This is a genomic window from Terriglobia bacterium (assembly GCA_036496425.1).
Lineage (GTDB): Bacteria > Acidobacteriota > Terriglobia > 20CM-2-55-15 > 20CM-2-55-15 > 20CM-2-55-15.
The window spans coordinates 1-57,671 of sequence record DASXLG010000250.1 but is presented as its reverse complement, the minus strand read 5'-3'; the positions used below and the strand labels follow the sequence as shown (position 1 = coordinate 57,671).

The 57,671-nt window shown below is 57.4% G+C and carries 52 protein-coding genes, 1 tRNA gene and 1 other RNA gene (1 of these 54 running past the window's edge); 33 read left to right on the top strand and 21 right to left on the bottom strand.

All coding sequences use genetic code 11. The features are described from left to right. The 8 genes from prmA to VGK48_18200 form a co-directional block, all read right to left on the bottom strand. Nucleotides 1–658, bottom strand: partial view of a 50S ribosomal protein L11 methyltransferase gene (prmA, locus tag VGK48_18235; GenBank protein ID HEY2383118.1) — the 5' portion only. The gene continues 203 nt to the left of window position 1, outside the view; the window shows 658 of its 861 coding nt (coding positions 1–658); its start codon is at nucleotides 656–658; the stop codon falls past the left edge of the window. A gap of 13 nt (nucleotides 659–671) precedes the next feature. Next, entirely contained in the window at nucleotides 672–1,796 is a 1,125-nt protein-coding gene (dnaJ, locus tag VGK48_18230; GenBank protein HEY2383117.1) for a molecular chaperone DnaJ, read from the bottom strand. A gap of 7 nt (nucleotides 1,797–1,803) precedes the next feature. After that, nucleotides 1,804–2,331 carry a nucleotide exchange factor GrpE gene (grpE, locus tag VGK48_18225; protein ID HEY2383116.1) on the bottom strand — a complete coding sequence of 176 codons (528 nt, stop codon included), beginning with the start codon at nucleotides 2,329–2,331 and terminating at the stop codon, nucleotides 1,804–1,806. A 50-nt stretch (nucleotides 2,332–2,381) separates the two neighbouring features. Continuing rightward, entirely contained in the window at nucleotides 2,382–3,434 is a 1,053-nt protein-coding gene (gene hrcA / locus VGK48_18220) for a heat-inducible transcriptional repressor HrcA (protein ID HEY2383115.1), read from the bottom strand. Nucleotides 3,435–3,442: 8 nt separating this feature from the next. Beyond that, nucleotides 3,443–4,111, bottom strand: coding sequence for a lipoate--protein ligase family protein (locus VGK48_18215; GenBank protein ID HEY2383114.1), 669 nt, complete (start codon nucleotides 4,109–4,111; stop codon nucleotides 3,443–3,445). Nucleotides 4,112–4,277: 166 nt separating this feature from the next. Further along, on the bottom strand, nucleotides 4,278–5,840 hold the full coding sequence (locus VGK48_18210) for a trypsin-like peptidase domain-containing protein (protein HEY2383113.1): 1,563 nt from the start codon (nucleotides 5,838–5,840) through the stop codon (nucleotides 4,278–4,280). 95 nt (nucleotides 5,841–5,935) lie between these two features. After that, entirely contained in the window at nucleotides 5,936–7,129 is a 1,194-nt protein-coding gene (locus VGK48_18205; GenBank protein ID HEY2383112.1) for an aminotransferase class I/II-fold pyridoxal phosphate-dependent enzyme, read from the bottom strand. 5 nt (nucleotides 7,130–7,134) lie between these two features. Next, complete coding sequence (locus VGK48_18200) at nucleotides 7,135–8,169, bottom strand: hypothetical protein (GenBank protein ID HEY2383111.1); 1,035 nt, start codon at nucleotides 8,167–8,169, stop codon at nucleotides 7,135–7,137. A 102-nt stretch (nucleotides 8,170–8,271) separates the two neighbouring features. Here VGK48_18200 and ssrA point away from each other — a divergent pair. The 4 genes from ssrA to VGK48_18180 all read left to right on the top strand — a co-directional run bounded on the left by ssrA (nucleotide 8,272) and on the right by VGK48_18180 (nucleotide 10,670). After that, nucleotides 8,272–8,626: a transfer-messenger RNA gene (gene ssrA, locus VGK48_18195) on the top strand. 255 nt (nucleotides 8,627–8,881) lie between these two features. Next, the gene (locus VGK48_18190) at nucleotides 8,882–9,118 is read left to right on the top strand and encodes a hypothetical protein (protein HEY2383110.1); all 237 of its coding nucleotides are present in this window, start codon (nucleotides 8,882–8,884) and stop codon (nucleotides 9,116–9,118) included. Further along, nucleotides 9,099–9,359, top strand: coding sequence for an HNH endonuclease (locus VGK48_18185; protein HEY2383109.1), 261 nt, complete (start codon nucleotides 9,099–9,101; stop codon nucleotides 9,357–9,359). Before VGK48_18190 ends, VGK48_18185 begins: the two co-directional genes overlap by 20 nt. A gap of 660 nt (nucleotides 9,360–10,019) precedes the next feature. Then, nucleotides 10,020–10,670, top strand: coding sequence for a fibronectin type III domain-containing protein (locus VGK48_18180; protein HEY2383108.1), 651 nt, complete (start codon nucleotides 10,020–10,022; stop codon nucleotides 10,668–10,670). 77 nt (nucleotides 10,671–10,747) lie between these two features. Here the strand turns inward: VGK48_18180 and VGK48_18175 are convergent, their stop codons facing one another. Together VGK48_18175 and VGK48_18170 are read right to left on the bottom strand one after the other, a co-directional pair. Beyond that, nucleotides 10,748–11,167, bottom strand: coding sequence for a hypothetical protein (locus tag VGK48_18175; protein HEY2383107.1), 420 nt, complete (start codon nucleotides 11,165–11,167; stop codon nucleotides 10,748–10,750). Then, complete coding sequence (locus tag VGK48_18170) at nucleotides 11,158–11,385, bottom strand: CopG family transcriptional regulator (GenBank protein ID HEY2383106.1); 228 nt, start codon at nucleotides 11,383–11,385, stop codon at nucleotides 11,158–11,160. The genes VGK48_18175 and VGK48_18170 overlap by 10 nt, the downstream gene beginning before the upstream one ends. 126 nt (nucleotides 11,386–11,511) lie before the next feature. Between VGK48_18170 and VGK48_18165 the strand changes: the two genes are divergently transcribed. After that, the gene (locus VGK48_18165) at nucleotides 11,512–11,778 is read left to right on the top strand and encodes a hypothetical protein (protein ID HEY2383105.1); all 267 of its coding nucleotides are present in this window, start codon (nucleotides 11,512–11,514) and stop codon (nucleotides 11,776–11,778) included. Between the two features lie 45 nt (nucleotides 11,779–11,823). Here the strand turns inward: VGK48_18165 and VGK48_18160 are convergent, their stop codons facing one another. Continuing rightward, on the bottom strand, nucleotides 11,824–13,545 hold the full coding sequence (locus VGK48_18160; protein HEY2383104.1) for a 30S ribosomal protein S1: 1,722 nt from the start codon (nucleotides 13,543–13,545) through the stop codon (nucleotides 11,824–11,826). A gap of 76 nt (nucleotides 13,546–13,621) precedes the next feature. Here VGK48_18160 and VGK48_18155 point away from each other — a divergent pair, with 76 nt between their 5' ends. The 8 genes from VGK48_18155 to VGK48_18120 all read left to right on the top strand — a co-directional run bounded on the left by VGK48_18155 (nucleotide 13,622) and on the right by VGK48_18120 (nucleotide 20,097). Beyond that, entirely contained in the window at nucleotides 13,622–14,023 is a 402-nt protein-coding gene (locus VGK48_18155) for a thioredoxin family protein (protein ID HEY2383103.1), read from the top strand. A 107-nt stretch (nucleotides 14,024–14,130) separates the two neighbouring features. Further along, on the top strand, nucleotides 14,131–15,198 hold the full coding sequence (locus tag VGK48_18150; protein HEY2383102.1) for a hypothetical protein: 1,068 nt from the start codon (nucleotides 14,131–14,133) through the stop codon (nucleotides 15,196–15,198). A 55-nt stretch (nucleotides 15,199–15,253) separates the two neighbouring features. Next, a complete protein-coding gene (locus tag VGK48_18145; protein ID HEY2383101.1) occupies nucleotides 15,254–15,811 on the top strand; it encodes a DNA-3-methyladenine glycosylase I in 558 nt (185 codons plus the stop codon). 10 nt (nucleotides 15,812–15,821) lie between these two features. Next, nucleotides 15,822–16,355 (top strand): DinB family protein, encoded by a 534-nt coding sequence (locus VGK48_18140; GenBank protein ID HEY2383100.1) that lies wholly within the window; start codon nucleotides 15,822–15,824, stop codon nucleotides 16,353–16,355. A 26-nt stretch (nucleotides 16,356–16,381) separates the two neighbouring features. Next, nucleotides 16,382–16,816, top strand: coding sequence for an OsmC family protein (locus tag VGK48_18135; protein ID HEY2383099.1), 435 nt, complete (start codon nucleotides 16,382–16,384; stop codon nucleotides 16,814–16,816). A gap of 56 nt (nucleotides 16,817–16,872) precedes the next feature. Beyond that, nucleotides 16,873–18,111, top strand: a complete 1,239-nt coding sequence (gene glgC, locus VGK48_18130) for a glucose-1-phosphate adenylyltransferase (GenBank protein HEY2383098.1) — start codon at nucleotides 16,873–16,875, stop codon at nucleotides 18,109–18,111. Between the two features lie 44 nt (nucleotides 18,112–18,155). Beyond that, nucleotides 18,156–19,751: a sigma 54-interacting transcriptional regulator gene (locus VGK48_18125; protein HEY2383097.1), complete on the top strand. Its 1,596-nt coding sequence runs from the start codon at nucleotides 18,156–18,158 to the stop codon at nucleotides 19,749–19,751. A 49-nt stretch (nucleotides 19,752–19,800) separates the two neighbouring features. Next, the gene (locus tag VGK48_18120; GenBank protein ID HEY2383096.1) at nucleotides 19,801–20,097 is read left to right on the top strand and encodes a hypothetical protein; all 297 of its coding nucleotides are present in this window, start codon (nucleotides 19,801–19,803) and stop codon (nucleotides 20,095–20,097) included. Nucleotides 20,098–20,313: 216 nt separating this feature from the next. Here the strand turns inward: VGK48_18120 and VGK48_18115 are convergent, their stop codons facing one another. Continuing rightward, on the bottom strand, nucleotides 20,314–22,869 hold the full coding sequence (locus VGK48_18115; GenBank protein ID HEY2383095.1) for a TonB-dependent receptor: 2,556 nt from the start codon (nucleotides 22,867–22,869) through the stop codon (nucleotides 20,314–20,316). Nucleotides 22,870–23,428: 559 nt separating this feature from the next. On the opposite strand from VGK48_18115, the gene VGK48_18110 reads away from it, so the two are divergent. The 6 genes from VGK48_18110 to VGK48_18085 all read left to right on the top strand — a co-directional run bounded on the left by VGK48_18110 (nucleotide 23,429) and on the right by VGK48_18085 (nucleotide 30,867). Then, entirely contained in the window at nucleotides 23,429–26,215 is a 2,787-nt protein-coding gene (locus VGK48_18110; protein ID HEY2383094.1) for a TonB-dependent receptor, read from the top strand. A 504-nt stretch (nucleotides 26,216–26,719) separates the two neighbouring features. Then, entirely contained in the window at nucleotides 26,720–27,067 is a 348-nt protein-coding gene (locus VGK48_18105) for a MerR family transcriptional regulator (protein HEY2383093.1), read from the top strand. A 162-nt stretch (nucleotides 27,068–27,229) separates the two neighbouring features. Further along, nucleotides 27,230–27,847, top strand: a complete 618-nt coding sequence (locus tag VGK48_18100; protein ID HEY2383092.1) for a c-type cytochrome — start codon at nucleotides 27,230–27,232, stop codon at nucleotides 27,845–27,847. Nucleotides 27,848–27,858: 11 nt separating this feature from the next. Beyond that, nucleotides 27,859–28,179 (top strand): hypothetical protein, encoded by a 321-nt coding sequence (locus tag VGK48_18095; protein HEY2383091.1) that lies wholly within the window; start codon nucleotides 27,859–27,861, stop codon nucleotides 28,177–28,179. 152 nt (nucleotides 28,180–28,331) lie between these two features. Then, nucleotides 28,332–30,443 (top strand): peptidyl-dipeptidase Dcp, encoded by a 2,112-nt coding sequence (gene dcp / locus VGK48_18090; protein HEY2383090.1) that lies wholly within the window; start codon nucleotides 28,332–28,334, stop codon nucleotides 30,441–30,443. 25 nt (nucleotides 30,444–30,468) lie between these two features. Continuing rightward, a complete protein-coding gene (locus tag VGK48_18085; GenBank protein HEY2383089.1) occupies nucleotides 30,469–30,867 on the top strand; it encodes a hypothetical protein in 399 nt (132 codons plus the stop codon). A 16-nt stretch (nucleotides 30,868–30,883) separates the two neighbouring features. Here VGK48_18085 and VGK48_18080 read toward each other — a convergent pair. Continuing rightward, nucleotides 30,884–30,955: transfer RNA gene (locus tag VGK48_18080), tRNA-Cys, on the bottom strand. 32 nt (nucleotides 30,956–30,987) lie between these two features. On the opposite strand from VGK48_18080, the gene VGK48_18075 reads away from it, so the two are divergent. The 9 genes from VGK48_18075 to atzF all read left to right on the top strand — a co-directional run bounded on the left by VGK48_18075 (nucleotide 30,988) and on the right by atzF (nucleotide 42,675). Beyond that, nucleotides 30,988–31,692, top strand: coding sequence for an HAD family acid phosphatase (locus VGK48_18075; GenBank protein ID HEY2383088.1), 705 nt, complete (start codon nucleotides 30,988–30,990; stop codon nucleotides 31,690–31,692). A 199-nt stretch (nucleotides 31,693–31,891) separates the two neighbouring features. Continuing rightward, on the top strand, nucleotides 31,892–33,001 hold the full coding sequence (locus VGK48_18070) for a putative urea ABC transporter substrate-binding protein (GenBank protein ID HEY2383087.1): 1,110 nt from the start codon (nucleotides 31,892–31,894) through the stop codon (nucleotides 32,999–33,001). Next, nucleotides 32,998–33,852 carry an ABC transporter permease subunit gene (locus VGK48_18065; protein HEY2383086.1) on the top strand — a complete coding sequence of 285 codons (855 nt, stop codon included), beginning with the start codon at nucleotides 32,998–33,000 and terminating at the stop codon, nucleotides 33,850–33,852. Before VGK48_18070 ends, VGK48_18065 begins: the two co-directional genes overlap by 4 nt. A 3-nt stretch (nucleotides 33,853–33,855) precedes the next feature. After that, nucleotides 33,856–34,701 (top strand): ABC transporter ATP-binding protein, encoded by an 846-nt coding sequence (locus VGK48_18060; GenBank protein HEY2383085.1) that lies wholly within the window; start codon nucleotides 33,856–33,858, stop codon nucleotides 34,699–34,701. Between the two features lie 95 nt (nucleotides 34,702–34,796). Then, entirely contained in the window at nucleotides 34,797–36,044 is a 1,248-nt protein-coding gene (locus tag VGK48_18055) for a GAF domain-containing protein (protein ID HEY2383084.1), read from the top strand. After that, nucleotides 36,037–36,735: an urea amidolyase associated protein UAAP1 gene (locus VGK48_18050; protein ID HEY2383083.1), complete on the top strand. Its 699-nt coding sequence runs from the start codon at nucleotides 36,037–36,039 to the stop codon at nucleotides 36,733–36,735. The genes VGK48_18055 and VGK48_18050 overlap by 8 nt, the downstream gene beginning before the upstream one ends. Before the next feature lie 5 nt (nucleotides 36,736–36,740). After that, nucleotides 36,741–37,382: an urea amidolyase associated protein UAAP2 gene (locus tag VGK48_18045; protein HEY2383082.1), complete on the top strand. Its 642-nt coding sequence runs from the start codon at nucleotides 36,741–36,743 to the stop codon at nucleotides 37,380–37,382. Nucleotides 37,383–37,431: 49 nt separating this feature from the next. Continuing rightward, nucleotides 37,432–40,944, top strand: a complete 3,513-nt coding sequence (locus tag VGK48_18040) for a 5-oxoprolinase/urea amidolyase family protein (GenBank protein HEY2383081.1) — start codon at nucleotides 37,432–37,434, stop codon at nucleotides 40,942–40,944. Between the two features lie 3 nt (nucleotides 40,945–40,947). Next, nucleotides 40,948–42,675, top strand: a complete 1,728-nt coding sequence (atzF, locus tag VGK48_18035; protein ID HEY2383080.1) for an allophanate hydrolase — start codon at nucleotides 40,948–40,950, stop codon at nucleotides 42,673–42,675. A 470-nt stretch (nucleotides 42,676–43,145) separates the two neighbouring features. Here the strand turns inward: atzF and VGK48_18030 are convergent, their stop codons facing one another. The 3 genes from VGK48_18030 to VGK48_18020 form a co-directional block, all read right to left on the bottom strand. Beyond that, entirely contained in the window at nucleotides 43,146–43,718 is a 573-nt protein-coding gene (locus VGK48_18030; GenBank protein HEY2383079.1) for a hypothetical protein, read from the bottom strand. 112 nt (nucleotides 43,719–43,830) lie between these two features. Then, entirely contained in the window at nucleotides 43,831–46,293 is a 2,463-nt protein-coding gene (locus tag VGK48_18025; protein ID HEY2383078.1) for a type I restriction endonuclease, read from the bottom strand. Then, nucleotides 46,290–46,715 carry a DUF4411 family protein gene (locus VGK48_18020; GenBank protein ID HEY2383077.1) on the bottom strand — a complete coding sequence of 142 codons (426 nt, stop codon included), beginning with the start codon at nucleotides 46,713–46,715 and terminating at the stop codon, nucleotides 46,290–46,292. The genes VGK48_18025 and VGK48_18020 overlap by 4 nt, the downstream gene beginning before the upstream one ends. A gap of 63 nt (nucleotides 46,716–46,778) precedes the next feature. Here VGK48_18020 and VGK48_18015 point away from each other — a divergent pair, with 63 nt between their 5' ends. After that, nucleotides 46,779–47,549: a DUF1186 domain-containing protein gene (locus VGK48_18015; GenBank protein HEY2383076.1), complete on the top strand. Its 771-nt coding sequence runs from the start codon at nucleotides 46,779–46,781 to the stop codon at nucleotides 47,547–47,549. Between the two features lie 180 nt (nucleotides 47,550–47,729). Here the strand turns inward: VGK48_18015 and VGK48_18010 are convergent, their stop codons facing one another. Beyond that, complete coding sequence (locus tag VGK48_18010; GenBank protein HEY2383075.1) at nucleotides 47,730–48,476, bottom strand: glucose 1-dehydrogenase; 747 nt, start codon at nucleotides 48,474–48,476, stop codon at nucleotides 47,730–47,732. Between the two features lie 371 nt (nucleotides 48,477–48,847). Between VGK48_18010 and VGK48_18005 the strand changes: the two genes are divergently transcribed. From VGK48_18005 to VGK48_17995, 3 genes are read left to right on the top strand one after another with little or no spacing between them, the layout of a single operon-like run. Beyond that, nucleotides 48,848–49,357 carry a 2Fe-2S iron-sulfur cluster-binding protein gene (locus VGK48_18005; GenBank protein ID HEY2383074.1) on the top strand — a complete coding sequence of 170 codons (510 nt, stop codon included), beginning with the start codon at nucleotides 48,848–48,850 and terminating at the stop codon, nucleotides 49,355–49,357. After that, complete coding sequence (locus VGK48_18000) at nucleotides 49,354–50,349, top strand: xanthine dehydrogenase family protein subunit M (GenBank protein ID HEY2383073.1); 996 nt, start codon at nucleotides 49,354–49,356, stop codon at nucleotides 50,347–50,349. The genes VGK48_18005 and VGK48_18000 overlap by 4 nt, the downstream gene beginning before the upstream one ends. After that, complete coding sequence (locus VGK48_17995) at nucleotides 50,346–52,586, top strand: xanthine dehydrogenase family protein molybdopterin-binding subunit (protein ID HEY2383072.1); 2,241 nt, start codon at nucleotides 50,346–50,348, stop codon at nucleotides 52,584–52,586. Before VGK48_18000 ends, VGK48_17995 begins: the two co-directional genes overlap by 4 nt. A 279-nt stretch (nucleotides 52,587–52,865) precedes the next feature. Here the strand turns inward: VGK48_17995 and VGK48_17990 are convergent, their stop codons facing one another. The 3 genes from VGK48_17990 to VGK48_17980 all read right to left on the bottom strand — a co-directional run bounded on the left by VGK48_17990 (nucleotide 52,866) and on the right by VGK48_17980 (nucleotide 54,037). Beyond that, nucleotides 52,866–53,060 (bottom strand): hypothetical protein, encoded by a 195-nt coding sequence (locus tag VGK48_17990; GenBank protein ID HEY2383071.1) that lies wholly within the window; start codon nucleotides 53,058–53,060, stop codon nucleotides 52,866–52,868. Nucleotides 53,061–53,134: 74 nt separating this feature from the next. Beyond that, on the bottom strand, nucleotides 53,135–53,737 hold the full coding sequence (locus VGK48_17985; protein HEY2383070.1) for an outer membrane beta-barrel protein: 603 nt from the start codon (nucleotides 53,735–53,737) through the stop codon (nucleotides 53,135–53,137). Nucleotides 53,738–53,791: 54 nt separating this feature from the next. Next, nucleotides 53,792–54,037, bottom strand: a complete 246-nt coding sequence (locus VGK48_17980) for a hypothetical protein (protein ID HEY2383069.1) — start codon at nucleotides 54,035–54,037, stop codon at nucleotides 53,792–53,794. A gap of 441 nt (nucleotides 54,038–54,478) precedes the next feature. Between VGK48_17980 and VGK48_17975 the strand changes: the two genes are divergently transcribed. Further along, nucleotides 54,479–55,378: an alpha/beta hydrolase gene (locus VGK48_17975; protein HEY2383068.1), complete on the top strand. Its 900-nt coding sequence runs from the start codon at nucleotides 54,479–54,481 to the stop codon at nucleotides 55,376–55,378. 35 nt (nucleotides 55,379–55,413) lie between these two features. On the opposite strand, the gene VGK48_17970 is transcribed toward VGK48_17975, so the two are convergent. Continuing rightward, entirely contained in the window at nucleotides 55,414–56,943 is a 1,530-nt protein-coding gene (locus VGK48_17970; GenBank protein ID HEY2383067.1) for an MFS transporter, read from the bottom strand. Nucleotides 56,944–57,671: the final 728 nt, after the last annotated feature.

The window sequence follows — 57,671 nt, the reverse complement described above, 5'->3', positions numbered from 1 at the left end:
TTGCCAGGATCAGGCGGGCCGAAGCGCTCCTTACCGCATCCAGCGATCCGCAGAATACGAAAACGGCGTCTTCGGCGTTGCGCAGGATATTGGCGCGGGCAACCTCGCTTGCGACCGGATCATTGTCACAGGCAAAGATGAGTTTCGCGCCGAGCAGCCGCGCGGCAATCGCCAGGATTCCCGAGCCCGTGCCGACATCGAGAACGGCATGATCCGGCTCGACCCACCGGGCCAGGGCTTCCATGGTGATCTGGGTGGTTTCGTGGGTCCCTGTTCCGAACGCCTGTCCCGGGTCGATGCGAATGGGAAGACGGTCCTCGGGACAGATCGAATCCTCCCAGCTGGGGATGACAAAGAAATCATCGGCGATGGGGAAACTCGTGTACGACTTTTTCCATTCCGCCGTCCAGTCGCGGTCCTCGACGACGGCCCGCGAAATGGAGGGATTCTGTTTCTGGGAGCGCTGAAAAATGGACCCTACGGCGTTCTCGATGTCGTGGAGGTTCGATCGCTGGTGGAAGTAAAGGACGAGCCGCGTCAAGCCCGCTTCGGGCGACGGACTTTCCCAGATACCGGCGACATCATTGCCGGCAAGTTCTCCGACGACGGCGTCGATAAGTTCATCCGGGACATCGAGGGTGAGCTGGTTCCAGGACATGCCTGTTAGCCCGTCACGAGAAAATTTCTTTAACGCGCTCGAGAATCTTCTTCTGAATCGGCTTGTTCTCAGTTTCGATCGTGGAAGAGAACTTCGTCAACAGTTCCTTCTGCTCACGCGTCAGCTTGGCCGGAACCGCGACGTTGACAGTGACGTAAAGATCGCCCCGCGCCGACCCGCCGCGCTTGGAAATGCCGCGGCCCTTGATCCGGAATGTGGAACCGGTCGGGGTTCCGCCCGGGATCGACAACTTCTCTTCTTCCTTCTCGAGAGTCGGCACCATGATCTGCGCGCCGAGCGCGGCCTGTGGAAACGAAACCGGAATGTGGCAGAAGAGGTCGTGTTCCCGCCGTTCGAAGAACTCGTGATCGTGAACATCGAGCACGACATACAAATCACCCGCAGGCCCGCCTTTTCCTCCGGAATCGCCCTCGCCGGTCACACGCAGTTTCGTACCGTTATCCACTCCAGCCGGGATTTTCAGCTCGAGAATCTTTTCGCGGACAAGCCGTCCTTCGCCGTGACACGCCGCGCAGCGGTGCTTGATCATCTGTCCGGTGCCATGGCACTGGTTGCAGGTGCGGGTGATACTGAAGAAGCCCTGCTGGAAACGGACCTGGCCGTAACCGTTACAGGTCTGGCAGGTGGTTGGCGCCGATCCTTTCTCGCCTCCCGTTCCGCCACATTCCGCGCACGTTTCATGACGCGGCACTTTGATCTTTTTGGTGACTCCGAAGGCAGCTTCTTCAAAAGAAAGCTGAATATCGTAGCGGAGATCGGCGCCCCGCTGCACGCGTGAGCCGCGGCGGCCGCCGCCGCCAAACAAATCACCGAACCCGAAGATGTCGCCGAGAATATCGCTGAAGTCCGCAAAGACGCTCGGATCAAATCCGCCGGCGCCCCCGGCGCCGCCAACGCCGGCATGTCCGAAGCGTTCATAATTGGCGCGTTTCTGCGAATCGCTCAGAACGGAATAGGCTTCAGCCGCTTCCTTGAACGCCTCTTCGGCTTCTTCGTTGCCCGGGTTGCGGTCCGGATGGTATTGGAGCGCAAGCTTGCGGTATGCGCTCTTGATCTCCTGGTCGCTGGAGGTGCGCGATACGCCGAGCACCTCGTAATAATCGCGTTTTCCGCTCAATTGTTCGTTATTCCTTCACTGAAACTGTGACCATTGCCGGCCGAAGCAGCCGCCCGTTCAGCGTGTACCCTTTCCTCATCTCTTCGATGACGGTGTTTTCTTCGGCTTCATTCGTGGCTTTTGTGGAAACTGCCTGATGGAAATTGGGATCGAACTGCCTGCCCTTCGCTTCCAAAGGCTTCAGGCCAAAACGTGTAAGCGTATCCTGAAGCTGTTTATAGATCAGTTCGAAACCGCGCAGCATATTCTCGCCTTTTTTGCCTTCGGCGGCGGCGTTCCGGATCGCGAGATCGAAGGAATCAAGCGCGTTCAGCAGTTCCTTCACCAGATCCGCCGATGCGAACTGCACGTACTCCGCTTTCTCGCGCTCCATGCGTTTTCTGAAGTTCTCGAACTCCGCCTGTTTGCGCAGCAACCGGTCGAACAAGTCATCCCTTTCTTTCCTAAGGGTTTCGATCTCCTGTTGCTCAGGCGGCACAGTCTGCGGCAAATCCTGGTCTGCGGCAACGCTCTGGTACTTGTCGTTCTCTTCCATAGCAACAATTATATGGGTTTTTGCGTTCTTGTCAGGCGCTTAAGCGCAAGCTACGCGTTGATCATCTCGCCGACAAGCCGGCCCAGATATTCGACAATCGAAATGCCTCGCTCGTATTGCATGCGCGTGGGGCCGATGATTCCCAGGAATCCCGTCGTACGGTCGGCGGACGCGTAGGAGGCGGTGATCAGCGTGAAATCACGCATGTCCGGGACGCCGAGTTCCGAACCAATCGCGATTTTGACACCTTCCGGAGGATTGGACGCGATGCATTCGTTCAGGATCTGTACCAGCCGTCCCTTCTCTTCGAACATCTGAAACAGCATGCGCATCCGCTCGACATCGGCAAACTCCGGCTGATTAATCATGTTCGTGGCGCCCTGCACATAGATGCTTTCCGCGCTCGCAGGCTCATTCAGGGTTTCGCCCCAGGTCTGAAGCAGCGACAGCATGCGATCGAAGATGGAGCGCTCGGCCTGCATCATTCGCAATAACTCGTTACGAATGTCGGTCAGCGTTTTACCGGAAAACTTTTCGACCAGATACCGGCCGGCCTTATCGAGTTCTTCCTGCGTATAGCGTTCGCCGACCCGGATCAGCTTCCGCTGTACCAGACCCGAGGTGGATACAAAAAGCACGAGAATCTTGCCATCCGATAGATCGAGAAATTCAATGTGCTTCAGAATCGTGGCGCCCATGGGCGGCGCAATCACGATGCCCACGTTCTTTGAAATCGTGGACAACACCATGGAGGCACGCGACATGACGTCTTCGGGGCTGTCGCTTTCTGCGAGCATCCGGCTGATGTAGCGCTCGTCGGACTTACTGATTCTGCCGGAGTCCGGCAGATGGTCGACATAAAAACGATAGCCCTTTTCCGATGGAATTCGGCCGGCAGAGGTATGCGGCTGCGCCAGATATCCTTCCTCTTCGAGATCTGCCATGATGTTACGGATCGTGGCCGGGCTGAACTTCCAATCCATGGACTTCGCAAGGGTTCGCGAACCAACCGGTTCTCCGGAAGTCACATAGGCACGGATGATAAGTCTGAGAATGGCCCGGTTTCGATCGTCCAGTGTCCGGGTTTCCTCTCTCACCGCCATAGCGCCTTTTATAACACGAATTCGATCGAAAAATAGTCCTGAAACGCCCGGATAAACGCTCCTCTAAAAAGGTCGAGGCCGGGCCTTTCCCTGAGAAATTCCGCAACCCCTGCCATTTCCGCCTCAAGAGGAGCGGCATCCGCCATACGGGTGGCGTGCGCCAGCGTACTCCGGTCGCAGGTGATGGGCATCGAACCGTGCTGCAGAAAGCTCCGGCGGACCCGCCGTTGGGCGCTGCCGACGATTTTTCTGCCGCTTACCATCAACTCATATCTTGAGGTGGAAAGGAAGCAAGGCAGGTCCACATCATCTGAAACTCCGGAAGGCTTTCGGGTGTCGGGCGCAAGAATTGCCGGCACGCCGAGCCGGTTATAACCGAGGCACAAAGCCTCCGAAACGCGTTTGTAATTGCCGTAGATCGTGTCGCCGAAGATATCCGAGTCGCTTGAAACCACCGCATATGTCAACTCGTCATCGTGCAGCACCGCCCGCCCGCCCGTCGGCCGGTGAACGATATCGATGCCGTTTGCCCGGCAATATCCGGTGTCAACGGCCTTATCGATTTTCTGATTCCGGCCCAGGGATATTGTCGGAGTTTGCCAGCCATAGAACCGGACGATGGTGCGCGGCGCGGGAGCAGATTCGACCTCATCCAGCAAGGCCGCATCAATGGACATATTACTTGCACCGTCCCGCGCCCCATCAATGATCAGCTTCCACATCTACTTAACCGGAACACAAGAAGCACAAAAAGCACAAGAAAGGGCAGCCCTTTCTTGTGCTTGCGGAGCGCAAGCGCGATAGCGCGCAGCCTCTATTATTGTGCTTCTTGTGTTCCTGCCCCTACGGTACCGTCACCGCCACGAAGCCGGAACGATAGGCACCGCTCTGCTGGTCGCGCTGCATGACCATAAACGCGACATCCATGCCGGACTTCATCTGGCGTTCCGCGCGCGTAAAGTCGTCCAGATTGTGGATATCGAGGTGCTGAGTTCCGGCAATCACGCGGGTGATGATGGTGCCCCGCTGGATACCGGCATCGTCTGCCACGCTGTCCTGATCGACGGCCGAAACGTAAACGCCGTCCGGAGAGCTCAGGTGCAACTGGCGAACCATGTCGGGGGTGATGGCCTGAACGCGGATGCCGAGCTTGGCTTGTGAAGTCTCGCCCTGGTCGCCGCCGTTATCGGGGCCGCCACCGCCGCCGTTGCTGGCGCGATCGGTCGTGAGGATCTCCTGACGGTCGACGATCATCACCGGGAACGTCATTTCCTTACCGTCTCGATTGACTTTGACCCGGATGGTTTTACCGACCGGGCTGTCCGCCACGATATTCAACAGCGCCGTACCATTCGGCGTCTTTATACCATCAATTTCGGTGATGACATCGCCCTCGCGTATCCCGGCTTTGGCAGCCGGACCACCGGCCGGCGCATTCTGGACAAACACGCCGCACTCCGCGGCCAAGCCATAAGCATGGCAGAGCTTTGGATCCTGATTCGGCTGGTATTGGATACCGATACCACCGCGGGTGACCTTACCGCCTTGAACCAGCTGGTTGTACACCTTCACCGCGACGTTCGACGGCAATGCAAAACCCAGTCCTGCGGACTGGCGTGTTTCGGAAATGATGGCAGTATTGATGCCGATCACCTCGCCCGCCATATTCACCAGCGGACCGCCGCTGTTACCGGGGTTGATCGCCGCATCGGTTTGAAGGAACGGCTGGAAGCCTTTGGTTTCGCTGCCCGGCAGTTGATCGCGGCCTTTCGCGCTGATGATGCCATGAGTGACAGTGTGATCCAGGGAGAACGGACTCCCGATCGCGAGCACCCAGTCGCCGACTTTAACGGACTCGGAATTCCCGAACTTCGCGACGGGCAGATCACGCCCCGCTTCGATCTTGATAACCGCAAGGTCGGTGTCGTCATCGCTGCCGATGAGTTTTGCGCTGAATTCCGATTTGTCTTCCAGGCGAACCGTAATCTTGATGGCTTTGTCGACGACGTGATGATTCGTAATAATAAAGCCGGCTTTATCGACAATAAAACCGGTGCCCAGGCTGCGAACTTTCTCATTCGGATTCGGCGCATCCGGATTTCCGAAGAAGTTGAAGAAATCGAATGGATCGACCTGCCGCGGATCCTGGTTCTGGCCGCGGTTTCCGCCTCGATTGCGGACCGGATTCTCAGGAGCGGCCTCGGTGCTGATATTGACGACTGCGGGATCCAGATTCGCGGCGATCTGCGAAAACGCATTGGAGAGCGAAACCGGATCGGGGATGACGAGCGTCTGCGCCTTCTGCTCGCCCGCTTTGACCCCACCCGAGACGATCGTGCCAATGACCACACCGATCGTGAGGGTTGCGATGATCAAGGTGAGATAAAGCAATCGCGTTTTACTCATGGCTCTTGGTTTTGTCCTTTCAGAACATACAATGCATTGAATTATAACTTACCGCCAAGTCACATTTGACGCACTGGCGGCCAATTAGTTTCCGGTCAGCCGCGGGGACGGCTGTGCACTCCCGCGCCCTTTTCGAGCCTGGCAAGCCTTTCCTCGGCAGCACGAAGGGTTTCCTCTTTCTTACAGAAAGTAAACCGGATAATGTCCTTGCCTGCCCTCGGATCGCTGAAGAAACTGCTGCCCGGAACCGTCGCCACGCCGACGTCCCTTACCAGAAATCTCGAAAATTCAACGTCGTTCGGGTATCCCCAGCTGCCGATGTCGCACATGATGTAGTACGCCCCCTTGGGCAGCATGGGATTCAGTCCGGCCTGCTCCAGCATCTTCATCACGCGATCCCGCCGCTTCACATAATGCGCGGCAAGTTCGCTGAAATACGAGTCCGGCAGCCGCAGCGCGACCGCGCCCGCTTCCTGAAGCGGAGCCGGCGCACCGACGGTCATAAAATCGTGCATCTTGCGGATGGCTCCGCTGATGCCCGGCGGAGAGATGATGTATCCCACACGCCATCCCGTGACACTGAACGTCTTCGACATGCCGTTGATGACAATCGTCCGCTCGCGCATGCCGTCGAGCGTGATCGGAGAGATATGCTTCGCGCCATCATAGATGATGTGTTCGTAGATTTCGTCGGTAATGGCGAGCACATCCCACTTCTGGCAGAGGTCCGCGATGACCTTCAGCTCTTCGCGGCTGAACACCTTTCCGGTCGGATTATTCGGCGTATTAATAATGATGGCCTTCGTCTTGTTGTTGAAGGCGGCCGCCAGCTCCTTTTCGTCGAAAGACCAGTCCGGCCTTCGCAGTTGAACATAGCGCGGCGTGGCCCCGGAAATGATCGCGTCCGGGCCGTAATTTTCGTAGAACGGCTCGAAAACGATGACCTCGTCTCCGGGATTGATGACGGCAAGAAGGACATCGATCATCGCCTCGGTCGATCCGCACGAAACGGTGATCTCCCGCTCCGGATCGATGTCGATGCCCAGGAAACGTTTGGTTTTTTCGACCAGCGCATCGCGGAACGACTTTGCGCCCCAGGTGATGGCGTACTGGTTGACGTCCGCGAAAATGGCGTCGGCTGCGGCGCGCTTCAGGATTTCAGGCGCGGCGAAATCCGGGTACCCCTGCGACAGGTTGATGGCGTCGTGTTCCATGGCGAGGCGGGTCATCTCGCGAATCACGGACTCGGTAAATAGAGCGGCTTTCGATGAAATCGGTTTTTTAAACATCGGGTTTATGAATTTATGGGCCCGGGATATGCCGGACCCAGGCGCGAAGGATCGTTCTCGCCCAGGATGCGGACGAGTTCTTCATGAAAATAATCGTGCGACGCCGGCACGGCGCCGGACACCCGGTGCTGGTACATCTCGCGGCCCCGGTCGATTTCCTTTTGAAGCCGCCGGTAAATGTCGCTGTTCTGCCTGCCGCTTTGCAGTTCCGGCTCGTGGTACAGCTTGATCTCCGAAACCAGCAGCCGCGCCGTGCGGCGGGCTTCCGCATGAGCTTTTTCATCACCCGGATTCGATTCCGTTCCGGATGCAGCGGCAACGGCAATGGTTTTCTCGGACATTGCGCCTTTCAGCACAGGATTTTTGAGCTTCAGTCCAAACGACTCGATGGCCCGCTCCAGCGAAGCGCCGAAGAAATCCAAGGCCTCCGGCTTGAACGGCGCGGCAGCGGATATCGCCGCCACCGTCCTGCCCCGCACCACGATGGTGCGGAAATAAGATTCCGGGTCGGTCGTTTCCTGCGAAATGATTTCGGGAAACGCCGCCTTGCCGCGGCTCTTCCACAGGGCCAGCCCATCGCTCTTGGCGACATAGACAGCCAGCCCCTTGGCGAAAGGCTCGACGAGCCGCAAAAATCTCGCCAGGATTTCCGGTTGTGATGACGCTTCCCCAAGCTCCCGCGGCGTATCCGCGAAAGTCTTCCACTGTGCGAGTTGCTCCTCGATGCGGGCATGTTCTTCGGCCGCCTGGACCTGGAGTTGATTCGTCGTTTCGGCCAGCCGCTGCGCGAATTTCTGTTCCAGCTCGCCAGTCACCTGTTTCCGCGTGGCCTCAATCGCTTCTGCAACCGCGCGGTTCAATTCCTCTGCGGCGTTCATCTGGACGAGCGCCTGAGCTTCCTCAATAGCGGTTTGCAGCCGGCTCTTGAAATCGTTTTCGAGCGACTCACTGGCTTCCTGGACCACACGGTCAAGCTCAGCGGCCAGCGCAGGTGAGAGCACTTGCAGCAATCGGTCTAACGACTGGGTCTTGGGATCCATTGGCAGGGGAGCTACCTCCTGAAAAATCAGGATTATATCTTAATGCCACTTGCTGTTTGACATTGCATCCACATCCTCTTATATAAAGGTATGTATAGAAAGGGGGGCGCACCGGTTTCGACGGGGACGAAGAAGTTCGAGATGCATACCGAGGCCCATGACCTCGTTAAAACGTGGAAAACAATCAACTGCTGACTTTCAGCCAGCTTTAGCCGCTTAATACCGGTTAACGTCCTTGATTGACTCGCCTGTAGGTTAGTTAAAGGGCGTCACTTTATGCAGGATAGCCTCAAACCGCCGGCCCGGCAGCGCGAGGTGAAACTTAATGGGCTGGTGTCCCGGCTAGGTTGCAGGCTCCTTCAGGCCGGGGCTCGACAACAAATCGGAACCTGACAAGTATGTAGATTTTCGCGCGGAACGTTTTCGGACGCGGGTTCAATTCCCGCCGCCTCCACTTATAAAAAACTGACTCTAAGATAGTTAACTCATCGGACGCGGGTTCTTTGGAGCCCGTGTCCTTTCTTTTTTAAGTCTTTCTCATGATTGAGATGCGGAGCGTCACGAGAGTGCGCTCTCCGGCCGCGTTCCTGACATGTGCCTTGTTTCAAGGGCAACAACTCGACGACATTGCGAAAGGCGAGCGTGCATGGTACGTTCAGTTTAATGGCGACCATCAGAAACACTCGCATTCGAAAGGGGCATTCGCCCCCTGATGGAAATCGTCCTGCCCGATAAAGCAGACGCCGTTATCAGTTTTCACGCAGACCCGCAAATTCAAGCGCGCATCGAAGAACTGGCCGAGAAATCAACAGAAGGCGAGTTGACGGAGGAGGAGCGATCGGAGTACGCCGGCTTCATCCGTGCGAACAAATTCGTCGCCATTCTGAAACGGCAAGCCCGTCGCCTCACTACCAACAAGCCATCCGTCGATGCTCGGGGCGAGGACTAGAGCCCAAGTCCGCGAACGCGCCCAAAACACTTGCGAGTATTGCCACCTGCATCAAGACGATTCACCGTTAGCACCACTTCATATCGAACACATCGTTCCGAAAAGTCATGGCGGAAGTGATGATCTCGATAATCTTGCGCTTGCCTGTATCGATTGCAATCTACATACCTATCGGCGCTCGATCGTGCAAGCATTGACGGCGACATCACCCAGTTTGCGGAGTTTGTGGCGGAACGCGTGAGGTGGTCTCCGGAGCATCACGGATAGTCTGAAACTGCCCGCGAGCACCGATCTGCGCAAAGAAATTGAATTCAGAGCGCGCAGAATTCGACCAGTGACGTCAGATCGCAATCCGGAACTCCTGTTTCCAAGCTTAGGCGCCAGATAGCAAGCTGAGCGCGTAGATCGATTTCAGACTCCTCAGAACGCGACCTGCGCGCTCGGATCGAATGCAGAGCGCTCGGAATCGAATCCGCGGCGTCAGGTCGCAGTCCGGAACTCCTGTTTCTGATTTGAGGTGTCAGATTGGAATGGGTGCGCGCCGTACGATTTCACACGCTTCAGAACGCGATCTGAACGCCCAGGTTGACTTCAGGGCGTACAGAGTCGGATCTGCGACATCAGATTGCAATCCGGAGTTCCTGTTTCCGATCTCAGCGGTTGGCCTCCCCTCCGTCTACTCGCAGTAGACAGCAGTCTACTGAAAGTAGACAAAATCGCCGGATTACCGCAGCAAATCCTACGTATGTGTCTGAAAAGGCAGGTTAGGTTATTGAATCCGCTGTGTGGCAATGCGATTGCAATTATTCCGCGCGTATGAAAGGCGGGCAAGAAATCCTCCAGCCACTGCTGGATGGGGCTCTTCCCAAAACCGTTAACAATTAAAGAAAGGAAAATGAAAATGTCCAAGAAAATGAAAACACCAAGTATCAAACCACTCGAAGGTTACAGTGGCATGTCCGACACCGGCATCGTCGTGCGTGGGACGGCCATTCAGACCGGAATGACCGGCAATTCGAAATTCCCGAATCCGCCGGTCGATCTGGCAGTCCTCAAAACGGATATCGACAGTCTCTCGGCGCTGATGGCCGAGGCGCTCGATGGAAGTAAAAGGGTGATTGCCCAGAAGAACAAGCAACGGGAAGCCGTTATCAAGAAGCTGCGGTTGCTGGGACGTTATGTTGAAATCACATCGGATGGCGACATGACGGCTTTCGCGACCAGCGGGTTCCTGGCGGCTTCGACAGCCAAAACTCCACCGGCGCCGTTGCCTCTGCCGGTCATCACGAGCGTCTACCACGGCGCTGTCAGCGGGAAAATCGTCGTTCAGGTCCAGAAAGTCACAAGGGCTAAGAGCTACGAAATCCGTTACGGCTCGGTGGTTAACGGCGCCCCGCCGAGTTCATGGACGAGCACGGCGATGCCGGGGGTCAAGCCGCCCGCCGGTATCGATGGTCTGACACCGGGCACGCTCTACGCGTTTCAAGTTCGCGCGTTAGGCAAACTCGGCTGGACGGACTGGACAGACTCGGCGACCTGCATGTGCGTGTAGGTGTGTCGGAAAATGGGGCGCACACCCGAATTCCCGAATCGATTCGGGAATTCAGGTGTGCGCCCCGTTTACAAGGGCTACTGCAGGATCTCGAAAGCCTGTCCTCTTGGGGTTCTGAAGGTCCGAAAACCGCGCCTGTCCATTGTAATGATCCGGTGTGTACCGAGTTCTCCGGCAAGTTGGACCAATGTGGCATCGGCAAAATCCATCGGCGTATCCGAGTACTTTTCCATAAGGGACACGGCCGACAGGAGTTGCTGGGGTTGCGTGGATTCAAACACCTGAACTCCCGCAGCTTGAATAAATTCCGCCAGCAGCCGCGGGCCGCGTGGATCGTCCTTAAGAAGATGCATCGCTTCTGTGATGACCGCGCTGGTGCTGCAAAGAGTACCCCTGAAGGCGCCGACTATAGAAGCGATGGTCTTATGATCGACATCGTTATTGTCCAGATATGCAACCAGCGGACCGGTATCGATCAGGACGGTTCTCAGCGCCAATTCTGCTTTCTCAAGTGCTTACCCCACGCATCCTCCGGCTTGATCAACTTAACGGCGCCTTTGAGATGACCAGCTCTGTCCGAGACTGGCGCATCGGACAGAGCTTGTGCCAGGAGTTCACGGACTACCGCGGAGCGCGTCTTGCCGAGAGTCCGCGCACGGCGGGTCAGTGCTTCATCCTGATCCCTGTCCAAGCGGATCGTAATCGTCTTCTCCATGAAATACATTGTAACACGACACGTAAGACAAGGTGCGACGGAGGGCTCCGGCGTCGGTTTGCTTTGCTTCAATCAATAGACCGAAAACAGGGCGGAAAGTAATGGTCCTTATTTTACAATTAAAGGATGGGAGATTCAGGGGAAGGACTTATCGACAATGAAGGCCGTATTCAGGAACGGATAGAAGAACTGCAGCGGGATCGCGCGCAGTCGGGAAAACCAGCTGTAAAAAATCCCAAACTTTTACAGCAAATCGAATCGCTGCAGCTGGCTCGAAAGGAAATGGCTCGCTCGCTCGAAACCACCACGCACGAAGCCCGCAGAAAGCAACTCGCTGCTGCGCTGGCGGACCTCGACCGCCGCATCCAGGAACTGCAAGATCAGGCGAAGTAACATCCGGCTAAAAACCACGCGTAGCCGCGGGCAAAGAGCCCGCGGCTACGTGCTGGAAAGTTCGACCTTTCTCGAAGCCGCGTCGATCGACTTGATCGTGAACGACCGCAGTTCACCTTCACGATAAGGTTCGCCCGAAGTTCCGGAGACCGACGGTTTCACACCGCCTTTCCAGGCCGCAGCGAGCTGTTCTGCGAGCGAACCCGAGACGCTTGCGGCCGGCGCCTGTGGAGCATTTTCCAGCATGCAGACACCTTCGACGCCTTCACCGACCTGCACCGTTACCTTATTTCCCGCAACGTGCAATATGCGTCCGGTGACACGGTCGCCGACCGCGAATTCTTTGACGATCTGGTCGGCGGGCGTCGCCTCAAGCTGTTTCATGCCGAGCTTGAGCCGCTTCGCTTCCGAATCGACGGAAAGAACGACAGCGCGCACGGCCTGGCCGGGCTTGACGATCTCGTTGGGATTCGAGATCCGCCGTTCGTTGGTAAATTCGGAAATGTGAATGAGGCCTTCAATGCCCTCTTCCACTTCGACGAAAGCTCCGAACTTCGCAAGTCTCGTGACTTTCCCTTCGACGATTTTTCCGTTCGGATAGCGGTCCTTTATCGTGTCCCAGGGATTTCCCAGAACCTGCTTCAGCCCGAGGCTGAGACGGCGCCCGGACGGCTCGACCTTCAGGACGACGGCTTCGACGCGCTCTCCGAGTTTCAAAACATCGCCCGGCCGGGTGACCCGCTTTGTCCAGGACATTTCTGAAACATGGATCAATCCTTCGACTCCAGGGACCACTTCGACAAATGCTCCGAAGTCGGCGAGCCTTGTGACTTCGCCCGTCACGCGGTCGCCGGGAGTCAGCTTCGACGCTGCAACTTCCCAGGGATCCGGCAACGTCTGCTTCAAGCCGAGAGAAATCTTCCCGGTCCGTTTGTCGGCTTTGAGTACCTTCAGGTCCAGGACATCACCGACGGCGAGTTCGGTGGAGGGGTCGCTGACGCGCGCCCACGAAATATCGCCGACGTGCAGCAACCCGTCGACACCGCCGATATCGACGAAAGCGCCGTACTCCGCGAGGGACCTCACAGTACCGCGCACGACGGAGCCTTCCTGCAAACCGTCGATTGTGTTCTGGCGTAACTGATGGGCTTCTTCTTCCACCACGCTGCGCCTGTCCACAACGACATCTTCATCGTCGACGTCCAGCTTGATGATCCGGACGCGGATCTCCTGGCCGATCAGTTTCTCCATATCCGCGGCGTCACGAACTCCGCTGCGCGACCCGGGCATGAACGCTCGCGTTCCAAGGTCGACAATGAAGCCGCCTTTCACCTGGCCCGTAACACGCCCAGCCACGACTTCCTTGCCCTCAAATGCGCGCTGCAGCGAATCCCAATCCTTCGGACGGGGCCCGGCCACACGCGAAAGCCTGGCCATGCCGTCGCTATTGAAGCCGGTGATCGCGACATCGAAGGCGTCTCCTTGTTTGACGCTGAGATTTCCGTCGCTATCCCGAAAATCGGCGGCAGGGATCATGCCTTCCGACTTTCCGCCGAAATCGACCAGGACAACATCGGAGGATATTCCGACAACTGTCCCCCGGAGTGCCGATGGAGCAGGCCCGCGGCCTCTCCCCTTTCCTCTTGGTCTGCCTTTATCTTTATCTTTGCTTTTCGCGGCTCCGCCGCTCGTAGTTTCAAATTCGTTCAAAATATCGGCGAACGAGCGCTCTGTCTCGTCGCCCTGTTGATGAGAATCATTCGACATGGTTTAGAACTATATCAGCCTCCGGCGTCGTATTCGGAACAAAACGTGCAGAACCGGATTTGTGACCCTACGCCTCATGGTTCTATCGGTGGTTGTCCTGGGCGGCGCAATTCTATGGATTCCCTATTATAGGCACCATAAAACATCGCCGCTACAGGCAGTTTCTTCTGCACGAGTGGACGCGCGGCTGAACCACAAAGTCTTAATGGTGGAATTCGAGTCCGACTGGTGCAGCGACTGCCGCAACCTCTCCAGAAGCCTGCAGGAACCCGGCATCCGGGATTACCTGGCGAGGCATGTGGACCTGGTAACGGTCGACGTCGGCCAGTTTAACCGGAATCTCGACGTTGCCCGGTTACTCGGCGTCGATGTCAATCAGGGCATACCCTCCGCATTTTTCTTACGAGAGAATGCTCCCGTATCGCGGCAGGTCGGGAATGCCCAGATCCTCTCCTACCTTCATCAGTTGGAATACTGAAGACCCGGCATGTAAAATAAGCGCGTCTGTGCAGCACACCCAGGGAGACACGCCGGCGGAACGTTGAAAAATATGTCCAACGTCAAAAGCGGTACCATTGCAGTAGCATGGCTGGACCGTCTTATCCCGCAGCACGAATAGTCGCAAAACGGCTCGAGGCGCGCCTTACCGCAGGCACCCCTGCTTACAGAAGCTCGAACACGCCGAAACCGGACGCCGCGACGATCGAAGAAATCATTACAACGGCATTCTGGGCGAGTCTGCGCCGCGAAGAGGGCCATGCGCCCAAAGTTTCGATAGCGTACCTGCCGCCGGAACAGAGCGCCGGCCCGCTCCAGTTCAACCCGCCGGTGAGGCTTGAGGCAAACCTGCTCGCACGGCTGGCTCCCGCAGTGGAAAAACCAGGCATTCATATAGGCGTGTGGTCCTACGACGGCAATCTGTGTGTGTGGGGCGTGACGCGAACGATTCCTACCTGGTGCTTCATTCTCGAAGTCGTCGGCCCCGGGTTGCTTGTCGTGAAATTCCGCCGCGAGGATCCGTCGACAAAATTCGCAAATGTTGCCGTCCTGGAAGGCGCCGACGTCAAGTTCATCGAGCAGCAACCGGCGATGTCGGAGGGCCCGCCGGTGCTCGGTTCTCTGCTCGAGTTTTACTCCTCGGCCGGGCGGAGAGAATCCGACAACGTGCTGGTCCGGGTTGCAACCGCGATGCGCGCCCACGGCAGAGGCGGGTCGCTGCTCGTCGTGCCGAAGGATTCCGCTGAGTGGCGTCACTCGATTGTTCAACCCATGACCTATTCTCTAATGCCGGCCATTGCCGACATGGAAGCGTCCGCCGTCGATGCCCTGGCGGGACTCACTGCCGTCGATGGAGCCACTGTGATTTCGGACCAGCTGGAACCCCTGGCGTTCGGTGCAAAAATCCTGAGCCGCGACGGCGTACAGCGAGTCGATCAGGTTCTGTTGACCGAACCCATCGAAGGAGTCCGCGATACCGCCGTCGATCCGGCGCATCTTGGAGGGACACGGCACCTCTCCGCTGCACAGTTCGCCCACGATCAGAAGGATGCAGTCGCGCTCGTGGCTTCTCAGGACGGCCAGTTCACTGTCTTTGCCTGGTCCCCTCTCAAGAATGTGGTGCGCGCCCATCGAATGGATACATTGCTGATTTAAGCGGAGCTCGAACGAATTTGCTCCGGCCGCTAGAATGAAGGGTGCAGAGAACTTCATGAAGACTGGCAACGGCAAGATAAGATGCAAGTGGGCGGAAGGTCACGAGCTCCTTGCCGCGTACCACGACAACGAGTGGGGTGTTCCGGTCCATGATGACCGGCAGCTTTTTGAAATGCTGAATCTGGAAGGCGCTCAGGCCGGATTGAACTGGCTGACGATACTGAAAAAGCGTGACGGTTACCGCAAAGCGTTCCGTAACTTCGACGCGAAGAAACTTGCCCGCTTCACCGCGGCCCAACAGACTGCGCTGCTCCTTGATGAAGGGATCGTTCGTAATCGCCTCAAAATCCACGCAGTAATCGAAAATGCGAAAGTTTTTCTGGATGTGCAACGCGAGTTCGGAACCTTCGATGATTACATCTGGGGCCTCATCGGCGGGAAGCCCGTGCCGAAAAAGGACGCTGCCGCGGCGAGCGAACAGATGAGCAAAAGCCTGAAGAAGCGCGGCTTTCGATTTGTGGGAGCTACCATCTGTTATGCGTTCATGCAGGCCGTCGGCATGCTTGACGATCATTCGAAGGACTGCTTCCGCAGCAGACACATACTGAGATAGGAGACATTCGATGAGCACTCAATCGGACGGAAGAGACCTGACAAATCGCGAATTCTACCTCCGGCGATGGGAGCAGGAGTTCCCGGGCTCTCTGCGCGTGATCCGCGCGCTGCCTCATGACCGGCTTACGTACCGGCCGCATCCCGCTTCACGATCCGCTGGAGAACTGGTGGCTTTCCTGGTATCGCTCGAACAGGGATGCATCGATCTTTGCACGACGAAGCAAAGCTCTTACAGCACGAGTATGCGCTGGCATACGCACGATCGGGCCGCCACGCTGGAAGAGATGATTACGGCCTACGAACTTCATCACAGAAGCCTTGCGGTGAAGTTGAATGCCATCGACGACAGTATCTGGAATCATGCGGCGTGGATGATTCAAGGCGAGCAGGAAATCCTCCTCAAGGACACGGTGGGTGGACTGTTGTGGCTCGCCCTGTTCGATGCCGTCCATCACCGCGGACAACTCAGCACATACATCCGTCCGATGGGTGGAAAGGTGCCCAGCATTTACGGACCGTCGGCCGATTCGCCGGCGATGTAGCGCACGTCAGGAAGGCGGGACTGCAAATGGATCAAACGGCGCAGGTGATCGTTTCGAGCGAGAGTGGGCTGACTCAGAAGATTGTCTCGGGCGCTCATCGATGGCACGCTGACGAACCGGCGCCGTTCGGAACGGATACCGGTCCATCGCCGTATGAATTGTTGCTGTCCAGCCTGGGGGCCTGCACTTCCATGACTCTGCGGCTCTACGCGCAGCGGAAAGGCATCGATCTGCAGCGCATCACGGTCCGGCTGCAACACTCCCGCATCCATGCCGAGGATTGCGTTGATTGCGAAACAAAGACAGGCTTCCTCGACCGTATCGATCGTGAGATCGAGCTGAGCGGCAATCTTGATGAAGCTCAAAAACGGCGGCTCCTGGAAATTGCCGAACACTGCCCGGTCCACAGGACATTGAAGGCGGAAATCGACATTCGAACCTCGATAAAGCCGGATCTGTGATGCTTGCGATGTGGTGTAACATCGGGGGCGGAATGTTGCTTCCGGGTTGACATCTCATGCTTGAAAGAACGATCAGTATCATCCTGGCGGGGGGAATCGGCTCGCGGCTGAATCCGCTCACGGCTGAACGGGCCAAGCCGGCCGTGCCCTTCGGCGGACGATATCGCATCATCGATTTCACCCTGAGTAACTGCCTCCATTCCGGCTTGCGCCGCATCCTAGTTCTGACTCAGTACAAATCGCATTCACTGCAGAAACACCTGCGGGACGGCTGGTCGGTATATAACCCCGAACTCGAGGAGTACATCACACCTGTACCTCCGCAGATGCGGACGGGGGAATCCTGGTACAGCGGCACGGCGGACGCGATTTACCAGAATCTGTATCTGCTGGAACGCAGCGGGGCGGATTACGCGCTGATTCTCTCGGGAGACCATATCTACCGGATGGATTACGCCGCTATGCTGCAGTACCACTACCGTACCGGCGCCGAATTGACGGTTGCGTGTCTGACGGTCAATGTCGAAGAGGCACGTTCGTTCGGCGTCATGACGGTCGACGAAAAAGATCGTATCGTTTCCTTTCATGAAAAGCCGGAAAGCCCGCGGACGATCCCCGGCGATTCCGAACACGCGCTGGCGTCGATGGGCGTCTACGTTTTCTCGATGGACTTCCTCTCGCAGCTGCTTCTGGAAGATCACAGCCGCGAGTCGTCATCGCATGATTTCGGCAAGGACATTCTGCCCTCGATCGCAGGCACCCATCGTGTGGCTGCCTACCGCTTCGGAGGAAGCAGCGGCCGCGTTACAGCCGACCGCTATTGGCGTGACGTCGGAACCATCGATGCATATTACGAAGCCAATATGGACCTGCTCAAGCCCACGCCCGGCATCGACCTGTATCAGGGGGATTGGCCGATCCGCACGTATGAAGGACAACATCCGCCGGCTCGCAGCGTCCACGGCATTTCGGGACGCGAGGCGGAGATCGTCAATTGTATGCTGGCATCAGGCACGTTGATTGTCGGCGGATCCTTGAGGCACTCGATTCTATTCCAGAATGTCCGCGTCGAAGAGCGGGCCGTGGTGGAGCATTCCCTGCTCTTTCCAGGGGTCGCGGTCGGCGAAGGGGCGCATCTTCGGCGCTGCATCGTCGACAAGCACGTCACCATTCCCGCCGGCGAAAAGATCGGCTTTGATCGGAAGCAGGATGCCGAACGCTTTACGGTCTCCGACGATGGGGTCGTCGTGATTCCCAAGGCCTACCGCTTTGCCGAAGGAAAAGCACGTACGTAGGCGCGGGCTTTATGCCCGCGTTCGAATTCCGCTAAATTGTTAAGGTGCGATACGCAACTCAGACCAGCGCGCAACTCATCCTCGACGTCGCCAAAGCTGCCGCCGGCCATCTGGAACTGGCCGAGGTGCTCGAAGCGTTAATTGTAGCGCTCAAGCCCACCAGCCGCTTCGATGCCATTGCCGTGTCGGTGATCGAAGGAGACTACGCGAGATTGCACTCGCTGCACATCGAGCACGTCGGCCGGAAGCCGGGAGAATCCGTCGAAAGCGTGGTGGCTCGCGCGGCGGACTCTTTACATCTGCCTCCAAACCCCATCCGGCAGCGGCTGAGCGAACATCACATCAGCGCGGTGGCCTCGACCATGGAGCCGTACGTGTGCACGGATCTCCGGCTGGAAAAGCGATTTCCCCGCGATGAAAGAATGTTGCAGTACGGGGTGCGCAGCTATGTCTCCCTGCCGCTCCTCAAACATGGCGCTGTTCTCGGGGCCGTCGATTTCGTTTCCTTCGAGCAACGAAGCTTCGACCGCGGTGAGGTCCAGCTGCTTCAGGACGTCTCGGAAATCGTATCGATCGCCGTATCAAATGCGCTGGCGTTCGAAGAGATCAAGGCGCTGAAAGAACAGCTTCAGGCTGAGAACCGGCTGCTGCAGGATGAAATCGTTCAGCAATCGATCTTCGAGGAAATCGTCGGCTCATCGCAGTCGTTAAGGAAGGTCTTGACGGCGATCGATCGCGTCGCGCCGACGGATTCCACCGTCCTGATCACGGGAGAAACCGGAACCGGAAAAGAGCTCATTGCCCATGCGATTCATCGCCGGTCGTTGCGGGCCGGACGCGCGCTCGTCAAGGTCAATTGCGCGGCGCTTCCCGCGGAACTGATCGCAAGCGAGTTGTTCGGACACGAAAAAGGCGCCTTTACCGGCGCGCTCCAGCAGCGTATAGGGCGGTTCGAGACCGCGCACGGAGGAACGATCTTTCTTGATGAGATCGGCGAACTCACTCCGGACATGCAGATCGCCCTGCTGCGCGTCCTCCAGGAGAAGGAATTTGAGCGGGTCGGCGGCAACCGGACGATTCACACCGATGTACGCGTGATCACGGCGACGAATCGCGATCTGCAGCGCGAAGTCAACCAGGGCGGGTTCCGTGCCGACCTCTACTATCGCTTGAATGTCTTTCCTATACACTCTCCGTCATTGAAGGAACGGGCCGACGACATTCCAATTCTGGTGGACTACTTCGTCTCGCGTTTCGCAACGCGGATGGGCAAGCGCATCCGGCAGGTCGAGCGCCGGACACTGGATGCGATGCAGCGTTATGCCTGGCCAGGCAATATCCGCGAGCTGCAGAATGTCATCGAACGCGGCGTTATTCTGGCGGACGGCGAAATTTTCAGGCTGGAACCTGGCACGCTCCCGGAAGGGGCTCCGGGCAATCCGGTTTCGACCACGCCGGCGGTCGAAACAGCAGACATGAGCGATCAACAGGCTCAAATAGAGACGGTCCTCAGGGAAACGCGCGGAAGGATCTCGGGTCCAGATGGGGCCGCGGCCCGGCTGGGCATTCCGGCCTCGACGCTGGAATCGAGAATCAAGGCGCTGAAGATCAATAAACATCAGTTCCGGGGCAGGCCATGAAAAGGTTGTGGCTACGGACTTGCATGAATACGATAGGAAGTCATAAACCGTGTTGAAGATCAGTCCAACTCGCGAAAATGAAAACCGCTTGAAGATTCGGCTGTGCGGGCAATTGACGAAAGAATATCTTCCGGAAGTCGAGCGCCTTCTGGCAGAGGGCACGACACCTGAAACCACGTCGATCGATCTCTCGAATGTTACATTTGTCGATCGCGATGCAATGATGTTTCTATGTTCGGTGAAATCGCGAAACATCACGATCGAAAATTGCCCTTCATACGTTATCCGCTGGATTCAGCAGGAACGCCTCTGCAGCGGTTCCGAACCCACCGAAAACGACGAGTAGTTGCGGGCTGAAGCCCGCGTTCTTTTTTGGCACAACTCTTGATCGCGTGGCATGAGGTGAAAGCCGCGGCTCGATTTTTCGCGAATCTGATCGCGATTTCGCGAGGTGTTTCGCGAGCACACTCGCGAAATGGTTTTGCTGCACCCTGGTTTCAATGACATGGCGTTGGCAATGTAGGCGCGGTCTGTGACCGCGCCTACAGCAATTTCCGCTTTGTCAGAACACCCAGCCGATCGCAGCGCTATAGGTGCGCGGCGCCACGAAGTGTGTTCCACTGAATGTCGACAGAAAGTTATATAGCGCCACGTTATTCGTCAGGTTGCTGATTGTGAACCGCAGCGTGAGACGGGAACGCTCCGGCGAGCGGTGCAGCAAGTCGTCAATGCCGAAGCCTGCATCAAGAATGTTGCGCGGAGCGATGCGCGGCGGATTCGTATCGTCGTTTTCGGCTCCCGGAGCCGGGATGCGTACCCGGGATGCGCTGTAATTCGAGCTGTTGCACTGGGCAGACGTGAGCGGAGTGCTGATGGCCGGGACAACGCCGCCGCAGCTGAAACCGATCGCGAGCTGTTGCGCGCCGGTCAAGGCAAGAACACTGGCCAGATCCGGGACATTGCCGGCGACAAGCCCGCTGTCATAACGCCATGTGAACGAGGTCCAGGGCCCGGTTTTCTTCCACTGATAACGGACGTTCGTGGTCTGCTGGAATTCCTGATCGTGGTCGATCCTGAAGACGCTGCCATCCACCGGAAAATACCGGGCGCGATTGTGGCCCAGGGTGGTGTACCACTGAAAGCCGCCGATATTGATACTGGATACGCGGAAAGAAACACCATCCAGCTTCGATTTCTGCCAGGCGACGGGAAAGGTGATCGGAGTGTTCAGGATCACACCGAAGTCGAATGCATTGTCCGTGTACTTCCAGAAGTAGTCGCCTTCGGCCTGCAGATATCGGCTCAAGGCCTGCTGGAACCCCACGTTGTACTGGTTCCGGCTGCCCGGCTTGAGACCTTCCTGCCCCTGGGTTGAAAACGCAGTGATGAGGAACGCACCCTGAGGGGATGTCGCGACAAGCAGATTCTCATTGTACGGCGTCTCCATCGTGTGCGCATAACCCGCGCGCAACACGGTTCCTGTCCGGTGAACCAGATAGGACAGTCCGGTTCTGGGTTCGGCCTGCGTATCCTTGATCGTGCCGAATGCGTCATAGCGGCTGACCCGCAGGCCCAGATTCAAGGTCAGGCTCTTTGCGGTAATCGCGTCCTGCACATAGCCCGCATATTCGTTGACATTGCCTGTACCGGCGAATTGGAAGAGCGATCCGCCGCGGGTCAGATCGAGGGGCAGCAAGGCCGGATTGAAGTTCGCATTGGCTATCGAAGGTGGCGGACACTGGGACGGGTTCGTGACGTTCGGCAACGGCAAGGCTGTTCCGGATGCAGTCGTGCACAGCGGATTGAACGTGTAATCCGTTATACCGAGGTCGAATTGCTCGTTCAGCCGGGTCTGCATCAACTGCGTTCCGATTTTCAAATTGTGATGCCCGGCGGCATACGAGATATCCGAGCGGACTCCCCAATTCATCAAATGCCGCGCTTGAGAAACAGTTGCCGGAGTATCCAAAGATACATCGCCGCTCGGATAATAGTGAACTCGATCCTCCCGCACGAATGGATTGACCGTCAGCAGCGTTGTCGAGCTGAATGTGTGCTGGTATCCCGGCGCGATATCGAAGGTAACAACTTTCTGACGCTGATCCTGACCGATCTGGTCATAGGTATTGGGAATCTGAAACCAGTTCCGGGCCAGAAAGACGTTCATGTGGAATGAGTCCTTCGAATCCGGCGTGTAGTCGAACCGATTGAACGTGTTCTCGTTGTTCCCGATCGCGTGTATCGGGGCGAACTCCGGAGTGTCCAGGAACCGTCCCGTCCGGAGTCCATTGGTTGCCATGAACCAGCCGGTCTTGGGTCCGCCCAGACCCAGTGTGGTTTCGAGAGATGGAGTTCCGAAGGATGCGTACTCGGCAGTTACACTTCCGGTCGGCTTCATCAGACCGAGGCCGGAACGGGTCGTGGCGTTCACAACGAGGCTTGTCTTGTCGCCATATTCGGCATTCGGGGTTCCCGTAACGATTTCCATGTTCTGGATGGCATTGACGGGTATCTGCGTGGAGAAGGCCTTGCTCTGCTGGTCACTGATCGGCTGTCCGTCGATCGAGAACGATGTTTGCGCATGGTCGCCCAGCGGATGAAAGAACCCGTTCGAGTCGGCGACGACGCCCGGCGATGAAAGCATGATCGCATCGCTGAGACCAGAGGCCGGTGAGAGCGTCGGCAGTTTATCCAATGTGCCGATGTCGACGTCCGCATGAGCATAAGGCACGTTTTCCAGAATATCTTCGGTACCCGTCTGGACCTGGACTTCCTGCGAGACTCCCGCGAGAGTCATCGTCACCTTGACCGGCACCGTGACTGCGGTACGCACACTGACATCCTGCGCCGCCGGCGAGAATGCGTCCTGCATCACCTGCAGGTGATAGTTATTGAACGGGATATTGGTAAAACGGAACATTCCTGACGCGTCGGTCATCGTCATCTGTTTGAATCCGGTTACCGGATTCTGCAACTCCACCATTGCGCCGATGATGACGCCACCGGTCGGGTCGGTAACTGTCCCTTCGATCGTACCGCTTGCAACGGATTGAGCCAAAAGAATGCTGGAACAGAAGATGAGTCCAATGAATATCGAATAAAAGCAGCTTCGCCGCATAGGTCTCCCCTTTCATGAAAAACACTGCCAATCGAACCAAACGAGTTTTCTTTGCTTAAAGGGAGGAGGAACGGCGCGGCGGCGCCCGGGACGTTTTGGACTGGGGAGCGGCGGATCGGACACTGACAGGTTTTTCGACCGAAGACCACCACTCGACCCGTGTGGGGACGGTGAGCCATGCGGTAAAAGGCACATGGACACTCGGGAGGTTTCGCGCAAAGCAGATTTCGCAATGCTGACCCGGCGACTCCTGGTGCCAGTGGACAAACGTCAATAAGGCCGCTGCCAGCAACAGAAGCGTAACAACCGTTGTTGCGGTTGATCGTCCGTTCATATGACGGAATAGACCGGCCATTCTTAAAAATGATAGTTCGGGGCTATCCGCTTTGCAAATCGGGACTGGCTGACCATTGAAATGAATGGCCGGGGCCGGCTATTTTGCTGCGACAATTGGCCGCATTGCCAAGACGGTTATGTCCTTCTAGCATTCGGTCTCATGCGACCAGGAAAGGGCCTCTCTCGCAGGCTGCAACTCGTTCTGCCTTTACTCCTGGCCTGCATGGCTTCCGGTCGAATCGCGCTGGCTCAGCAAACCATCAATTACGCGACAGTGAGTGGCCGCGTCACGGATCCAACTGCTGCCGTGGTGGCGGGCGCACAGGTTACGGCGCGCGAAACCGAGACGAACCTGGCCAGTACGACGGTCAGCGATGCTGAAGGGCGATTTCGTTTTCCGTACCTCAGGCCCGGGCCTTACGAAATCACGGTGCGCGCGCCGGGGTTTGCGGCCTTGACGCGGCCGGTAACCTTGACTGTCGGCGCAGACTTCGACATGCCCGTTTCTCTTGCCGTGGCTTCACTTCAAACCGAGATCGGTGTGAACGAACAGCAGGAAGTGCTGGAAACGGCCCGCACCCAGATTGCCGGAACGATAACGCAGGCCGTCGTCGCAGACCTGCCGGTCAACGGCCGCAATTTTCTCGATATCGCGCTGCTGATTCCCGGCGTCTCCCCGACGAACACCGCGGCCAATCAGCTCTTCGCCGAAACGGCGGCGGTACCGGGCCAGGGCTTGTCCGTAAACAGCCAGCGTAACTTTTCGAACAGTTTCATCGTCGACGGGCTCTCCGCGGACGACGATGCCGCAGGTCTGAGCGGCGTCTTCTATGGCTACGATGTCGTCGGCGAATTCCAGGTCGTTACGGCAGGCGGCCAGGCCGAGTTCGGCCGCGCGCTAGGCGGATATGTCAATGTCATCACCAAAAGCGGAACGAACACCCCGCACGGCAACATGTACGGTTATTTCCGCAACCAGCGTCTCAACGCGGCGAATGCTCTTGCGCAGACTTTGCTCCCCGTGACCCAGGCACAATACGGCGCGACGCTCGGCGGTCCGCTCGTCAGAGACCGGACGTTCTATTTCGGTAACTTTGAGCAGCGCAGGCTGAACCAGTCCGGCCTGATTACGATATCTCCGCTGAATGTCGCGGCGATCAATTCCCGGCTGACGGGACTGCGCTATCCCGGGCCGCTGATCGCGACCGGAATTTATCCCAACCCTGTCCACGCGACGACGGGACTGGTGAAGATGGACCACCAGTTCAATCCCCGCGATCAGTTCACCATGCGCTATAACGTTTACGACGTTAATAGTGGAAATTCCCGCGGCGCCGGCGGCCTCAGTTCCGCGAGCGCTTCCGCCGGCCTGGACGATACGGATGAGATCTTCGCCGCGGGCAATGTCGCCACACTGTCTTCCCGGCTGGTGAATGAAACGCGCGCCCAGTTCACGCACAGCAACCTGAAGGCGCCGCCCTCGGACCCGATCGGTCCGGCGGTGAGCATCTCTGGAGTGGCTTCATTCGGCACGTTGTCCAGTTCCCCCACCGCCCGCCTGAACAAGCAGTACGAAATTGTCGACAATCTGTCGTACCAGGCCGGTGCGCACGCGATTCGCGTCGGAACGCAATTCCTGTATAACGACGACACCATCACGTTCCCCCGTTCGTTTCGCGGCAGCTATTCCTTTTCGTCGCTCGCGAATTTTCTGAACGGAACCTACAATAACTCCGGCTTCACGCAGACATTCAACAACTCCGTCGTCTCGCAGACCAACCCGAATATCGGCTTGTATGTCCAGGATGAGTGGAAGGCTTCGCGCGGGCTGACTCTGAACCTGGGATTGCGCTATGACCTGCAGTATCTGAAGACGATCATCACGGACACGAATAACGTCTCACCCCGCGCCGGTTTCGCGTGGATGCCGGCGGCCTGGCATAACACCGTGATCCGCGGCAGCTATGGCCTGTTCTTCGACCGCGTTCCGTTGCGCGCTCTCGCAAATGCGCTGCTGTCGGCCGGGAACACGGCAGATGCCGGGAACCTGAGCCAGATCAGCATCAGCCTCTCGCCGGCACAGGCAGGCGCGCCCGTCTTTCCGAATATTCTCAGCAGCCTGACGCTGCCAGCCGGCGTACTGTTCAATTTCTCCACGATGAACCGGAACATGCAGAATGCATATTCCGAGCAGGGCAGCCTGGAAATCGAACGGCAGATCGGCCGGAATAATACGATCAGCGCCGGCTACCAGCACGTTCGCGGACTGCACCTGATCATCTCCGAGAATCAGAATGTACCGGCGTGCGTGGCGTCCGGCAGCAATAACGGCTGCAGGCCCAACCCGGCCTACGGCAACAACAGCCAGTATTCATCACTGGCGGATTCTCACTACGACGGTCTCCACATTTCGTTCGTGCAGCGCCCGTCGCGCTGGGGTCACTACCGCATTTCCTATACCTATTCGAAAGCACTCGATAACGCCGGAGAATTTTTCTTCAGCGCGCCGATCGACAACTTCAATATCTGGCAGGACTACGGCCGTTCCGACGACGACCAGCGGCAGCGGTTGGTCTTCGACGGAACACTTCAGCCGCCGGCCGGCGATTCTCATAATGCCTGGCGGCGGATCAGCCATGGATTTCAACTGGGCACGATGCTCCAATACTACTCGGCGCTGCCGTTCAACATCACTGCCGGCACGAACACGATTCAGGGGACAGCGGCGAGGCCGATGCTGAACGGCGCCTTCATCCCGCGCAACGCCGGAATGGGCTTCGATTTCTTCAACCTGAACTCGAGACTGAGCCGCACTTTCAAGGCAACCGAGGGCGTGCGGGTCGAAGCGATGATTGAAGCGTTCAATCTCCTCAACCACGTTAATGGCGTCGCATTGAACGGCGCTTTCGGTTCCGGAACATACCCTGCCAATCCCCTCCCGGCGTTCAAGCAGACCACGGCAGTCGCCGACCCGCGCACGCTGCAACTGGGTCTGCGGGTGTCCTTCTGAACGAAGACCTTATCGGCAGGCACCTCGCCTATAAAGTCGGGCTCGACACCTATGTCCACGTGATGTATCGTTGATCCCGCTGGCCTCACGAGCTATGCCCGTTTCCCCGATCAGACCAGCGGCTTTCTGTTTGTTCAGGTCATGAGGAGGCAGAGCGTTTGGCTTCGATTTTTCCCAGTAAAATCCGGTGGAATTCGTGGACTGCATCCGCCATCGATTGCCGCGTGGCATCTGTAATGGTCCCTTTGGTCATACTCAGAACCCTTAGTGTTTGCTTATAGGTTTTTTCTATATCATCCTCGCTCAGTACCGGTTCCTTTCGATTTGGCATGGGTTGATCTGACTTGAAAAAAGACGCAATCCAGCGCTGTTTTTCAAGTTCTCCCTCTTTTGGCTTGTTTTTGGCAAGAATTGTCTAATCATATACGTCTGACAATCAGGTCATGGATGACCCGATTAGGATTAAATCACATAGGTTTGCTTGAAACTAAAGAGGTGCACAGAATGCAAAGGAAAACGACGAACACATCGAACGAGAAAATGATGAACATCGGGAAGATTGCAAAGCTGTCCGGTGTCGGAGTTGAAACGATTCGATTTTATGAGCGGCAAGGCGTCCTGCCGAAGCCGAAACGGAAGGCGTCGGGTTACCGGCAGTTTGACATGGATACAGTTGACCGGATCCGCTTCATCAAGAACGTTCAGGATCTCGGCTTTTCACTGAATGAAGCAGGAGACCTCGCGTCGTCAAAAGGAATTCCGGCAGCCATCGACCGGATTACCCACCGGATTCAGGATCTCAAGAATCTGCAGAAGGAACTCAGCAAGCAATTACGCACGCTGCGGAAGTAAGACCGGAACTTGGGCGAATGACGGGCAGTAGGTCACGCGGGCGAAGCCTCTCGAGGCGTTGTTGCACATTGGACAGTCCCAGCCCGCGTGACTTCGTGCAGGCCCAGTACTTTTCGTGCGAAGGTGCGCCGGCTGAATGGGTAAAATGGCGGCACCCGTGTCATGAAACGCATTGGGATCGTCATCCTGGTTCTTCTGGTTATCGTAGTTGCCGCCTCCCTGGGCGTCGGCAACTACGCGCGTTCTCACGGCTTCAGCGCTCGCGGCGAACCATCTCCGGCTGAAGCGTTCGTGGCCCATCGCCTGTTCCTCCTTTCGATACCCGGAAAAGCCGTCGACCTTAAGAATCCTGTTCAAGCGGGTCCCGAAGTCCTGCCACGTGCGATGGCACATTTTGCTGACCATTGCGCATCCTGTCATGGCAACGATGGACGGGGTAACACATTGATCGGGCGCGGGCTTTACCCAAAACCGCCCGATATGACGGTGTCGACGCAAAAGCTGACAGACGGACAGATTTACTACATCATTGAAAACGGTATTCGATTCACAGGAATGCCCGCCTTCGGCGAAAATGCAGGCGACGAAGGAGATCAGGAGAGCTGGGATCTTGTGCACTTCATCCGGCATCTGCCGCAAATGACGACCGACGAAATCGCTCAGATGAAAAATATGGATCCGAAAAGCCCTTCGGAACTGGCCAAAGAACAAGAAATTCGAAAGTTTTTGCAGGGTGACGACAGCCCAGCGGTGGAAAATGTCCACGAACACCATCATTAAAAGGAGCAGCTATGCTTAAAAGATTCATTTCGTCCCTGGGAGTGATCCTGTTGTTTGCCGCGCTATTAGCCGCCCACGGCGACCCGTTGCTGGGCACAGTGACGGCTGTCGGCAAAGATACCGTGACCATCAAAGACAAGACCGGCAAGACCGTGATCGTCATGCTGGAAAAAGACACGAAATTTCTGATTAATAAGAAAGCGGCGACGATGGCGGATCTGAAAGTCGGAAGCCGTGTCTCCATCGACGCCCACATGGAAGAAAAGATGAAGATGCTTTCCGCAGAGGAAATCGAGATCGGCGCCGCACAGACGAAAACGGGAACCAAATAATTTTCGACATGGCGTATGAGCGGCCCCCTGCCATGCTTCGCGTCGCACTGTCCCCCTTATAAAGGGGGACAGCCCGACGCAAGCCGGGCAGGGGGTCGCTCACCCTGTTGATCCCAGTGACATGAGTTCCGCTCCTGGTTTAACCTGTTTGAATGCGACGACTACTTACAATCAGCTTCCTGAGCCTTCTTCTGTTTGTACCCGCGTCGAGGACCGCTCCGCAGCGCGTCAATCCGCTGCTGCTTCCCAGCACGCTGCCTTTTCAGGCGCCGCTGTTTGACCAGATAAAGGACGGTGACTTCGCACCTGCATTCGACGCCGGCATGAAAGAGCAGCGGGAAGAGGTCGACAAAATCGCGAACAATTCCGCTCCGCCGTCGTTCGACAACACGATTGCGGCGCTCGAAAAAACCGGCCAGACCCTGACACGGGTGTCGATGATCTTCAACGCGGTCTCCAGCGCCAATACGGATGACGAACTGCAGAAGCTCCAGGAAGAGGTGGCGCCGAAGCTCGCCGCCCATCAGGATGCCATCAATATGGACTCGAAGCTGTTCGCGCGCATCGAAAAGCTTTATAACGACCGCAAGAACCTGAAGCTCGATCCCGAGAGTAATCGCCTGCTCGAATATGACCATCAACAGTTCGTGATAGCGGGAGCCAAACTGTCCGAGGCGGACAAGACAAAACTCAAGAAAATCAACGAAGAGGATGCCGCGCTCAGCGCCAAATTCACGAATCAGTTGCTCGCCGCCGCGAAAGACGGCGCGCTCGTGGTGCGCGACAAGTCTGAATTGCAGGGCCTCTCGCCGGACGATCTGGGCTCCGAGGCCGAGGAAGCGAAGTCCCGCAAAATCGATGGCGGCTGGGTCATCACGCTGCAGAACACCACGCAACAGCCGCTCCTGCAATCTCTCACGAACCGCGCCATGCGCGAAAAGCTCTTCAAGGCATCGTGGAACCGTGCCGAGCATGGCGACGCGAATGACACCCGTGCAACCATCACCAGACTCGCGAAGATCCGCGCCGATAAAGCGGCCCTGCTCGGGCAGCCGAGTTTTGCCGCATGGCGGCTGCAGGACCAGATGGCCAAAACACCGAAGCGGGTCGAAAAGTTCATCGACGATCTGACCCCGGCCTCCACCGCCAAGGCGCGTGAAGAAGCCGCGGACATTCAGGCGCTGATCGATAAGCAGAAGGGCGGCTTCACCCTCGAACCGTGGGACTGGAATTTTTACGCCGAACAATTGCGGAAAGCGAAGTATGACGTCCAGCAAAGTGACATCAAACCCTATTTCGAACTGGACAGAGTGTTGCAAGACGGTGTCTTCTACGCCGCACACGAACTCTACGGATTAACGTTCAAGGAACGCCACGACCTGCCGATATACCAGCCTGACGTCCGTGTTTTCGAAGTTTTCGACGCGGATGGCTCTCACCTCGCTCTGTGGTATTGCGATTACTTCAAACGCAATAATAAAAACGGCGGAGCCTGGATGGACACACTCGTCGGCCAATCGAAACTGCTGAATACCCAGCCGGTCATCTATAACGTCGCAAACTTTACGAAACCCGCGCCGGGACAGCCGGCGCTGATCAGCTTCGATGACGTGACGACGATGTTCCATGAGTTCGGACATGCTCTTCACGGAATGTTTGCGAAGCAGAAGTATCCAAGCCTCTCGGGCACCTCGGTTGCCCGAGACTATGTCGAGTTTCCTTCACAGTTCAACGAGCATTGGGCGCTCGATCCAACAGTGTTCGCGCATTATGCCCTGCACTATCAAACCGCCAAACCCATGCCGGCCGACCTTGTGGAGAAGATCAAGAAAGCCGAGAAATTCAATCAGGGCTATGCACTGACCGAAATTGTGGCCGCAGCCGCCCTCGACATGCAGTGGCATATGCTGCCGGCCACTGCCAACGTCACCGACTCCGACAAATTCGAAGTCGAAGCTCTGAAGAAAACCCATCTCGACCTGCCGCAGGTCCCGCCGCGCTATCGGTCCAGTTACTTCTTACACATCTGGGCTAACGGCTACGCCTCCGGTTATTACGCCTATCTCTGGACCGAAATGCTCGACGACGACGCCTTCCAGTGGTTCAAAGAACACGGAGGGCTGACCCGGGAGAACGGCCAGCGATTCCGCGATTTAATCCTTTCGCGTGGCAACACCGCAGATTATGCTCAAATGTTTCGCGAGTTCCGCGGCCGCGATCCCGAGATCACGGCAATGCTCGAGCAGCGAGGCCTTAAGAAATGACATCGGAAACTTTTACGGAGGATCAATGAGATCAAACATTCTCAGGCTGGCTTGTTTGTTGGTATGTCTTGCGATCGCAGTCCCTTTAGTGGCTCTTCAGCGTGGCTCCGATCCCATAAGCGGCACCTGGAGCGGCGACTGGGGTCCGAATGCGAACGACAGAAACACGGTTAACGTGGACTTGAAGTTGAACGGGAAGAACGTGACCGGAACGGTGCACTCCATTAATTACACCCGCCCCGACGTTATGATTTCGAAAGGATCTTACGATCCGGCGGCCGGCACGATCCATCTCGAAGCGGACGCCAGCGGGCGTGGCGGCTCCGTTCACTATGTGATCGACGGCAAGATGACGGGCGGGACGATGTCTGGCTCCTGGAATCACGGAGCGTCCAAAGGCGATTTCAAACTGACAAAGAAGTAGGGGGAACTCCGGAAGAAGGCGCCGGACGGATTCGAACCGCCGCAGAAGGCTGTGCCGGCCTTCCCCTTTCCAGCTCGGGTACGGCGCCAATTCCAGATTACAAGGAGGGCGTCCAAATCAATGAACCGGCTCAAGCCCAGTCTTCTCCTGGTTCTGTCCCTTTCCCTGCCGGTCTGGTTCGAGCAATCGGCCGCCAGACCGGCGCCCCTGACTTCACCCGCCAACCTCGGCGATTTCAAGCAACAACTCACCCGGTACAAACAGTCCGGCCAGTATGATCACGAAGTCGCCACGACGCTGGCGAAAGTTCAGCAATATGTGGAACGCCGCGCGACGATGGTGAATAAGCCGGCGCTCGTCCTCGACATCGATGAGACCTCGCTTTCGAACTGGCCTCAAATCCAGGCAAACGACTACGGAAGAATCGTCAACGGGCCATGCGATCTGCCGGCAGGCCCTTGCGGCCAGAGAACCTGGCAGATGCGCGCGGAAAGCGCGGCCATCGGCCCGACGCTGGCGCTATATAAGGCCGCGAAGGCAAAGGGCGTGTCGGTTTTCTTTCTGACGGGCCGCACTGAAGTCGTGCGGGCCGCGACGGAAACAAACCTCAGGAAGGCTGGATATGACAACTGGGCCGCGTTGCTCATGCGGCCGGCAGGCACGTCCACGCCATCGGCAGCAGACTTTAAAGCGCCGGAGCGGGCAAAAATTGCAGCACAAGGATTTACAATCATTGCCAACGTCGGTGATCAGCCCAGCGATCTTGCCGGCGGCTACTCCGAGCGGACGTTCCTGGTGCCCAATCCTTTCTACCGGATCCCGTAAAGAACAAGGGAAAGGAAGCACAAGAAGTCTATTGCACCATTGCATCATCAGAGGTTTCTGCATTTCAAATTTAGAACTGCGAAATTTCCGATGATGCAATGATGCAATAGGCTTCTTGTGGTGCATTCCCTTCATCTGGTAGGATGAGCTCCAATCGGCCAAGTCGCCGCTTCCGCCCAGTCCGCGCGGGGAGGTATCGATGTTTGGCCGATTTTTTATTTCCAATTTCAGAAAACTTTTCTGCTCCATCCTTTTCTGTCTTGCGATCGCATTCATAGCGCAACGCACGCTGGTCGCTCAACAAAAGCCATCATTCACTGTCGGCTGGTCCGTTTACGTCGGCTGGGATCCCTATTACTACATGGCGAAATCGGGAATCCTGAAAAAGTGGGCCGACAAATATGGCATCGACATCAAAGTCCAACGCTTCGACTACGCGCCCTCGCTCGATGCGTTCGTGGCGAAGAACATCGACGCCTGCGCCATGACCAACATGGAAGCGCTCGATATGCCTGCGGCTGCCGGCGTCGACACCACCAGCGTCATTCTCGGCGATTATTCGAACGGCAATGACGCTGTCATTGCGCGCCAGAATCTGACGCTCGCGCAGATTCCCGGAAAGCCTGTCATGCTGGTCGAAAAGACGGTTTCCCAATACCTCTTCGAACGGGCGATGACGCTGAACGGCCTCAATGCGCAGATCAAGCAGGTCAAGTACATCAATACTTCGGACTCCGACATTGCGTACGCATTTCTGGCCGATTCCAGCAAACCCGTGGTGGTGACCTGGAAACCTCTTGTCTCGCAGATTATGAAGGCCAAAGACGTGAAAATGGTCTTCAATTCCTCGCAGATTCCCGGCGAGATCATGGATCTGCTCGTGGTGCGCACCGAAGTGTTGAACCGTCCTGACGGGTCAGGACAGAAGTTCGCCAAGGCCGTTGCAGGCGCCTGGTATGAGCTGATGGCCGACATGCAGCAAGCGGGACCGGCCGGAGACAAGGTGCTTGGCGGCATTGCCGAAGCCTCGAAAGACACCCTGGCCTCCTATAAAGAACAACTGAGCACGACGCACATGTATTACACCGCTCAGTCGGCCGCCCAGATGACCGCTTCACCGGATATCAGGAAGACCATGGACCTCGTCCGGCAGTTCTGTTTCTCTCACAGATTGCTGGGTGAAAAATCGAAATCGGCCGACGACATCGGCATTCAGTTCGTGGATGGCGCCGTCCTCGGCAATCCGGCTAAAGTCCGGCTGCGTTTCAACACCACGTATATGCAGCTTGCGGCGCAGGGGAAGCTATGAGCTTTCTTCGCCTTCACGCTGCTCCCCATCGCACGACGGCCTGGCTGTTGTCGTGGTTTCTGTTTGTCGCCGGCATCACGTCCTACTTTTATGTATCGCAACAGCGGCATCGGGACAATCCGGACGATCGCGTCATGCCGACGGCCACCCAGATAGTCCAGGCTTTTGAAGACGCCACTCTTAAACCGGCCGAAGAGGACAATGCGGACGACGCTGCCGCGCCGGCGCCGCTTCTGGCGCGCATCCGCGGCAGCATGCTCTGGAAAGACACGGTTGCCACCGGGCGCCGCTTCCTCTTCAGCATCGTGCTGCTGTTTCCGGCGGTGCTGCTCGGCCTCCATATGGCGATGTTTCCCTACATCGGCGCATTCTTTCTGCGCTTCATCCAGTTCTTCGACAAAATTGTCGCTCTCTCGCTGCTGCCGATTCTGTTCATCGCTTTCGGTATCGATGAGCTGTCCAAAATCATGCTTATCGTCATCGGCGTGACCCCTACGATCATTCTGGATACCTTCAATCTCAGCAAGAGCGTGCCTCGTGAACAGATCGTGAAGGCCTTCACACTGGGCGCCGCCGATTTCGCGGTGACGTACCGGATCGTTTTCAAGCAGATCCTGCCGCGCGTCCTGAACAGCATCCGGCTGAACCTCAAAGCGGTGATGTTGTTTCTGTTCGCCGGAGAAATGATCGCTTCGACCGATGGGCTGGCGTATCGAATCGCGCTGCTCCGCCGTCACATGGGAATGGATACGATCATTCCGTATGTGTTGTGGGTGGCGTTGCTGCTCTTTCTCGTCGATATGGGAATGCATATGTTCAATCGCAAATTGCATCCGTGGTTTCAGGAGTAAGAGATGGCGGAACCCATCATTCGAATCGACAACGTGGATGTGGAGTACCCGGATGGCCCGGCCACGCGCCGGGTTCTTGCCGGCGTCAATCTGGAAATCGAGAGCGGCGAGTTCATTTCGATCGTCGGGCAGACCGGCTGCGGTAAATCGACTCTGTTGCGGCTGATCCTCGGTGAACAGAAACCGAACCGCGGGCGCGTCCTGGTCAATGGCAAGGAACGGTCGCAGCCGGACCGCCTGTGCGGATACGTTCCGCAGAAGTATTCCCTCTTTTCCGACAAAACTGTACTCGACAACGTGACCTTCGGGCCCGACGTCGCGGAATTCGGCGCATTCGCAATGCTGCATCCCGGCCGCCGCCAACGGCTGCGGGAACACAGAAGCGAGGCGCTGCGGTTCCTGAAGCAGATGGGTTTGAACGAATCCGACGCACGGAAGTACCCTCACGAGCTGTCCGGCGGCATGCAGCAGCGCGTCGCGATTGCCCAGGCTCTCATCATGCAACCGCCGATCCTTCTGATGGACGAAGCCTTCAGCGCGCTCGATCCTGCAACGCGGCGCGGAATGCAGCGGCTGATCAAAGACCTCTGGCGCGAGAGCGCCACGACGATCGTTTTCGTCACCCACAACACGCGTGAAGCGGTATGGCTCGGCACGCGCGTGATCGCGCTGGGCGGCGCGGCTGTTTATGAGCGCACCGTGGCGCACGTCGACTTCGATGCGGAGGAGGATCACATTCAATTCGTGATTCGCGACATCGAAGCAAGAACACACACCAACAGAAATGTCAGAACCGAAGGCAAAGAGCTACAAAAAGGTGGCTTTGTCGAAGCGGTTCTTCCCGGCTGAATCCCACTCGACGCTTACTTTGCCAGGACTTACGCCGCTGGCCTTCAACTGGCAGATGTCGTGCAACAGTTAACACTTTTCGGGAGGAAAAGTCGATGGACGTTACTGAAACCCATTCCTCGGAATCTGCCATGTCGCAATTGGCCCTGTTGCATCGCATCAGCGGCATTGTCAGTTCCGATTTGTCGCTCCAGAAGATGCTCGATGCTCTGATCAACCTCGTGGTCGGTGTCACCAGCTGCGATGCATGTCTTGTCTACCTCCTCGATTCATCCAAGGCTGAGATCGTTCTCTGCGCTTCTCAATTGCCGCACCAGGGTGAGATCGGCAACATCCGGATGAAGATCGGCGAAGGCGTCACCGGCTGGGTTGCCAAGCACCAATCCGTTGTCGCCCTCTCATCAAGGGCAGCGAAAGATCCGAGGTTCAAACCTTTCAACTCACTGCCCGAGGATTCCTATGAGTCCTTCATGTCCGTGCCGTTGATCGACTCGGGCCAGGTCATCGGCGTGATTAACGTCCACCATCGCGAAGCGCGTGATCATACACCGGAAGAAGTGGCGTTGATGACCTACGTCGCCGAGCAAATGGGCGGAGCAATCGCAAAGGCGCGTCTGTCGGAACGCTCTCTGGCAGCTGTGAAGAAGGTGGAGTTGCTTGCAGCCGTCGGACGCACCATCTCGACAGAGAGCTATCTCGACCGCATCCTGCAGGTGATCTCGGAAATGGTTGCCGAGACCTTCGATTCACCGGTCTGTTCGATCATGATCGTCGATGAGGACAGGCAGGAGCTGTCGATCAAGGCGGCACGCTGCTCGTCGCCGGAATACCTCCAGAAAGGGCCCATCAAAATCGGCGATTCATTGATCGGGCGTGTGGTGCGCGAGCGTCAGCTCGTGACCGTCCCCGACGTCTCCGCTGAAAAATCATACAAATATCCGGAACTGGCGCGGCGGTCCGGACTGACTTCCCTTCTGTCGGTGCCTTTGCTGGCAGGCTCAAAAGTCATCGGCACGCTGAACATCTATGCGAGCGAGCGCCGCACATTCACGCCGGAAGAAATCGGCTTTGCACAGGCGGTTGCGGGACAGGCCGCGCTCGCATTCGAAAACGCCCGGCTGATTTCCGAAACTCTCGAAATGAAGCGGACGCTCGAAGCGCGAAAAGTCATTGAGCGCGCGAAGGGCATCCTGCAGCATCGTCACGGCGTCACCGAGGAACAGGCCTATCTCGATCTGCGCAGCGAAAGCCGCCGTCTGCGGCGGCCGATGCGCGACCTGGCAGACGCAATCATCCTTGCCGAAGAACTTCACCGGAAGGGGGAGAAGAAAGAGATTGTTTGAGGAAATTGTGCACCCTGGCGCCACGTGGTCGCATGTTCTGAAGCGGGGCACGGCTCTACGCATCACGGATACGGCCGGCGGCGCAAATGCCGGCGCCATCTTCTACAACTGGGAAAATCCGGCCGAGCGCTACAACATGCCCGATACGCTCAAAGCCCAGCACATCTCCCGGCTTACCCGGGGATATGTGCTGTATTCCGATATGGGCCGCATTCTCTGCTCGATCGTCGCGGATACCTCCGGCTGGCATGACCCGCTGAGCGGCTGCTCGAATGCCCGCCTGGTTGAAAAGAAGTACGGCGTTGGGCGTTATCAGGAACAGCGGAACGACTGCCACAAAAATGCGCTTGAAGGGTTCCTTATAGAGCTTGCAAAATACGGTCTCTCAGAGCGGGACATGGCGGCGCCTGTAAATTTTTTCAGCAAAGTCATCGTCGATGACAGCGGCGGCATGCGCTTCGTGGAGGGCAACGCCAAGGCCGGCGCTTATGTCGAGCTGAGGGCCGAGATGAATGTGCTGGTCCTTCTCAACACCTGCCAGCACCCACTCGATCCAAATCCTGTTTACGATCCGAAACCCGTGACTGTTCAGATCCGAAACGTTCCCGCGCCCGCGCTCGACGATCCCTGCCGCACTTCACGTCCCGAAAACGAACGCGGTTTTGTGCTGACGGAACGCTATTTCATGTAGGTTTTATGAAAGAGAGTCTGCTCGATCCCGCGAAAGCCCGATATGACGCCGTCGTCCCGGCAGGAGAACCGTGGATATATGAGATCTTGAAGGGACAATATTTCCGGATCGTCGATGTCGAAGGCAACCAGGCCGCCGACACGTTGTTCTACAATGCGCACGATTACGAAGACCGCTACTCCGCACAGGATACGATTCGCGAACAGGCAAACATCTACCTCTCGACCGCAACGAGCCTGATGTCATCACGGGGCAACGTTCTGCTGACGATCGTCGCCGATACATGCGGACGCCACGACACACTGGGCGGAGCATGCGCGGCCGAGAGCAACATGGTCCGGTACGCGATCGATAAGCGCTATATGCACGCCTGCCGCCAGAGCTTTGTCAAAGCCGTCATTGGATGGGGCCGCGGCCTCGAAAAACGCGATATCGCGCACAACATCAATTTCTTCATGAACGTCCCCGTCGCGCCCGATGGCGGGCTCACGTTTCAAGACGGCGTCTCCGGTCCCGGCAAATATGTCGAACTGCGTGCCGAAATGGATGTCCTCGCTGTGATCAGCAATTGCCCGCAACTGAACAATCCCTGCAATGCGTACAATCCGACGCCGATTCGCGTGCTGATCTGGGATCCAGCAGCATGAGCGCAAGCGAATGCAAGCCCGATAGGGCGCAGCCAGTAAAGTAATGGCTATGTTCGGCAAGGTTTTGATTGCGAATCGAGGTGTTATCGCATGCCGGATCATCCGCACTCTCCGGAAGCTTGGCGTGTCGCCGGTGGCCGTCTATTCCGAGGCCGACCGGCACTCCCGGCATGTTGCGCAATCCGATACCGCTGTGCTGCTGGGACCAGCACCCGCGGCTGAAAGTTACCTGAACCAGGCCGCCATTATCGAAGCTGCCCGCAGGACAGGAGCCGAAGCCATCCATCCGGGTTATGGTTTCCTGAGCGAGAGCGCCGGTTTCGCCGAAGCCTGCGAGGAAGCCGGCATCGTCTTCCTCGGCCCGACTGGAGAACAAATGCGCGCCCTGGGCTTGAAGCACAGAGCCCGCGAGATTGCCCTTCGCGAAGGCGTTCCGCTGCTGCCCGGCACAGGACTTCTACAGGATCTCCATCATGCGCTGCAGGAAGCGGAACGCTGCGGCTATCCCATCATTCTCAAAAGCACGGCCGGAGGCGGCGGCATCGGCATGAAGATTTGCCGGACGCCGGGCGAATTGAATGAACACTTCGCGTCCGTTTCACGTCTCGGAGCCGCGAACTTCGGCCAGGCCGGAGTCTACCTGGAACGCTACGTCGAGAGAGCCCGGCATATTGAAGTACAGATTTTCGGCGATGGAAACGGGAATGTCATTGCGCTCGGAGAACGCGATTGCTCGGCGCAACGCCGTAACCAGAAGGTGGTCGAGGAAACGCCCGCAGCCCATCTGCGCGATGAAATCCGCCGCCGGCTTTGGGGGATGGCGGAACGGCTGACTGCGGCTTTGCAGTATCGCTCGGCGGGCACGGTGGAATTTCTGTACGATTCCGATCGCGAAGAGTTTTCGTTCCTGGAAGTGAACACCCGCCTGCAGGTAGAGCATGCCGTTACGGAAGAGGTTACGGGCGTGGATCTGGTCGAGTGGATGGTCCGCCTCGGGTGCAGAGAGCTTCGTTCACTCCAGGAGATCCGGCCTGCATCGCATGGCGCATCCATCCAGGTACGTATCTATGCGGAAGATCCGGCGCACGCGTTCCGCCCGAGCACGGGCACTTTGATGAATGTGCTGTTGCCGGCAGACGCACGGTGCGAAACCTGGGTTGAGAATGGAACCGAAGTCACTCCCTTCTACGATCCCATGCTGGCGAAGATTATCGTTCACGCCGGAACCCGCGATGAGGCTGTGAAGCAACTGATGGGCGCCCTGTCCGTCACGCGATTCGACGGGATAGAAACGAATCTCGACTACCTTCGCACCGTCATTGCCGACCCCGAGTTCTCTATCGGCGGCTATCCCACAAGCTTTCTGAGCCGAGTGACCTATCAACCTCGCGCGATGGAAATCGTCGAGCCCGGGATGCAGACAACCGTGCAGGATTTTCCCGGCCGTCTCGGGTACTGGCACGTCGGCGTGCCGCCCTCGGGACCGATGGATTCGCTGGCGTTCCGGGTCGCGAACAGCCTCGTCGGAAATCCGGAATCGGCGGCGGCGCTCGAGTGCACGATGACCGGACCGGCGATCCGTTTCCACTCGGATGCGGTGATCGCAATTACAGGTGCGGACATGAGCGCGCGGCTCGATGGGAAAGCGATTCCGTTATGGCAAGCCGTCGACGTAAATGCGGGGGCAATCTTGCGTCTCAACGCCGCAGCGGAGGGCTCGCGTACCTATATCGCCGTTCGAGGCGGCATTGATGTTCCGGTCTATCTCGGAAGCTGGTCCACCTTTATTCTTGGCAAGTTCGGCGGCCACGCGGGCCGGACACTCCGAACCGGAGACATGATTCGATGGGGAACAGAGGGGGGGCGCACACCTGAATTCCGCAGTTCAGGAAATCAGGTGTGCGCCCCCCCTCTATTCCCCATTCCCCGTTACGGTCACGAATGGGAAATCGGTGTAATGTATGGGCCGCACGGCGCGCCTGACTTCTTCACGGAAGAAGACATCGAAACGATTTTCCGCACCTCCTGGAAAGTCCATCACAACTCGGACCGGACGGGAGTGCGGCTGATCGGCCCACGACCCAAATGGGCGCGCAGAGATGGCGGTGAAGCGGGACTCCATCCTTCAAACATTCATGACAACGCCTATGCGATCGGCGCGATGGATTTTACAGGCGATATGCCGGTCCTGCTCGGCCCGGACGGTCCAAGTCTCGGCGGCTTCGTATGCCCGGTTGTCATTGTCGAAGACGAACTCTGGAAATTAGGCCAGCTGCGGCCGGGGGACACGGTCCGCTTCTACCGCATTTCTGAAACCGAACCGTGCGTCCTGCATCAGAATCGCGGCACCGTCTACCGCGCATCCGGCGATCGTTACCTGCTCATCGAGGCCGGTCCTAATGTTCTCGATTTGAATCTCCGTTTTCGCATCCATCAACTCGAGCGCATTCTGCGGCAGCAATATCTTCGCGGCATCATCGACATCACGCCCGGTATCCGGTCGTTGCAGGTTCATTACGACAGCGCCATTCTCCGCCGTGAGGAATTGATCGCATGTCTTGAAGCATGTGAAGGAGCCCTGCCCGATCTCGATAATGTAACGCTGCCCACGCGGACCGTGCATCTGCCGCTGTCATGGGACGATCCGGCAACCCAACTCGCAATCCACAAATACATGCAGTCTGTCCGTCCCGACGCGCCATGGTGTCCGAGCAATATCGAATTCATCCGGCGCATCAACGGACTCGATACGATCGAAGACGTAAGTCATATCGTGTACAACGCGAACTATCTTGTCCTCGGCCTGGGAGACGTTTATCTCGGCGCGCCGGTTGCTACTCCGCTCGATCCGCGGCATCGCCTGGTGACGACGAAATACAATCCCGCGCGGACCTGGACCGCCGAGAATTCCGTCGGCATCGGCGGAGCCTATCTGTGTGTTTATGGAATGGAAGGACCCGGCGGCTATCAGTTTGTGGGCCGCACCGTTCAGATGTGGAATACGCATCGAAGTACAGCCGAGTTCACTCCCGGAACGCCGTGGCTGCTGCGGTTCTTCGATCAGATCCGTTTCTTCCCTGTGTCTGCGCAGGAGTTGCTCGAAATTCGTGACGCGTTTCCTCACGGCAAATATTCGTTGAAGATCGAGCACACGGACTTCAATCTGAAGAAGTATCATCAATTCATCGAGAAGACATCATCGGACGCGGCCAGATTCAAAGCGCGCCAGCAGGCAGCATTTCTGGCGGAACGAGAGCGCTGGGCAATGGCGGGACAGCCGGAATTTGTCGATCGATCGAACGATGACGTGCCGCCGGTTACAGCGGATATTCCGGATGGATGTGAAGCCGTGCGTTCGCCGATGACGGCAAGCGTGTGGCAGGTTGCAGTGGAGCCAGGACAGCGGGTCGGCGCAGGTGAAAGAGTGTTCGTGCTGGAAGCGATGAAGATGGAGTTCGTGGTCGTCGCTCCCGCCAACGGCGTGGTCGAAGGCGTCCACTGCGCGCGCGGTGGAATGGTAATGGCCGGGCAGAATCTGGCGACGCTCCGGCTTCACGGGTGACCCATGACGACGATCGAGAACTTGCGCGAAGGCTACCGGTCCGGGAAAACCACGCCTGTTCGTGTCATCGAGGAAGTCTACAGCCGCATCCGCTCCGAGGGTGAACGACCGGTCTGGATATCGCTTGTAAACGAAAAAGATGCCGTCCAGCGCGCGGCGTCCATTGATGTCCGACTGCCGCTCGGCGGGGTTCCGTTCGCCGTTAAAGACAACTTCGATGTGGCCGGAATGGCCACCACTGCCGGCTGCCCGTCATTCGCGTATGAACCGGACCATTCTGCATTTGTCGTCCAGAGGCTGATCGATGCTGGAGCCATACTGATCGGCAAGACCAACATGGACCAGTTTGCCACCGGCCTCGTGGGCGTGCGGTCGCCGTACGGTGCATGCTCGAGCGTCTACGATTCCAGATACATCTCGGGGGGATCGAGTTCCGGCTCCGCGGTCGCCGTCGCTAAAGGCTTGTGCGCTTTCTCTCTGGGCACGGATACGGCGGGGTCCGGCCGCGTTCCGGCCGCATTCAATAACCTGATCGGACTGAAACCGAGCCGTGGATTGCTGAGCGCCAGTGGTGTCGTGCCCGCCTGCCGTTCGCTCGACTGCGTTTCGATATTCGCGCGAACGGCCGCGGATGCGGAAACCATATGGAAAGCCGCCAAGGGCTTCGATGCCGGCGACCCATATTCGCGCGCGTTCCCACCCGGCGCGGCTGCCGCGCCATGGTTGACCGGAGCTTTCCGATTCGGAGTTCCGGAAGAATCGCAGTTGAAGTTCTTCGGTGACAGCGAGACGCCTTTGCTGTTTCGGAAAGCGATCGAGAAACTCGAGAGCATGGGAGGTACCGCTGTCACGATCGACTACTCGGTGTTCCGCGAGGCTGCCGAATTGTTGTACGCCGGGCCATGGGTCGCAGAGCGCTTCGCGGCCGTCGGCGAGTTTTTGCAGATGCATTCCGAGGGCGTAAACGAGATCGTGAAAAACATCATCCTCGGTGGAATGAAGTACTCCGCGGCTGATGCCTACAAGAGCGCCTACCAGCTCGAAGCGCTCAAGCAGCGCGCCGCCGCCCAATGGTCCGAGATGGACATCATGCTGCTTCCGACAGCCGGAACCATCTATCGGTTGGAAGCGGTGCTCGCCGATCCGGTCCGGTCAAATTCCAACCTGGGTTTTTACACGAACTTCGTTAACCTGATGGATCTCGCGGCGATCGCCGTTCCGGCGGGCTTCCGGCGCGATGGGTTGCCCTTCGGGGTATCCTTCATCGGCCCGGCATTTACGGATGGAGCGTTACTGCAACTTTCCGGCCGGTATCTCGGGGAAATCGCGAAAGCGGATACAGCGCCCGGATGCGTTCCTGTCGCTGTGGCGGGCGCCCACCTGACGGGCCAACCTTTGAATTACCAGCTCACCGATCGAGGAGCACGTTTGATTCGAACGTGCCGCACCTCTCCCGAATACCGGCTATACGCTCTGGAAACCACTCCACCGAAACCCGGCCTCGTCCGCGACCCCGAATTTTCGGGCTCCGGCATCGAAGTCGAAGTCTGGGCCATTCCTGAAAACACATTTGGCAGTTTCGTCGCCGCAATTCCCGCGCCGCTGGGAATCGGCAGCATCACGCTTGAAGACGGCAGCGTCCTCAAGGGCTTCATCTGCGAGCAGGCAGGATTGGCCTCTGCGCAGGAAATCACACGCTTCGGCGGCTGGCGAAACTACTTAAAGAACTAGCAGCGCATTAATTGAGCTGCTGGAGATACGCATCCGGCGCAGTGTTCGTCACGATCGCGCCCCGGTATGCCAGCCAGGACGCGCGCGCCACGTTATAGGCGTTGGCCCGTTGTCCGATATACGAGGTCCACGACCCTGTCGTGGTTCTTTTGGTACAGCGCCTCCAGCTCGCGCAAGATCCGATCGGCTCATTGATTTGCCTTCCGTTGATCGATCTCGTTCTTCATATGTTCGGCCGCCTCCTTATTCATCTTTCACCAGGAGCTGGAACCGGTTCACATTTGTGCCGGCGCCGGTGAAGAACCGGTAGATGGCGATACCCGCCGTGCTGAGGACCGACAGGACCCCAACGACCCTTGCTGTATCAAGTGCTTAACCGCATTTGCCATGCTATCCTCCCAAGAGTAAACCTCTCCGTCCGGTCCACCAGGCGAATTTTTTGGCGGAGACCAGATCATCTGATCGGCCTCCTAGACACCAGTCGGATCAATTTCAGTCGAGTGAGTTTCGCGGATTGCATCCCGGACTGCTGCCTTTTCTCGTACAGCATCAAAAATCTCCCTGGCAAGGATGGGAAATGCGGTCCCCTGGAAAGTTTGGTCCGACATGTACCGCGTAACGATCTTGTCGTTCTCGTCCATACGCTCGATCATCAGGCTCTCGATCAGTTTGCGGATACCCAGTTCGAATTTGTCGAGCGGATTGGCCATCGCTGTTTGAATGACCTGTTCGCTTTTGCAAGCCTTCTCTTTGATCTGCTGGAAGAAAAGCCTATCCTCCTCGGTAAACTGGGTGCCGAAGCGCTCATTAAGCACCTGAATGATTTCAGACAGCGGCGCCTTCTGGTCTTTTACCTTACCGGTACCTACCTCGCTTGGACTCTTAATGGGTTGTATCTCGCCCTCCTTGAGGGCGATTGCGCCGGAAAAGACTCGCTCCAACCGGTAGTATTGCAACGCCACGTCGTCGCCGACCTTGAAGATCGTCGTATCGCGATCAAGAGGGAGGTGTGGCAACAGGAATCGCCCGTAGCTGTAAAGCATCTCGAGATCAGGATCTGCATACGGGACGATCTGGCTTAGAAAGGCATACACCCTGACGTAGCCCGCGAGCTTCTCACGAAACTCGCCACGCTTCGCATCCTCGAGTATCGACTTAAAACGGTCTACTCCGGGTTGCAGATGGGCGCTGCATGTGAGCGTGATCTGACGTACCCTGCCGCTCTATAGGCTTGTAGAACACCTGGGCGAACGCCTCAACCTCGCTCCAGTGATAGACCTGCGCCTCGTCGAGTTCATGCTTCAAACTGTCGAGCATGGACGGATCTGTCGTCTCGGCCAATTCGGTTTTATCGTAATACGGTTTGAAGGCCCGAAAGATGTTCTCGGCATCGTTGACGAAGTCGAGCACGAAGGGAGCGTCTTTGCCCGGGATCATGCGATTCAGCCGCGAGAGCGTCTGCACTGCCTGAACGCCATCAAGCCGTTTGTCGACGTACATGGCGCACAGCAGTGGCTGATCGAATCCCGTCTGATACTTGTTGGCGACCAGCAGCAGCTGGTAGTCGGATTCAAAGCGAGCCGGCAATTCCTTCTCACTCACGGACCGGCCCGTCAGGATGTCGGTGTTCATGCCCGGTTCCGTGTAATCGCGCGCTGTTTCCGGATCGCGCACGGTACCGCTGAAGGCAACCAGAACACGGATGCCCGTATAAAGGTTTTCCGTCAGGTAGCGCTCGAACGCGAGCTTGTATCGGACGGCGTGCAGCCGTGACGCGGTCACCACCATGGCCTTTCCGCGCCCGCACAGCCGGTGCTTCACGCTACGCCGGAAGTGCTCGACGATCACCTCCGTCTTCTGTTCGATGTTGTGCGGGTGCAACGTCATGAACTTCGCGAGCGCCAACGCCGCTTTCTTTTTCGGCAGGTTGGGGTCGTCTTCGGCCGCCTTCAATAGGTTGTAATACGTGGTGTATGTCGTGTAATTGGTCAGCACATCGAGGATAAACCCCTCCTCGATCGCCTGCCGCATGCTATAGATGTGGAAGGCTTCGGGCTTTCCTCCGGCTCCCGGTTGCCCGAATAGTTCGAGCGTCTTGCCCTTTGGCGTAGGGGTGAAGGCGAAGAAACTCAGGTTCGATTGCCCGCCGCGCGAGGCCATGATTTGGTTGAGCCTGTCTTCCCAATCGGACTCGCCTTCGGATTCGCCCTCTGAATCATCTGGGACGCCGGCGCCGAGAATCGCTTTTAGCTCACGCGCTGTCTCGCCGGTCTGACTGGAGTGTGCCTCGTCAACGATCACGGCGTAGCGGCGCTTCGCGATCTCGATCTCCCAGACCTTAGCCTGTGCTTTCTCCTCTGCTGTGGCCTTCTCTTGCGTCTCCGCGCCCGCCGCGTGCAGCAGTCCGCGCAACACAAACGGAAACTTCTGCAAGGTCGTGATCACGATTTTTGTGCCGTCGATCAGCGCTGCCGCGAGTTGCTTGCTGTCCTGATCGATGGCTTTGACCACGCCTTGGGCATGTTCGATCTGGTAGATCGCATCTTGTTGATCGAGCACACGGCGATCGGTGATCACAACCACGCAATCAAACACTTTGGAATCATGGCCGTCATGCAGACTCGACAGTCGATGTGAAAGCCAGGAGATGCTGTTGGTTTTGCCGCTTCCGGCCGAATGCTGGATGAGATAGTTCCGGCTCGCCCCCTCGCCACGAGCCACAGCAACAATTTTTCGCACTGCGTCGAGCTGGTGATAGCGGGGAAAGATCATGGTCTCTTTCGTGACAAATCGCTGGCCGCCCTTGCCATCTGCGACCTTTTCCTCTTTCTTCTCCACGAACATGAAGTGCCCAAGGATGTCGAGGAAGCTGTCGCGTTGCAGTACGTCTTCCCAGAAGTAACCGGTACGGTAGCCGGAGGAGTGCTGAGGGTTGCCCGCCCCGCACTGGACCTCTCCCGGGTGGCTGCCGCGATTGAAAGGTAGGAAATGAGTCGTCTCGCCGCGCAGTCGAGTCGCCATATGCACTTCATCCGGATCGGCGGCAAAGTGGACCAGCGCGCGAGTCTTAAAGGCGAACAGTGGCGCCCGAGGATCGCGATCCTTCTGATATTGACGCACGGCGTGGCGCCAGTTCTGACCGGTGCCGGGATTTTTAAGTTCGCAGGTCGCGACGGGCAGGCCGTTGACTGCGAATAGAAGATCCACGGTGTCATGCGTGTCCGGATGACAGAGCACCTGGCGAGTCATCGTGAGCTGATTCTGGCCGTAAAGCGCCAATACTTCATCGTTGAGACCGTGCGCAGGCTTGAAGTACGCGAGCCGGAATGTCTTGCCATAAAACTTGAACCCGTGACGCAGGATGTGCAGCGCGCCTTTGAGGTCGAGTTCTTTGATTAGTGCGCCAATGATCAGGTTTTCCAGCCCCGCCCCATGGAGGGTGCGCATTTCCGACCATAGCTTGGGCTGAGTGGCTTCGAGAAATGAGTACACTCTCGCAGGAAAGAGAGCGCGCCGGACATCCCACTCGGCGTTGGTACCAGATCGCCAGCCGCTTTGTTGGATCAGGACTTCCTCCGCATGCAGTTCGAAGGCCCGTTCGTTGGTCTGACGGCTCATGCGTCCCCCAGTATGAAGCGCGCCCGTTCCCGGCGCAGCATTTCGTACGGTGTCATGAACTTAATGCCGAGCCCGATGCAGGCATCCGGAATCTTGATCTTACGCACCGAGGCGGAAGGCACTTCATGGGTGACAACTGTCTGGCCGCCGCCTAGAGCCTGTGCCACAAGATAGTAATCGGCGACCTGCAAAAACGTGCTCACGGCGGCAGGTTCGTATCGCTGAGTGCTCGCCCACGAACTGACCGTGGCCAGTGCCGGGAACATGGCGGGCTCGGGAGGAATGAAGAAACCAGCTCCGCGCGAGGCGGTCCAATCCGAAAGTTCGTCCGCGAGTGCCTGGACCTTGCCCCGCCAGGAGTTCGAACGGCGAATAAAGACATTGCCGGCGTCCGTTGCGCGCGGCGCTTGACGTTCCGTCATTTTCGATATATTGAGGTTAAGTTTGTATACGTCGATGTGGCCGAAACTGCAGGGTGACTGAACGTGGAGATCAGCGAAATATTGGACCGCATCCATCGGGCGACCGGCAGATTTGAAAGAGAAGCCGTTGAAGCCGCTATGGAGAGGAAAAAGGAAATTGCGCCGGAGTTGCTGGAGATTCTTCGGAAATCGCTGCTGACTCTCGAAAACGCTCCTGAAATGTGGGCTCAAGTCGACCCTTTGGCGGACTATACGGCCCACTTATATTCGATCTATCTCCTTGGACAATTTCGCGAGCCCCGTGCCCACGGACTCTTAACCCGTTTCGGCATGCTGCCGGCCAAATTTCTCGAGCCGCTCAGCGGGGATTTCATTATGTGCGAATTTGCACGCGCCCTCGCGTACACTGCTACAGACACGAAAGCCATTCAGTTGCTTGTAGAAAACCGGGACGCCAGCATGGTCGCTCGCATCGCGGCCCTCGAAAGTATTCCGTATCTCGTAGGATTCGGCCGGCTTGACCGCGCGGCTGCCATCCTGTATTTCCGCGAGTTATTTAACAAAAAGTTGGAACGGAAGCGGTCCGGCTTATGGGAGTTCCTGTTTTGTTTTGCCGGCGAGCTTTGCGCCGCGGAGCTTCTGCCCGAGGCGCGTCGAGCGTTGCACGATGGCTTGCTGTCGTCTGAATCGGATCTCGAAGTGATTGAGAATTCACTCGGCGAGGAGTGGGAAGGTTTTGGCCGGCCGCTCCTCCTGATGCGTTCGAGACCGAAAAGTCTGGACATCACGGCCGGCGATGGGTGGTGGCGCAGGCGCTCCAGGTATGCGGTCTGAATTCTTGCATTTCAGAATCCACGCTCAGGCCCAACGATTCGAAATCGTGAATCGAAGCCTTTGACTGCGCAGCCGTTGCGCTGCCGTCAATACGGCGCAGCAGCGGCGGAACAAGGAGCTGCCGCGGGCAATGACCGGATTACACCTTCATCACAGGGTTGCACGATCTGCGGATACTACTCAGATCTGCGCGATGCCGCCATCGACGCAAAAATCCACGCCTGTCACAAAGGAACTTTCCTCGGACGCCAGAAACAAGACGGCAGCCGCAACTTCTTCCGGCCGGCCGACGCGACCGGCGGGTATTTGCGCGATGATGCTTGAAAACTGTGTGAATTCTTCGTCGCTAAGACCCATCTTGCCGAAAATCGGAGTTTCAATTGGTCCCGGGCTGATCGAATTGACGCGAATCTTGCGGTCTTTGAGGTCGGAGGTCCACGATCGCGCGAAAGAGCGGACCGCAGCCTTCGTGGCGTTGTAGACGCTGAACCCTCCGAAGCCTTTTCGCCCGGCGACTGACGCGTTCAGAATGATCGAGCCGCCATCCTGGAACAACGGCAGCGCCTTCTGAACGGTGAACAGCAGTCCTTTGACGTTGATGTCGAACTGACGGTAGAACTGCTCCTCCGTGATCGTTCCGAGAGGAGACACGGAACCGATCCCTGCATTCGCGAACAAAATATCGATCCGCCCGTGCTTTTCACCCACGATGCTGTAAAGACGATCCAGGTCTTGAAGGCGCGATACATCCCCTTCTACCGCCGTGACGTTCCTTTCGATTGCACCGGCGGCCTCATCCAATTCTTTCTTCCGGCGCCCTGTGATCACTACCTGAGCGCCTTCCTGGACAAAACGCTTTGCCGTAGCCAGCCCGATCCCGCTATTCCCGCCCGTAATAACCGCAACTTTTCCTGAGAGCCTACCCATTGTCTTCCTCCTTATACATGTGCGGTCGAGCGCAACAGGGGTGCCAATCCTAAGTCATTGAAATCGTTAAGAAGGGGCGGGTAGGAAAAGCTTCGGCTCGCGAATCTCTACGCAAAATCGCGAAGAGGCTCGCGAAAACCTGAAACCGATCGCAAACTGAGAGGCCCCGTTAGGTTCACGGATCGGTCCTGAAATGCCACACCATCTGGCGGCGGACCGGCATGCATCGCTAAAATCGGCAGTTCGCCCGGATGTTCCAGCGGCAATGGACGTGCTGACCAGAACAAGCCCCAAGGAGCACTATGAAAAAACGGCATCCAGTGACAGACGGGGATGAGGCCGCGATCATTTCCTCTCCTGCGACAATTCACATGACGCTGCGAGTCAATGGCACTTCGCGCGCGCTTGAAGTGGAGCCCCGCGTCTCCCTGCTTGATGCGTTGCGGGAGTATCTGAACCTGACCGGCACGAAGAAGGGTTGCGATCAGGGAGCTTGCGGCGCGTGCACCGTCCTGTGCAACGGGGAAAGGACCCTTTCCTGTCTCGCGCTGGCGGTTCAGTACGAAGACATGGAGATCACGACAATCGAGGGTATCGCCACGGACGGAAAGTTGAGTCCACTGCAGGCCGCGTTTGTGGATCACGACGGTTTTCAGTGTGGATATTGCACGCCTGGGCAGATCTGTTCGGCAGTGGGCATGATCCACGAGTTTCAAACCGGATTGCCGAGCTCGGTTACCGCAGACGTGTCCACGCAAGCGATAGAGTTCTCCGACGAAGAAATCCAGGAACGGATGAGCGGCAACTTGTGCCGCTGCGGAGCTTACGTCGGCATCCGAGCCGCCATTCGCCAAGTGTTTGCCTCGGAGGTGCCGCGATGAAGAATTTCAGCTACTCCCGCGCCGAAACATCCCAGCAGGCGCTGACTCTCATCTCGACGCGCCCGAACGCAAAATTCCTGGGCGGAGGGACCAACCTGGTCGATCTGATGCGGGAGAACATCGAGCAACCGGACGCGCTGATCGACGTCACGCGATTGCCGTCCACCAGCATTACCGAATCGGCGGATGGCGGCATCTCCATCGGCGCGGAGGTGAAGAACACCGCCGTGGCGAACCATGACCTGATACGCCGGCGCTATCCGGTCTTGTCGCAGGCGATCCTGTTCGGCGCTTCCGGCCAGATCAGGAATATGGCTACTGTCGGCGGCAATATTATGCAGCGCACCCGCTGCTATTACTTCTACGATGAAGCCTCAAACTGCAACAAGCGAAGCCCGGGATCGGGATGCGACGCGATCGACGGGTTTAACCGGATTCACGCCATTCTGGGCACCTCGGAACACTGTATCGCCACGCATCCATCCGATATGTGCGTCGCGCTGGCGGCTCTCGATGCGACGGTCCGAGTCGATGGTCCGGCAGGCCCGCGGAAGATTCCCTTCAGCGGCTTTCATCTCTTGCCGGGAAACACGCCGCAGGTTGAAACGGTTCTCAAGCCGGGTGAGTTGATTACGTCCGTCGAGTTGCCTCCTCTCGCCTTCGCCGCGCAGTCGCGATACCGGAAGGTTCGCGATCGGGCTAGCTTTTCGTTCGCACTGGTCAGCTTGGCCGCAGCGCTTGAAATAGAGAACGGTGAAATCCGCAACGTGCGTTTGGCACTGGGTGGTGTCGCACCGAAACCGTGGCGCGCTTATCGCGCGGAGCAGGTTATGGCCGGCGAGAAAGCAAGCCGGGAAACATTCCAGCGTGCGGCCGAAGCCGAATTTTCCGATGCCCGGGGATACGGTTACAACAACTTCAAGATCGAATTGGCGAAGCGTACGATCGTCAGCGCCCTGAGCGAATTGGCGGAAGCGGGAGGTATGCGATGAGCACGCTTACAGACAGCCGGCACTATGTCGGCCAGCCTCTTCAGCGCGTCGACGGCGAGGCCAAGGTGCGCGGCGAAGCCCGCTTCACGGCCGAATTCAAAGTGGACAACATGGCGTATGCGGCGCTGGTCTACAGCACCATCGCCAAAGGAAGAATCCGCAAGATCGATTCCGGACGAGCCAAAAAGGTGCCGGGTCTCCTGGCCGTCATCACTCATGAAAATATGCCGCGGATGAAGGCGCCGGCGCCCATAGACTTCCACGACCTGTCGAAGGGTTTTGCGATGAGCGATCTTCCGATCATGCAGAACGCGGAAGTGCACTGGGACGGCGAACCGGTGGCCATTGTCGTCGCCGAAACGGCGGAGCGAGCCGAATATGCCGCGTCCCTGGTCGGCGTCGAATATGAAACGAAGACGCCGGATGTTTCCTTCGAAGGCATGAAAGCCAAAGCCGTTGTGCCTCCCGACATCCTGGGCGAGCCGCCCGAAGTCAAAATCGGCGATGCGGACAAGGGTATGCGGGAAGCGGATGTAAGCGTCAGCCATGTTTACCGGTCGCCGCGCTACAACCACAACGCGATCGAGCCGCATGCGACCATCGCCGTTTGGAACAAGGACGGCGGTCTGCTGGTATATGAGTCCACGCAGTCGGTTAACCTGTCGGCTCATACACTGGCCTATATATTCGGCCTCAAAATGAAAGATGTTCGAGTGGTTGGGCCATATGTTGGCGGCGGTTTCGGCGGCAAGGGCCAATGGAGCAACACCGCGATGTGCGTGGCCGCGGCAAAAGTCGTGGAGCGTCCGGTAAAGCTGGTGTTGTCGCGAGCAGGGGTTTTCCGAATGGTCGGCGGACGCACGCTCGCGGAACAGCAGGTCGGGTTGGGTGCCCGGAAGGACGGCAAGCTGACGGCCCTGATCCACACCGGATTGACGGCAACAACACTGAGCGGGCGCTATGCCGAACAATGTACGTTTCCGCCACGGATTCTTTATGCTTCACCCAATTTTTATATCGGCCAGAAAGTCGTTTACCTCGACACCGTCACCAATACGTGGATGCGCGCTCCCGGCGAATCGATCGGCACATTCGCGCTGGAGTCCGCCATGGACGAACTCGCGGACAAACTGAAGATGGACCCGATTGAACTCCGGAGGATCAACGAGCCCGGGAAACATCCCATTAGAGGTGTCGAATTCTCGAACCGGAATCTGACGGAAGCGTACCGCCGCGGCGCAGAGAAGTTCCGGTGGAATGCACGCAACCCCGCGCCGCGCTCGCAACGTGACGGCAAATGGCTGGTGGGGCAGGGTGTCGCCACGGCCTATTATCCCTATCTCCGTTTTCCAGCGAAGGCTCGCGTCCGGATCTCTGCCGATGGATCGGCGATGGTGCAGACGCCCGGAAACGAGATGGGAATGGGGTTGGCGACCACGCAGATTCAGAATGCCGCCGATCGTCTTGGCTTGCCGCTGAATCGGGTCACATTTCAATATGGGGATTCCGGGTTGCCCGATACGCCGATCATTGCGGGTGGCTCTAATCAGACCGCGAGCATAGTCGCGGCGGTGGACGCCGCCGTGGCGCAACTCCATCGCGAACTGCTCGAACTGGCGCAGAAACGTTCGGATTCACCGCTCGCAGGCGCCGCGCACGAACAAGTGGAAGCGCGTGATAGCGGATTGTTCCGGCGCGACGATAAGACACGCGGCGAAACCTACTCGGCCATTCTCCAAAAAGCCGGACAAGCATCGGTGGAAGCCGAGCCATCATCGGCCCCGCCGGCGGAGATGATGAAATATGCGATGGCGTCCTATGGTGCGCAATTCTGCGAAGTCCGGGTCAACGAAGAAACCGGTGAAGTGCGAGTATCGAGGTGGCTGGGCTCGTTCGATTGCGGCCGGGTTCTGAACCCAAAGACCGCCACCAGCCAGTTTCGCGGAGGGATCGTCATGGGAATCGGCATGGCGCTGACGGAGGAGACTCTATTCGACGAGCGTCGCGGCCGCATCATGAATCCGTCGCTTGCCGAATACCATATTCCCGTGAATCGCGACATACCGGACATCGAAATCATCTACAACGATATACCCGATGAAAATGCCCCTCTGGGTGCGCGTGGAATCGGCGAACTCGGCATCACCGGCGTGGCGGCAGCGGTTGCCAACGCAGTCTTCAACGCGACGGGGAAGCGCGTTCGGGACCTGCCTATCACTCTCGACAAGCTTATGTGAGCGCATCGGCAAGATTAATTTGAGCACATTGGCCCTGTTTCGGCACCGGTTTTCGCCAGGCGGCCCAGGGACTCGCGGGTAAATCCGTCAAAGTTTGTTTAGCCGCAGATGACGCGGATTACGCAGATGGGGGCGTAAGAAGACGACTTAGAATGCGCCCCCATCTGCGTAATCCGCGTCATCTGCGGCTAAAACCTGTTTCGCAGAATCACAGACTCGTTGGAACCCTGAACCGCTATGCGGATCGGATGCATCAAAGCATCCGGAATGCCCATCGCCTCAAGCGTGCGCAATAACCGGGTTTTCGGTCGAGAGAAGACCTTCCACCTCGGTCTCGTCATGCATGTGAACGGGAACATTCAACTCGTACACTTCATCCGGCTCGAGCAATGCCTCAAAGGCGGGAACAAGAAGCCGGAGTGTTTGAGTCGCACCGTCAAACTGAACTTTCAAGTGAATGATTGCCTTATCCATTGATCCTCCTTCACGGTGAGAAGCCGCAGACGGCCGTCTTCGTGACGGCCGTCTGTAGTGGGGAGATTGGCGAGTTAGAATCGGAAATAGAATCCGATGGAGGGTTGTGCGAGGTGAGTCACTTTGTCGAGATTCAGAGCGGTGACGTTGAAGTCGGGCGCTTTATAAATCAGTCCACGGTATTCGGCCCGAACACCGAAATTATGCGTGACGTCAAAGTTGACGCCGCCGCCATAGACAAAAGTCCCACGGGACTGCCGGTCGATTCCGTTCCCGAAACTATCGACCGGATCGAAAATCAGCGCGCCGCCGCCAGCCAGGGCGTAGGGCCGGAAGTGAGCGGCATGGATCGGGATGTGAACCACGAACGAGCCGATCACTTCATGGGTATTGGTGCGAACCGAGGATTCGCCGAACGTTCCCACGTAATCTTGAGTGTTGCGGGAATATCCGTAGTTCCCTTCGACGCCGGCCCAGTGGCTGAACTGATATGAATACCCGACAAGCAGTCCGCCTGAATTCGTCGCGCTATGCGTCGTTCCCGAATCTGCCGTTGAATCCCTGGTAAACAAACCCGTCCCTTCAACAGTGATTTGTGAGGGCTGCTCCACCTGCGCCATGGCTGCGGTGGCGAAAAGAACCAGACCTGCTGCGGTTGCTAGAATTGATTTCTTCATTTTCATTTCCTCCTTCTCTGGCATGGGAACGCAACCGGCGCGCCAATCCGTAAGTTACTGATATGTGTCAATTGTGGCGTGAACGCCTTGCCGATTTCGCGAACTGCGTCGCGAAATCGTGAGGGGATTCGCGAAAAACCGAGGGTCGTTCGTGAACGTGGCAACGCGTTCGGAAATTCGATACCGCGCGGCGGCGAGTGCTTTCGCTTCCGTCCAGATCCATATCGCAAAGATCACCAGGCCGGCCGCAAGAAGAATAAGAGCCGCAACTAAAGCGTTAACTTTCAGCAGATACCACATGTTTTACTTCCTTTCGCCACGCGAAATACGGCGCCCGGCATCGGCGATCAAAGCGACGCCTGCGAGGAGGAGCACAGTCAGAAAAACCATGATCGGAATTGCAAGATAAGTCATTTGCCACCTCCTCAACAGAGGGGCTAACGCAAATGGCGTGCCATGGACGGGAGTGCGTCAAGGTGTTGCGGGATTCAACGAAGAGATCAGCCACAAAAGGCATAGCGCGGCTATGCCGCCAACCAACTTTTTTAGCCGCAGATGACGCAGATGGGGCGGCTCCAAAGTTCGTTGTTGCGCCCCATCTGCGTCATCTGCGTCATCTGCGGCTAAAAACCTTGTCAAAAAAACTAACACTTACGACCTTGTTACACAAAAGGTGATCCACTCGCCTGCCTGAATGTTCGGCGATTCTGTGACACAATCATGCACCAGGAGAATCCTCTCGTGGGCAAAGCACAGTTGGAGCAATTGCGTCCGATTCTGGCGCAATACAAATCGAAGATGGTTGGCGATATCCCTCAAATACGGAACGCCTTCGACGAGATGCTGATGCAGGCGCCAATTCCGCCGGGAGTGGCCTTTGAGCAGCAATCGGTAAGCGGGATTCCGGCGTCCTGGTGTATTCCATCTCAAGCCGTCGACGGCCGTGTCCTTCTGTATCTGCATGGTGGTGGCTATGTGATCGGAAGCGCAAAGGCATATCGGCCGATGGGTAGTGAATTCGCCGTGCGCTTAAAAAGTTGCGTGCTGATCCCGGATTACCGGCTTGCGCCGGAGAACCCTTTTCCGGCGGCACTGGAAGATGCGGTGTGCGTCTATCGCTGGCTGATCGATCAGGGCACGAATCCGAAATCGATAGTCGTGGCCGGAGACTCGTGTGGTGGTGGGCTGACAGTCGCCACTTTAGCGGCGGTGCGCGATCTGGGCCTGCCGCTGCCGGCCGGAGCCGCTGTCATTTCACCCTGGGTTGATCTGGATGTCCGCTCGGATTCATTAACCTCGAAAGCCAGGCAAGATCCATTGATTGAAGCCGATGGACTTCGAGAAATGGCAGGGGCATACCTCGGCGCGACACCTCCGCGGACACCGGGAGCCTCTCCTTTATATGCGAACCTGAAGGGCTTGCCTCCTCTGCTGATACAGGTCGGGTCGGCGGAAGTCCTCCTCGATGATGCCACCCGGCTTGCGGCGCGGGCGGGGGCCGCAGGAGTCCGTATACGTCTGGACGTTTGGCCCGATATGTTTCATGTCTGGCACACCAGTGCAGCGTTGCTGGACGAGGCACGGGACGCGCTGGACGATGCCGCGGCTTTCCTCGGTCAGCAGCTCAGCCGGACAACGTAATCACTTTCTTGAATCAGAGCCGTGATGTTTTGTAGTCAACGTTCGGATTTACCGTCGATCATTAAAGCCGCGGCTACCGCGCTCAAGATGGCCAATCCCGACGCAATGATCATGACAAGACGGAAACCAGCCACAAATGAATCATCAATTGATCTCCGGATTTCAGCTGCCAATGTCTTATCGATCCGTTGAGAGATTTCGATGGCCGCGAGTTTCACGCGCTGATTTCCGATTTCTCCCTGGAGTTGCGGCCCCAGATTCATTCCCGCCAAACGGGAGGAGAGATGCTGGTCGAAACTCGCAAGCATAATGATGCCAAATGCTGCGATCGAGAGCACTCCGGCAAGCCGTGAAACCGCATTGTTGATTCCCGACGCGGTGCCGGCGAACTCCTGAGGAACGGAATTCATGACCGTGGTGGTAAGCGGCGCGACGCTTATCGCCATTCCGAGGCCAAGCGTGACGACCGCTGGAAAGAACGTCGTCCAATAATTACCACCGATTGACGGAACGGCGAAAAGGGCAAATCCGAGTGCCACCACGGCCGGGCCGAATACAAGCGGTCGCTTGGGCCCGTAGCGATGGACCAGTCCGCCCGACCACCGCGACAAAAGAAACATCAACAGGATGAACGGCAGCATCGAGGCGCCTGCCGCCGTCGCGGAGTAGCCCTGAACCTGAATCAGATTCAGAGGAAAAAAGAAGAGCAGGCCGTTCAGTGCGCTATACAGAAGCAGAGTCAGCAGATTCGCCCCTCTGAAAGTGTGCGACCGAAACAACGCGAGCGGAAGCAACGGCGCCTTGCTCTTCGCCTGGACGACGACGAACGCGGCCAGCGCCAACACGCTTGCCAAAAGGGCAGTCTTCACCGCCGGGTCCATCCAACCTCGTTGCGACGATTCGATCAGTGCGTATGTGAGGCCGCCGAGTCCGGCAGCCGCAAGGCCGACGCCCACCCAGTCGGGCCTGGGGGCCGCGCGAGGGTTCCGGCTTTCCGGTACATGCAAGAACGTCAGGATCAGAACGACTGCGGCGATCGGAACATTGATGAAAAACACCCACCGCCATGAGCCGTATTCGATCAGGAAGCCGCCGAGAACCGGCCCCACTGCAGCGGCAATCGACGTAAACCCCGACCATGTACCGATAGCCCGGCCTCGATCGCGATCATCGAAGGAGGCACTGATAATCGAGAGACTTCCTGGTATGAGCAGCGCGGCGCCGATCCCTTGCAACGCCCGTAAAACAATCAACTGATGGATATTCGGCGCGAGCCCACACCAGACAGACGAGGCGGCGAACAGGACGACGCCGGCGGCGTATGTGCGCCTGCGGCCGTAAATGTCGCCCAGCGATCCTCCGGCCAAAATCAGCGCAGCCAGGAGAAGAGCGTAAGCCTCCACGACCCATTGCGCATCGACCACTGTCGCGTTTAGATCCGCTTGCAACGCCGGCAGCGCAAGGTTGACGACGCTGCTGTCGATAAACGCCAGACTCGATCCAAGAATCGTCGCCGCCAGAATCCACGGCGCAACTGCGGCGGAACAAGGAGTTGCCGCCGGCAATGATCGGATTACACCTTCATCACAGGGTTGCACGATCTGCGGATAGTATTTTTAGAGCGGGTTGCTGGTCAAGGAGTGTCCGAAACCGAGGCCCCTCAATTCGATGTCGCACGTCGACATGCGACATCCCGGCGCCCTGATCTTAGCCAAGCCGTTATCATGCAGTGACCCTGCGTCACAGCCTTTTGGTCAGATTTCGGCGACATGAGTCAACCGTAGTTAGGAACTTACATATATATAAGGATGGAGGAAACGACCTTCCTGGCAGCTAAGCAGACCAGCGATACTCCACAAATGACTGATAAATAGTGGCTTAGCATCCGCACAGGTCAATAACCGCCTCAACAGCCAGAGAGTTTTAATTTCTCTGCCTTACCTCGCGCGGTAAGCCAGAGAGTTTCAAAGTCTCTGCTTTACCTCGCACGGTAAGCCAGAGAGTTTCAAAGTCTCTGCCTTACCTCGCACGGTAAGCCAGAGAGTTTCAAAGTCTCTGCCTTACCTCGCACGGTAAGCCAGAGAGTTTCAAAGTCTCTGCCTTACCTCGCGCGGTAAGCCAGAGAGTTTTAAAGTCTCTGCTTTACCCCGCACGGTAAGCCAGAGAGTTTTAAAGTCTCTGCCTTACCTCGCGCGGTAAGCCAAAGAGTTTTAAAGTCTCTGCCTTACCTCGCGCGGCAAGCCAGAGAGTTTCAAAGTCTCTGCCTTACCCCGCGCGGTAAGCCAAAGAGTTT

What these genes read in the sequence shown, in the direction of transcription:
- grpE (HEY2383116.1), bottom strand. Translation starts at nt 2,331, where the DNA reads ATGGAAGAGAACGACAAGTACCAGAGCGTTGCCGCAGACCAGGATTTG.
- hrcA (HEY2383115.1), bottom strand. Translation starts at nt 3,434, where the DNA reads ATGGCGGTGAGAGAGGAAACCCGGACACTGGACGATCGAAACCGGGCC.
- VGK48_18215 (HEY2383114.1), bottom strand. Translation starts at nt 4,111, where the DNA reads ATGTCCATTGATGCGGCCTTGCTGGATGAGGTCGAATCTGCTCCCGCG.
- VGK48_18210 (HEY2383113.1), bottom strand. Translation starts at nt 5,840, where the DNA reads ATGAGTAAAACGCGATTGCTTTATCTCACCTTGATCATCGCAACCCTC.
- VGK48_18205 (HEY2383112.1), bottom strand. Translation starts at nt 7,129, where the DNA reads ATGTTTAAAAAACCGATTTCATCGAAAGCCGCTCTATTTACCGAGTCC.
- VGK48_18200 (HEY2383111.1), bottom strand. Translation starts at nt 8,169, where the DNA reads ATGGATCCCAAGACCCAGTCGTTAGACCGATTGCTGCAAGTGCTCTCA.
- VGK48_18190 (HEY2383110.1), top strand. Translation starts at nt 8,882, where the DNA reads ATGGAAATCGTCCTGCCCGATAAAGCAGACGCCGTTATCAGTTTTCAC.
- VGK48_18185 (HEY2383109.1), top strand. Translation starts at nt 9,099, where the DNA reads ATGCTCGGGGCGAGGACTAGAGCCCAAGTCCGCGAACGCGCCCAAAAC.
- VGK48_18180 (HEY2383108.1), top strand. Translation starts at nt 10,020, where the DNA reads ATGTCCAAGAAAATGAAAACACCAAGTATCAAACCACTCGAAGGTTAC.
- VGK48_18170 (HEY2383106.1), bottom strand. Translation starts at nt 11,385, where the DNA reads ATGGAGAAGACGATTACGATCCGCTTGGACAGGGATCAGGATGAAGCA.
- VGK48_18165 (HEY2383105.1), top strand. Translation starts at nt 11,512, where the DNA reads ATGGGAGATTCAGGGGAAGGACTTATCGACAATGAAGGCCGTATTCAG.
- VGK48_18160 (HEY2383104.1), bottom strand. Translation starts at nt 13,545, where the DNA reads ATGTCGAATGATTCTCATCAACAGGGCGACGAGACAGAGCGCTCGTTC.
- VGK48_18155 (HEY2383103.1), top strand. Translation starts at nt 13,622, where the DNA reads ATGGTTCTATCGGTGGTTGTCCTGGGCGGCGCAATTCTATGGATTCCC.
- VGK48_18150 (HEY2383102.1), top strand. Translation starts at nt 14,131, where the DNA reads ATGGCTGGACCGTCTTATCCCGCAGCACGAATAGTCGCAAAACGGCTC.
- VGK48_18145 (HEY2383101.1), top strand. Translation starts at nt 15,254, where the DNA reads ATGAAGACTGGCAACGGCAAGATAAGATGCAAGTGGGCGGAAGGTCAC.
- VGK48_18140 (HEY2383100.1), top strand. Translation starts at nt 15,822, where the DNA reads ATGAGCACTCAATCGGACGGAAGAGACCTGACAAATCGCGAATTCTAC.
- VGK48_18135 (HEY2383099.1), top strand. Translation starts at nt 16,382, where the DNA reads ATGGATCAAACGGCGCAGGTGATCGTTTCGAGCGAGAGTGGGCTGACT.
- glgC (HEY2383098.1), top strand. Translation starts at nt 16,873, where the DNA reads ATGCTTGAAAGAACGATCAGTATCATCCTGGCGGGGGGAATCGGCTCG.
- VGK48_18115 (HEY2383095.1), bottom strand. Translation starts at nt 22,869, where the DNA reads ATGCGGCGAAGCTGCTTTTATTCGATATTCATTGGACTCATCTTCTGT.
- VGK48_18110 (HEY2383094.1), top strand. Translation starts at nt 23,429, where the DNA reads ATGGCTTCCGGTCGAATCGCGCTGGCTCAGCAAACCATCAATTACGCG.
- VGK48_18105 (HEY2383093.1), top strand. Translation starts at nt 26,720, where the DNA reads ATGCAAAGGAAAACGACGAACACATCGAACGAGAAAATGATGAACATC.
- VGK48_18100 (HEY2383092.1), top strand. Translation starts at nt 27,230, where the DNA reads ATGAAACGCATTGGGATCGTCATCCTGGTTCTTCTGGTTATCGTAGTT.
- VGK48_18095 (HEY2383091.1), top strand. Translation starts at nt 27,859, where the DNA reads ATGCTTAAAAGATTCATTTCGTCCCTGGGAGTGATCCTGTTGTTTGCC.
- dcp (HEY2383090.1), top strand. Translation starts at nt 28,332, where the DNA reads ATGCGACGACTACTTACAATCAGCTTCCTGAGCCTTCTTCTGTTTGTA.
- VGK48_18085 (HEY2383089.1), top strand. Translation starts at nt 30,469, where the DNA reads ATGAGATCAAACATTCTCAGGCTGGCTTGTTTGTTGGTATGTCTTGCG.
- VGK48_18075 (HEY2383088.1), top strand. Translation starts at nt 30,988, where the DNA reads ATGAACCGGCTCAAGCCCAGTCTTCTCCTGGTTCTGTCCCTTTCCCTG.
- VGK48_18070 (HEY2383087.1), top strand. Translation starts at nt 31,892, where the DNA reads ATGTTTGGCCGATTTTTTATTTCCAATTTCAGAAAACTTTTCTGCTCC.
- VGK48_18065 (HEY2383086.1), top strand. Translation starts at nt 32,998, where the DNA reads ATGAGCTTTCTTCGCCTTCACGCTGCTCCCCATCGCACGACGGCCTGG.
- VGK48_18060 (HEY2383085.1), top strand. Translation starts at nt 33,856, where the DNA reads ATGGCGGAACCCATCATTCGAATCGACAACGTGGATGTGGAGTACCCG.
- VGK48_18055 (HEY2383084.1), top strand. Translation starts at nt 34,797, where the DNA reads ATGGACGTTACTGAAACCCATTCCTCGGAATCTGCCATGTCGCAATTG.
- VGK48_18045 (HEY2383082.1), top strand. Translation starts at nt 36,741, where the DNA reads ATGAAAGAGAGTCTGCTCGATCCCGCGAAAGCCCGATATGACGCCGTC.
- VGK48_18040 (HEY2383081.1), top strand. Translation starts at nt 37,432, where the DNA reads ATGTTCGGCAAGGTTTTGATTGCGAATCGAGGTGTTATCGCATGCCGG.
- atzF (HEY2383080.1), top strand. Translation starts at nt 40,948, where the DNA reads ATGACGACGATCGAGAACTTGCGCGAAGGCTACCGGTCCGGGAAAACC.
- VGK48_18030 (HEY2383079.1), bottom strand. Translation starts at nt 43,718, where the DNA reads ATGCTTTACAGCTACGGGCGATTCCTGTTGCCACACCTCCCTCTTGAT.
- VGK48_18025 (HEY2383078.1), bottom strand. Translation starts at nt 46,293, where the DNA reads ATGAGCCGTCAGACCAACGAACGGGCCTTCGAACTGCATGCGGAGGAA.
- VGK48_18020 (HEY2383077.1), bottom strand. Translation starts at nt 46,715, where the DNA reads ATGACGGAACGTCAAGCGCCGCGCGCAACGGACGCCGGCAATGTCTTT.
- VGK48_18010 (HEY2383075.1), bottom strand. Translation starts at nt 48,476, where the DNA reads ATGGGTAGGCTCTCAGGAAAAGTTGCGGTTATTACGGGCGGGAATAGC.
- VGK48_18005 (HEY2383074.1), top strand. Translation starts at nt 48,848, where the DNA reads ATGACGCTGCGAGTCAATGGCACTTCGCGCGCGCTTGAAGTGGAGCCC.
- VGK48_18000 (HEY2383073.1), top strand. Translation starts at nt 49,354, where the DNA reads ATGAAGAATTTCAGCTACTCCCGCGCCGAAACATCCCAGCAGGCGCTG.
- VGK48_17995 (HEY2383072.1), top strand. Translation starts at nt 50,346, where the DNA reads ATGAGCACGCTTACAGACAGCCGGCACTATGTCGGCCAGCCTCTTCAG.
- VGK48_17990 (HEY2383071.1), bottom strand. Translation starts at nt 53,060, where the DNA reads ATGGATAAGGCAATCATTCACTTGAAAGTTCAGTTTGACGGTGCGACT.
- VGK48_17985 (HEY2383070.1), bottom strand. Translation starts at nt 53,737, where the DNA reads ATGAAGAAATCAATTCTAGCAACCGCAGCAGGTCTGGTTCTTTTCGCC.
- VGK48_17980 (HEY2383069.1), bottom strand. Translation starts at nt 54,037, where the DNA reads ATGTGGTATCTGCTGAAAGTTAACGCTTTAGTTGCGGCTCTTATTCTT.